This is a genomic window from Hymenobacter sp. B81, assembly GCF_044628455.1.
Classification (GTDB): Bacteria; Bacteroidota; Bacteroidia; order Cytophagales; family Hymenobacteraceae; genus Solirubrum.
Genome location: NZ_JBIYZW010000002.1, coordinates 693,797 through 749,740, shown reverse-complemented (window position 1 = coordinate 749,740; position 55,944 = coordinate 693,797). Strand labels below are relative to the sequence as shown.

At 67.3% G+C, this 55,944-nt stretch carries 51 protein-coding genes (1 of these 51 running past the window's edge); 21 read left to right on the top strand and 30 right to left on the bottom strand.

The window, feature by feature from the left end; translation table 11 throughout:
- The 3 genes in view from ACE191_RS14405 to ACE191_RS14395 are tightly spaced (at most 60 nt apart) and all read left to right on the top strand, a layout consistent with a single transcriptional unit that may run on beyond the window.
- Positions 1-408 carry the 3' portion of a glycoside hydrolase family 25 protein gene (locus tag ACE191_RS14405; RefSeq protein WP_400192935.1) on the top strand. Its footprint begins 450 nt before the window's first position, so 408 of the gene's 858 nt are visible here — the last part of the coding sequence; its start codon lies off the left edge, out of view; it ends in the stop codon at positions 406-408.
- A gap of 60 nt (positions 409-468) precedes the next feature.
- A complete protein-coding gene (locus tag ACE191_RS14400; protein ID WP_400192934.1) occupies positions 469-870 on the top strand; it encodes a septal ring lytic transglycosylase RlpA family protein in 402 nt (133 codons plus the stop codon).
- A gap of 25 nt (positions 871-895) precedes the next feature.
- The gene (locus tag ACE191_RS14395; RefSeq protein ID WP_400192933.1) at positions 896-1,090 is read left to right on the top strand and encodes a hypothetical protein; all 195 of its coding nucleotides are present in this window, start codon (positions 896-898) and stop codon (positions 1,088-1,090) included.
- Positions 1,091-1,157: 67 nt separating this feature from the next.
- On the opposite strand, the gene ACE191_RS14390 is transcribed toward ACE191_RS14395, so the two are convergent.
- A complete protein-coding gene (locus ACE191_RS14390; RefSeq protein ID WP_400192932.1) occupies positions 1,158-1,571 on the bottom strand; it encodes a DUF6799 domain-containing protein in 414 nt (137 codons plus the stop codon).
- A gap of 251 nt (positions 1,572-1,822) precedes the next feature.
- Between ACE191_RS14390 and ACE191_RS14385 the strand changes: the two genes are divergently transcribed.
- Both ACE191_RS14385 and ACE191_RS14380 read left to right on the top strand, forming a co-directional pair.
- A complete protein-coding gene (locus ACE191_RS14385; protein ID WP_400192931.1) occupies positions 1,823-2,740 on the top strand; it encodes a DnaJ C-terminal domain-containing protein in 918 nt (305 codons plus the stop codon).
- Between the two features lie 12 nt (positions 2,741-2,752).
- Complete coding sequence (locus ACE191_RS14380) at positions 2,753-3,082, top strand: chaperone modulator CbpM (protein ID WP_400192930.1); 330 nt, start codon at positions 2,753-2,755, stop codon at positions 3,080-3,082.
- Between the two features lie 256 nt (positions 3,083-3,338).
- On the opposite strand, the gene ACE191_RS14375 is transcribed toward ACE191_RS14380, so the two are convergent.
- The 6 genes from ACE191_RS14375 to ACE191_RS14350 form a co-directional block, all read right to left on the bottom strand.
- On the bottom strand, positions 3,339-4,070 hold the full coding sequence (locus ACE191_RS14375; RefSeq protein WP_400192929.1) for a ZIP family metal transporter: 732 nt from the start codon (positions 4,068-4,070) through the stop codon (positions 3,339-3,341).
- Between the two features lie 88 nt (positions 4,071-4,158).
- Positions 4,159-4,905 carry a class I SAM-dependent methyltransferase gene (locus tag ACE191_RS14370; RefSeq protein ID WP_400192928.1) on the bottom strand — a complete coding sequence of 249 codons (747 nt, stop codon included), beginning with the start codon at positions 4,903-4,905 and terminating at the stop codon, positions 4,159-4,161.
- A 151-nt stretch (positions 4,906-5,056) separates the two neighbouring features.
- Complete coding sequence (locus ACE191_RS14365; RefSeq protein ID WP_400192927.1) at positions 5,057-5,455, bottom strand: hypothetical protein; 399 nt, start codon at positions 5,453-5,455, stop codon at positions 5,057-5,059.
- Positions 5,456-5,506: 51 nt separating this feature from the next.
- Complete coding sequence (locus tag ACE191_RS14360) at positions 5,507-6,136, bottom strand: hypothetical protein (RefSeq protein WP_400192926.1); 630 nt, start codon at positions 6,134-6,136, stop codon at positions 5,507-5,509.
- 96 nt (positions 6,137-6,232) lie between these two features.
- Complete coding sequence (nadC, locus tag ACE191_RS14355; protein WP_400192925.1) at positions 6,233-7,093, bottom strand: carboxylating nicotinate-nucleotide diphosphorylase; 861 nt, start codon at positions 7,091-7,093, stop codon at positions 6,233-6,235.
- A gap of 95 nt (positions 7,094-7,188) precedes the next feature.
- Entirely contained in the window at positions 7,189-7,593 is a 405-nt protein-coding gene (locus tag ACE191_RS14350) for a DUF4783 domain-containing protein (protein ID WP_400192924.1), read from the bottom strand.
- Between the two features lie 144 nt (positions 7,594-7,737).
- Between ACE191_RS14350 and gpmI the strand changes: the two genes are divergently transcribed.
- A complete protein-coding gene (gene gpmI, locus ACE191_RS14345; RefSeq protein WP_400192923.1) occupies positions 7,738-9,282 on the top strand; it encodes a 2,3-bisphosphoglycerate-independent phosphoglycerate mutase in 1,545 nt (514 codons plus the stop codon).
- Positions 9,275-9,883 (top strand): hypothetical protein, encoded by a 609-nt coding sequence (locus ACE191_RS14340; protein WP_400192922.1) that lies wholly within the window; start codon positions 9,275-9,277, stop codon positions 9,881-9,883. Before gpmI ends, ACE191_RS14340 begins: the two co-directional genes overlap by 8 nt.
- Before the next feature lie 37 nt (positions 9,884-9,920).
- Here ACE191_RS14340 and ACE191_RS14335 read toward each other — a convergent pair whose 3' ends face one another.
- From ACE191_RS14335 to fumC, 5 genes are all read right to left on the bottom strand, one after another.
- Entirely contained in the window at positions 9,921-10,475 is a 555-nt protein-coding gene (locus ACE191_RS14335) for a hypothetical protein (RefSeq protein WP_400192921.1), read from the bottom strand.
- 52 nt (positions 10,476-10,527) lie between these two features.
- Positions 10,528-10,953 (bottom strand): secondary thiamine-phosphate synthase enzyme YjbQ, encoded by a 426-nt coding sequence (locus tag ACE191_RS14330; RefSeq protein WP_400192920.1) that lies wholly within the window; start codon positions 10,951-10,953, stop codon positions 10,528-10,530.
- An 11-nt stretch (positions 10,954-10,964) separates the two neighbouring features.
- A complete protein-coding gene (locus ACE191_RS14325; protein ID WP_400192919.1) occupies positions 10,965-12,479 on the bottom strand; it encodes a right-handed parallel beta-helix repeat-containing protein in 1,515 nt (504 codons plus the stop codon).
- Positions 12,480-12,622: 143 nt separating this feature from the next.
- On the bottom strand, positions 12,623-13,060 hold the full coding sequence (locus ACE191_RS14320) for an STAS/SEC14 domain-containing protein (protein ID WP_400192918.1): 438 nt from the start codon (positions 13,058-13,060) through the stop codon (positions 12,623-12,625).
- Between the two features lie 160 nt (positions 13,061-13,220).
- Positions 13,221-14,624, bottom strand: coding sequence for a class II fumarate hydratase (fumC, locus tag ACE191_RS14315; protein ID WP_400192917.1), 1,404 nt, complete (start codon positions 14,622-14,624; stop codon positions 13,221-13,223).
- Positions 14,625-14,787: 163 nt separating this feature from the next.
- Between fumC and ACE191_RS14310 the strand changes: the two genes are divergently transcribed.
- A complete protein-coding gene (locus ACE191_RS14310) occupies positions 14,788-15,123 on the top strand; it encodes a dodecin family protein (RefSeq protein WP_400192916.1) in 336 nt (111 codons plus the stop codon).
- 128 nt (positions 15,124-15,251) lie between these two features.
- A complete protein-coding gene (locus tag ACE191_RS14305; protein WP_400192915.1) occupies positions 15,252-16,571 on the top strand; it encodes an MFS transporter in 1,320 nt (439 codons plus the stop codon).
- 130 nt (positions 16,572-16,701) lie between these two features.
- Here ACE191_RS14305 and ACE191_RS14300 read toward each other — a convergent pair whose 3' ends face one another.
- Together ACE191_RS14300 and ACE191_RS14295 are read right to left on the bottom strand one after the other, a co-directional pair.
- Positions 16,702-17,097: a hypothetical protein gene (locus tag ACE191_RS14300; protein ID WP_400192914.1), complete on the bottom strand. Its 396-nt coding sequence runs from the start codon at positions 17,095-17,097 to the stop codon at positions 16,702-16,704.
- A 68-nt stretch (positions 17,098-17,165) separates the two neighbouring features.
- Positions 17,166-17,594 carry a hypothetical protein gene (locus tag ACE191_RS14295; RefSeq protein WP_400192913.1) on the bottom strand — a complete coding sequence of 143 codons (429 nt, stop codon included), beginning with the start codon at positions 17,592-17,594 and terminating at the stop codon, positions 17,166-17,168.
- Between the two features lie 161 nt (positions 17,595-17,755).
- On the opposite strand from ACE191_RS14295, the gene ACE191_RS14290 reads away from it, so the two are divergent.
- The 4 genes from ACE191_RS14290 to ACE191_RS14275 all read left to right on the top strand — a co-directional run bounded on the left by ACE191_RS14290 (position 17,756) and on the right by ACE191_RS14275 (position 23,703).
- Entirely contained in the window at positions 17,756-20,794 is a 3,039-nt protein-coding gene (locus ACE191_RS14290) for a PAS domain-containing protein (RefSeq protein ID WP_400192912.1), read from the top strand.
- Between the two features lie 119 nt (positions 20,795-20,913).
- Positions 20,914-22,059, top strand: a complete 1,146-nt coding sequence (locus tag ACE191_RS14285) for a methionine aminotransferase (RefSeq protein ID WP_400192911.1) — start codon at positions 20,914-20,916, stop codon at positions 22,057-22,059.
- 97 nt (positions 22,060-22,156) lie between these two features.
- Positions 22,157-22,939: an amidohydrolase gene (locus tag ACE191_RS14280; protein WP_400192910.1), complete on the top strand. Its 783-nt coding sequence runs from the start codon at positions 22,157-22,159 to the stop codon at positions 22,937-22,939.
- A gap of 260 nt (positions 22,940-23,199) precedes the next feature.
- Positions 23,200-23,703, top strand: a complete 504-nt coding sequence (locus ACE191_RS14275) for a hypothetical protein (RefSeq protein WP_400192909.1) — start codon at positions 23,200-23,202, stop codon at positions 23,701-23,703.
- A gap of 22 nt (positions 23,704-23,725) precedes the next feature.
- Here ACE191_RS14275 and ACE191_RS14270 read toward each other — a convergent pair whose 3' ends face one another.
- Positions 23,726-26,005: a T9SS type A sorting domain-containing protein gene (locus tag ACE191_RS14270; protein ID WP_400192908.1), complete on the bottom strand. Its 2,280-nt coding sequence runs from the start codon at positions 26,003-26,005 to the stop codon at positions 23,726-23,728.
- 132 nt (positions 26,006-26,137) lie between these two features.
- Between ACE191_RS14270 and murF the strand changes: the two genes are divergently transcribed.
- Positions 26,138-27,439, top strand: a complete 1,302-nt coding sequence (gene murF, locus ACE191_RS14265) for a UDP-N-acetylmuramoyl-tripeptide--D-alanyl-D-alanine ligase (RefSeq protein ID WP_400192907.1) — start codon at positions 26,138-26,140, stop codon at positions 27,437-27,439.
- Between the two features lie 175 nt (positions 27,440-27,614).
- Here murF and rfbC read toward each other — a convergent pair whose 3' ends face one another.
- Together rfbC and ACE191_RS14255 are read right to left on the bottom strand one after the other, a co-directional pair.
- Positions 27,615-28,160: a dTDP-4-dehydrorhamnose 3,5-epimerase gene (gene rfbC, locus ACE191_RS14260; RefSeq protein ID WP_400192906.1), complete on the bottom strand. Its 546-nt coding sequence runs from the start codon at positions 28,158-28,160 to the stop codon at positions 27,615-27,617.
- Between the two features lie 63 nt (positions 28,161-28,223).
- Positions 28,224-29,348: a glycosyltransferase family 4 protein gene (locus tag ACE191_RS14255; protein ID WP_400192905.1), complete on the bottom strand. Its 1,125-nt coding sequence runs from the start codon at positions 29,346-29,348 to the stop codon at positions 28,224-28,226.
- Between the two features lie 338 nt (positions 29,349-29,686).
- On the opposite strand from ACE191_RS14255, the gene ACE191_RS14250 reads away from it, so the two are divergent.
- From ACE191_RS14250 to ACE191_RS14235, 4 genes are all read left to right on the top strand, one after another.
- Positions 29,687-30,031 carry a c-type cytochrome gene (locus tag ACE191_RS14250; protein ID WP_400192904.1) on the top strand — a complete coding sequence of 115 codons (345 nt, stop codon included), beginning with the start codon at positions 29,687-29,689 and terminating at the stop codon, positions 30,029-30,031.
- Between the two features lie 227 nt (positions 30,032-30,258).
- Positions 30,259-31,551 (top strand): GTPase HflX, encoded by a 1,293-nt coding sequence (hflX, locus tag ACE191_RS14245; RefSeq protein WP_400193417.1) that lies wholly within the window; start codon positions 30,259-30,261, stop codon positions 31,549-31,551.
- Positions 31,552-31,787: 236 nt separating this feature from the next.
- Positions 31,788-33,059: a M43 family zinc metalloprotease gene (locus ACE191_RS14240; protein ID WP_400192903.1), complete on the top strand. Its 1,272-nt coding sequence runs from the start codon at positions 31,788-31,790 to the stop codon at positions 33,057-33,059.
- A 213-nt stretch (positions 33,060-33,272) separates the two neighbouring features.
- Positions 33,273-34,991, top strand: a complete 1,719-nt coding sequence (locus tag ACE191_RS14235) for a GEVED domain-containing protein (protein ID WP_400192902.1) — start codon at positions 33,273-33,275, stop codon at positions 34,989-34,991.
- A 315-nt stretch (positions 34,992-35,306) separates the two neighbouring features.
- Here the strand turns inward: ACE191_RS14235 and ACE191_RS14230 are convergent, their stop codons facing one another.
- The 7 genes from ACE191_RS14230 to ACE191_RS14200 form a co-directional block, all read right to left on the bottom strand.
- The gene (locus ACE191_RS14230; protein WP_400192901.1) at positions 35,307-36,380 is read right to left on the bottom strand and encodes a TonB family protein; all 1,074 of its coding nucleotides are present in this window, start codon (positions 36,378-36,380) and stop codon (positions 35,307-35,309) included.
- Positions 36,367-36,978 (bottom strand): RNA polymerase sigma factor, encoded by a 612-nt coding sequence (locus ACE191_RS14225; protein WP_400192900.1) that lies wholly within the window; start codon positions 36,976-36,978, stop codon positions 36,367-36,369. Before ACE191_RS14225 ends, ACE191_RS14230 begins: the two co-directional genes overlap by 14 nt.
- 498 nt (positions 36,979-37,476) lie before the next feature.
- The gene (locus ACE191_RS14220; protein ID WP_400192899.1) at positions 37,477-38,031 is read right to left on the bottom strand and encodes a hypothetical protein; all 555 of its coding nucleotides are present in this window, start codon (positions 38,029-38,031) and stop codon (positions 37,477-37,479) included.
- Complete coding sequence (locus tag ACE191_RS14215; RefSeq protein ID WP_400192898.1) at positions 38,031-38,582, bottom strand: hypothetical protein; 552 nt, start codon at positions 38,580-38,582, stop codon at positions 38,031-38,033. Before ACE191_RS14215 ends, ACE191_RS14220 begins: the two co-directional genes overlap by 1 nt.
- The gene (locus tag ACE191_RS14210; RefSeq protein ID WP_400192897.1) at positions 38,582-39,130 is read right to left on the bottom strand and encodes a hypothetical protein; all 549 of its coding nucleotides are present in this window, start codon (positions 39,128-39,130) and stop codon (positions 38,582-38,584) included. Before ACE191_RS14210 ends, ACE191_RS14215 begins: the two co-directional genes overlap by 1 nt.
- Before the next feature lie 408 nt (positions 39,131-39,538).
- Complete coding sequence (locus ACE191_RS14205; protein WP_400192896.1) at positions 39,539-40,015, bottom strand: hypothetical protein; 477 nt, start codon at positions 40,013-40,015, stop codon at positions 39,539-39,541.
- Positions 40,016-40,118: 103 nt separating this feature from the next.
- The gene (locus ACE191_RS14200; protein ID WP_400192895.1) at positions 40,119-40,673 is read right to left on the bottom strand and encodes a hypothetical protein; all 555 of its coding nucleotides are present in this window, start codon (positions 40,671-40,673) and stop codon (positions 40,119-40,121) included.
- A 273-nt stretch (positions 40,674-40,946) separates the two neighbouring features.
- Between ACE191_RS14200 and ACE191_RS14195 the strand changes: the two genes are divergently transcribed.
- Entirely contained in the window at positions 40,947-42,329 is a 1,383-nt protein-coding gene (locus tag ACE191_RS14195; protein ID WP_400192894.1) for a lysophospholipid acyltransferase family protein, read from the top strand.
- Between the two features lie 29 nt (positions 42,330-42,358).
- Here the strand turns inward: ACE191_RS14195 and ACE191_RS14190 are convergent, their stop codons facing one another.
- The 6 genes from ACE191_RS14190 to ACE191_RS14165 form a co-directional block, all read right to left on the bottom strand.
- Positions 42,359-43,021 carry a hypothetical protein gene (locus tag ACE191_RS14190; protein WP_400192893.1) on the bottom strand — a complete coding sequence of 221 codons (663 nt, stop codon included), beginning with the start codon at positions 43,019-43,021 and terminating at the stop codon, positions 42,359-42,361.
- Positions 43,021-43,818 (bottom strand): metallophosphoesterase family protein, encoded by a 798-nt coding sequence (locus tag ACE191_RS14185; RefSeq protein WP_400192892.1) that lies wholly within the window; start codon positions 43,816-43,818, stop codon positions 43,021-43,023. The genes ACE191_RS14190 and ACE191_RS14185 overlap by 1 nt, the downstream gene beginning before the upstream one ends.
- A gap of 306 nt (positions 43,819-44,124) precedes the next feature.
- Positions 44,125-47,679, bottom strand: coding sequence for a S8 family serine peptidase (locus ACE191_RS14180; RefSeq protein ID WP_400192891.1), 3,555 nt, complete (start codon positions 47,677-47,679; stop codon positions 44,125-44,127).
- 108 nt (positions 47,680-47,787) lie between these two features.
- Positions 47,788-49,449 (bottom strand): FAD-dependent oxidoreductase, encoded by a 1,662-nt coding sequence (locus tag ACE191_RS14175; protein WP_400192890.1) that lies wholly within the window; start codon positions 49,447-49,449, stop codon positions 47,788-47,790.
- Between the two features lie 65 nt (positions 49,450-49,514).
- Positions 49,515-50,912 (bottom strand): sensor histidine kinase, encoded by a 1,398-nt coding sequence (locus ACE191_RS14170; protein WP_400192889.1) that lies wholly within the window; start codon positions 50,910-50,912, stop codon positions 49,515-49,517.
- 160 nt (positions 50,913-51,072) lie between these two features.
- Positions 51,073-52,584 (bottom strand): T9SS type A sorting domain-containing protein, encoded by a 1,512-nt coding sequence (locus ACE191_RS14165; RefSeq protein ID WP_400192888.1) that lies wholly within the window; start codon positions 52,582-52,584, stop codon positions 51,073-51,075.
- 220 nt (positions 52,585-52,804) lie between these two features.
- Here ACE191_RS14165 and radA point away from each other — a divergent pair, with 220 nt between their 5' ends.
- Both radA and ACE191_RS14155 read left to right on the top strand, forming a co-directional pair.
- Positions 52,805-54,190: a DNA repair protein RadA gene (gene radA, locus ACE191_RS14160; RefSeq protein WP_400192887.1), complete on the top strand. Its 1,386-nt coding sequence runs from the start codon at positions 52,805-52,807 to the stop codon at positions 54,188-54,190.
- 231 nt (positions 54,191-54,421) lie between these two features.
- Positions 54,422-55,888 (top strand): TlpA family protein disulfide reductase, encoded by a 1,467-nt coding sequence (locus ACE191_RS14155; protein WP_400192886.1) that lies wholly within the window; start codon positions 54,422-54,424, stop codon positions 55,886-55,888.
- Positions 55,889-55,944: the final 56 nt, after the last annotated feature.

Here is a 55,944-nt window from a genome sequence, read left to right as displayed (position 1 = left end):
TTCGTGAAAACCGTGCCCCTGCAGCCCGGCGACCTGCCGCCGGTGCTCGACGTGGAAGCGCAGGAGTTTCATGACGTGGCCGTGATGCGCCGCAACATCGGCACCTGGCTGCGGCTGGTGGAGCGCCACTACGGCGTGCGCCCCATCATCTACTCCAACTACGGCTTCTACCAGCGCTACCTGGCCGGGCACTTCGACAAGTATCCCCTGTGGCTGGCCCACTACGAGGTAGAGCAGCCCCTGCTGCCGCGCAGCCGCTGGATTATCTGGCAGCACTCCGACGAATCCTACATTCCCGGCATCCGCGGCACGGTCGATTTCAACGTGTACCAGGGCTCGTTCGAGCAGCTGCTGAGTTTGCGCATTCCGCCGGCACCCGCCCCCCGGCGCGGGGGCGGCCGGCCCTGAGCCGCCACCCAAGTCGGCCCGATGGCGTACTTTCAGCTTTCCGGACCACCTGCTCTGCTTATGCATTTCTTTTTTCTGTCGCGGCCCGCGGCCTGGGGCCTGCTGCTGCTGAGTCTGGGCGGCAGCCTGCTGCTGGGCGGCTGCGCGGGCCGCGGCGGCTTCACCGAATCGGGCAAGGCCTCGTTCTACGCCGACAAGTTCAACGGCCGCAAAACGGCCAGCGGCGTGCCCTACCGCCCCGGCAAGCTCACGGCCGCCCACAATACCCTGCCCTTCGGCACGGTGGTGCGCGTGACCAACCCGCGCAACAACCGCTCGGTAAAGGTCACCGTGAACGACCGCGGCCCGCACGCCAAGGGCCGCATCATCGACCTCTCGAAAAAGGCCGCCCGCAAAATCGACATCATCGACGCCGGCGTGGCGCCCGTGCAGCTGCGCGTGGTGCGCCGGGCCAGTAAGTAGTCCACCCGCTTATTCCTCCCCTGCTATGCGTATCCGCAAGAAAGTAACCTGGGCGCTGCCCCCGGCTGGGGCCGACCGCTTCAAGACCCTAAGCCAGTTTGTGAAGGCCGCCGAGCAGCAGGGCTGGGGCGAGGCAGAAATCCAGTTCGTCATCGACGAGATTGTGGAAGCCCGCGACGAGGCCGAGGTGCGGCTGATTCTGGCCGACTACACCGCTTAAACCTGGGCACGAAAAAGCCCGCGACCGGGGCCGCGGGCTTTTCAACTAAAACGGAATCAGCGCCGGACTACTTGTTCTTGCGCTTCATCTTCGATTTGGACTTGCCTTTGGGGTCCATTTTAGCGGCGCGCATCAGGCTGTCCTGCTCGGCTTTCATGGCCATGGTGGTCAGGCGGCCGCTCAGCGACATGTAGTCGCCTTCCTTGAGCTGCACGGTGGTGCCGTCGGTCATGGTCACGGTGCCGTCGGCGGCCAGCTTGGTGCCGTTGGGCAGGCTGCGGGCCTCCGCCAGGGGGCTGGTGAAACCGTTTTCAGTGAGCATCACCTTACCGCCGGTCATGGTAACCCCGTCGCGCACGCCGGCGTTTTTCAGCACGGGGCGGGGCGGGGGCGTACGGCGGCCGGCGGGTTTGGTCTGGGCCTGGGCTTGCAGGCCTACGGCCAGCAGAGCCAGCGCCAAAAGGGTCGAAAAGCGCTTCATAAGAGGTGGAAGTGGGGAAAAGAGTTAGGTAATATACGGCGGCCGCCCGACATTGAAACGGCTCCCCGGCGGAAGCGGTCCGCCGATGCCGGCCGGCGAGGTTTGGCAACAAACGGACCAATTCACGTATTTCGTTCAATCGGCTAATCCGTTCACGGTCTGGCCCCGGCCCCCGGCACTTACGCGCCCGCGCGGCCGCAGGATTGCCGCCCGGCCCCGCCCGCCGACTTCCCGCTTAACCACCGCTTTTCATGGATTACAAGGACTACTACCAGGTGCTGGGGGTGGACAAGAAAGCCTCCAAGGACCAGATCAAGAAAGCCTACCGCAAGCTGGCCCGCCAGTACCACCCCGACGTGAACCCCAACGACGCCGAGGCCGAGCGTAAGTTCAAGGAAGTAAACGAGGCCCACGAGGTGCTCAGCGACGACGAAAAGCGCCAGAAGTACGACCAGCTGGGCGCCGACTGGCAGCGCTACCAGCAGGCCGGCCGCGGCGGCCAGGCCGGCGGCTTCGACTGGAGCCAGTACGCCGGGGCCGGCGGCTTCGGCAATGGCGGCGGGGGCGACGACTTCTCCGACTTCTTCAGCTCTTTCTTTGGCGGCATGGGCGGCCAAACCCGCGGCGCCCGGCCCGCCGCCGGCCACGACTACCGCGCCGACATGGAGCTGACCCTGGAAGAAGCCTACCACGGCGGCCCGCGCACCGTAACGGTGGGCGACAAAAAGCTGCGCATCACCATTCAGCCCGGGGTGGAAGACGGCCAGACCATCCGGCTGCGCGACCAGGGCGCCCCCGGCCGCCACGGCGGCCCGGCCGGCTCCCTGTTCATCACCTTCCGCATCCGGCCCGACAGCCGCTACGTGCGCACCGGCGCCGACCTGACCATGGACGTGCCGGTGAGCCTCTACAAAGCTCTGCTGGGCGGCGAGCAGGTGGTCGATACGCTCGCAGGCCCGGTAAAAATCAAGCTCAAGCCCGAAACGGCCAACGGCACCAAGCTGCGGCTGCGCGGCAAGGGCTTCCCGGTGTACCGTCAGGCCGGGCAGTTCGGCGACCTGTATTTGCGCCTGCAGGTGCAGCTGCCCCAGCAGCTCAGCGCCGAAGAACAGCGCCTGATTCGGCAGCTGGCCCAGCTGCGCGGCGAATCCGTGGGCCAACCCTCCTAACTGCTTTCCGCCATGCCTACCACGCACTTCATCACCCTCAGCTTCGGCGACTGCGCCCGCACCTACGGGCTGAGCGAAACGGCCCTGCGCGAGCTGGCCGACCTGGGGTTGCTGCGCCTGAGCGGGGCCGCCCCCGAGCCCCTCATCGAGGAAGAAGCCGAGCACCTGGCCCGCCTCGCCCGCCTGCACCACGATTTGCAGCTCAGCCCCGAGGGCATGGACCTGGTACTGACCATGCGCCGGCGCCTCGAGCAGCTCCAGCACGAGCTGACCCGGCAGCGCGCCCGCGCCGCCTACCTCGAAGCCTGGATCCGGCGCTACCCCGCCACCGACGTAGAGTAGCCCCGCCGCCGGCGCTGCTCTCAACTCGCCGCGGTTGTTCTGTGGTCCACCGGGAACCGTCCGCGGTGGACCGCAACTCATTCGCGGTGGACCGCGGACGGTTCCCGGTTCACCGCAAATCAGTCGCGGTCCACCGCGAAACGGCCGCGGTCCACCGCGAAAGCGCCGCGAACGTTCGCGGCTAAGTCACGGAGGTTCGCGGCGCTTTGCAGGAGGTTCGCGGAATGGCCGCGAACAGGGCCAGTGCTACCGGGCGTTAGAGCGCGTTGGCCAGCAAAGCCAGGCCCAGGCCGGCCAGCGTGGCCAGCAGCTTGCGCACGTTGATGTGGTGCTCGGGGCTGACCTCGAACAGGATGGTGGTGGATACGTGCAGGAAGTTGCCGCACACCAGGCCCAGCAGCGCGGGGTAGAAGCCGCCGTGCTGCTCCGGGTTCAAGCCGGCGTAGTGGCTGGCCAGCACGCCCAGCGGGGCGGCGGCGGCAAACAGGGCCAGCCAGGGCAGGGCGCGGCCAAACGAGCCCAGCCGCGTCACCAGCACCGCCATCAGGGCAAAGGCAGCCGGAATGTGGTGCAGGGCTACGCCGGTGAGGGTGGCAAAAAAGCCGTCGGGCCGGTGGCCGTGGGGGTCCTGCACCAAGATGCTGCCTTCGAGAAAAGCGTGCAGGGTGAGGGAGCCCAGCAGCAGCCAGGGCACCCCGGCGTGGGGGTGCTGGGCATGCACGTGCTGGTGGCCGTGCTCCACGCCCTCGGAAAACAGCTCCAGCACCAGCTGCCCGAAAAAGCCCGCCAACACGAAGTAGCCCACCTGGTGCGAGTCGCCCAGGGTGAGGGCCTCGGGCAGCAGGTGCGTGAGGGTAAGCGTAACCAGGTAGGCGCCGCTGAAGGCCAGCAGGGGCCGCAGCCAGGTGGTGTGCGCCGTGGGCACAAACCGCGTGAGCCAGCCGGCACCAAGCACCGACGCGAAAAGCAGCAGCAGGGCTACAAACATGGAGCGTGAAGGCTGCGCCCCGGGCCCGGCCGCCCCGCCCCGGCCGGACCCGCGGGCCCGGCCAAAGCCGGTGGTAAGCCCGGCGGCGTTATTTTTTGAGAATGAAAATCATGCGCGCGCTGCTGGCCGCGTCGTAGGGGCGCAGGTCGTAGTCGCCCAGCACCTCGGCCAGGCGCAGGCCCGCGAGGTAGAAGTATTCCTCGAACCGCTCGCGGCTCAGGGCCCGCACCCGCTCCTGGAAGTACTGTTCGCGGCCCTGGTCGTCGCGGAAGCGGATGTCCTTCACGATAAAGTCACGGTCGAGGTGGCGGCTGAGCAGGAAACGGGTACCGTCGACCAGCTTTTCCTCGTGGCTCACCAGCTCGCGGATGGTGCGCTCGGTGTTCATGAAGTCGATGACCAGCTTGCCGCCGGGCCGCAGCGCGTCGGCGGCGTGGCGCAGGGCCACCACGTTTTCGGCCTCCTCGTCGAAGTAGCCGAAGCTGGTGAACAGGTTCAGCACGAAATCGAAGGGCCCGTGGGGCAGCGGCTCGCGCATGTCGTGCACGTAGAAGCGCAGCCGCTCGTTTTCGGCCTGCCGGGCCTGGGCAATGCTTTCGGGTGAGAGGTCGATGCCCGTCACGTCGTAGCCGCGCTGGTTGAGGTACACGGCGTGGCGCCCCTTGCCGCAGGCCAGATCCAGCAGCCGCTCGTGGGGCTTGGGATGCAGGCGCAGCAGCAGGTTGTCGAGGAAGTGCTGGGCCTCGTTCTGGTCCCGGTCGCGGTACAGCCGGTGGTAGTACGGCGAGTCGAACCAGGTACTAAACCACTCGGCCTGGTAATGAGAATGCGCCATGAAACGAAAGCAGCGGTGAAAGAAGCCCGCCCGCAGGGAGCCGGGCAGGGACGCCGACGCCCCGGCGCGGTTTCTGGTTCAGACGTCAGAAACCGCACCGGGGCGCTATTGGGCAGGCAAGCAACTGAGCCTGAGTGCCAAGCCTCGCGGCTTAGTTCTCGTTCTGCTCGCGGTGCTCGTCGTTCAGGTCGTGGTGGGTTTCGGTTTTGGCCTTGGTGGCGTCCTCGCCCTGCTTGCTGCCCTCGGGCACTACCGCGTCGGGCGACATGGCCGCGTCGGCGTGGGTGCGGTTGCTGGGCTGGCCCTTGGCCGGGTCCAGGGTCTGCTCCACGTCGGTGTGGGAGCTGATGGGCTCGGCAATGGCGCCGCCCTTGTGCTGGCTGGGCGCGTCGGTGTGGAGGTCAAAATACTGCGTTTCGCGGGTGCCCGGGGCTACCTGGTCAACGGATACTTTGCCGTCGGGGCGCCAGTCAGACGGTTCGGCGCTGCACGAGGCCAGGGCCAGCAGGGCTACGGCAGCCAGGCCCGAAACGAGGTTGTTGGAGGTCATAAAGCGAAAAAGCAGGAGAGGAACGAAGTCGTAGTACGAAAAAACCCGGGCTTAGGCGGCCTTGCCCCCGGTTTCGGGGGCGCCGGCCTCGGCGGGCAGCAGGCCTTTGCGCCGCAAAATAGACTCAAACAGGCGCAGGTCGTTGGGCGAGTTGAAAATGCGGGTGGGCAGGTGCAAAAATACCGGTACGTACATCACCTTGGCCAGCAGGGCGCGCCAGCCGGCCACCTGCCCGGCCAGGTCGGGCTGCTTGAGAAACAGCACGTAGGCTTCCTTGTCGCGCCGCACCGACTCGATCATGTCCCAGGTCAGGCGCATGCCCTGCTCCTGGTTGAGGCGCAGCAGCAGCTGGCGCTGGTCCATCTCGTAGTGCACGCGCTCGAACAGGGCCTTGCTCTGCTCCATCTGGGTGACGCCGGTAACCTGGGCCGAGCGCAGCAGCACGTAAAGCACCGTCACGAGCACGGCGGCCGCCACCCACCACCACGAAAACACGAACAGCGCCGGCAGCAGCAGCACCACCAGCGGAATCAGCGCCTGCCACCAGTCGCGCTTCCACACCATGGTCAGGGCCATGCGGGTGAAGGTGTCTTTTTCGAGCTGGTGCTTCTTGGTGCGGATGGCCAGCGGCGAAGGTTGCTGCGCCACCTGCCGGCCCCGCATATTGTTGGGTTGTTGCATTCTGGAAGTTGTCGGTTATGCGGTGTTAGTTGTCAGGCCGTTGCGCTTGCTGCCAGAACAAACTGGCAACCGGCAACGCTCAACTAGCCACTCTTTTTAATACGCTTTCAAACTCAGATCCAGGCTCTTGGTGGAGTGCGTGAGGGCGCCCACCGAAATGTAGTCGACGCCCGTGGCGGCCACGGCGGCAATGGTGTGCTCGGTAATGCCGCCCGAGGCCTCGGTGGGGAAGCGGCCGGCAATCAGCGCTACGGCCTCGCGCAGCAGCGCCGGGGCCATGTTGTCGAGCATGATGCGGTCGATGCCGCCCACTTCGAGCACCTGCTGCACCTCGGCCAGCGAGCGGGTTTCCACCTCGATCGGGAGGCGGCGGCCCAGCTTGTCGAGATAGGCGTGGGTAGCTTCGATGGCCTGGCGGATGCCGCCGGCGTAGTCCACGTGATTGTCCTTGAGGATAATCATGTCGAACAAGCCGTAGCGGTGGTTGACGCCGCCGCCAATGAGCACCGCCCACTTTTCGCAGAGGCGGAAGTTGGGCGTGGTTTTGCGCGTGTCGAGCAGCTTGGCCTTGGTGCCGGCCAGCAGGCTGTTGAGGAAGGCCGTGTGGGTAGCAATGCCGCTCATGCGCTGCATGCAGTTGAGCACCAGCCGCTCGGCCGTGAGGATCGAGCGCGCCGGGCCTTCCACCGTCAGGACCACGTCGCCGTGCTTGACGCGGCTGCCGTCGGGCAGCAGCACCTGCACCTGCAGGGCGGGGTCGACCTGGGCGAAAATCAGCTCGGCCAGCGCTACGCCGGCCAGTACGCCCTCGTCCTTCACCAGCAGGCGGGCCTGCTTGCGGGCCCCGGCCGGCACCCCGGCCAGCGACGAATGGTCGCCGTCGCCCACGTCTTCGGCCAGCGCGGCTTGAATAAAGGCGTGAAGGGCTTCGGGGCTGAGGTAGGGGGCAGTATGCACGGCGCAAAAATAGCAAAAGGCCCCGACATGCGCCGGGGCCTGCGGGGCAGGAAATCAGGCCAAAAAGTACTTACGAACGTACAGGTTGGGCCAAATTACTCGTGGGTAAAGTCCATCGTGTCGATTTGCAGGGCCCCGCCCGCGGCCGGCTTCATCTTGATGAAGACCCGGTAGTTGCCCGACTTGGCGCCGAACTTGCCCACCGCGTACTGCACGCCGCCCGAGGTGGAAGCGCCCTGGTGCACGAGTTCGAAGGACGCCGGGCCGTTTTTGGCAAAGAAGTCCTTGAGCACAAATTCGGCCTGGGTGGCGCTGTAGCTCTGTTTGTCGCCGTCGAAGCTGAGCTCGACGGTGCCGCCAAAGTACTGGGCCACGGCCTTGGAGGAGCCGCTGCGAATGGCCGCGCGCACCGCGCTGAAGGCCTCGCCCTGTGCCTGGGCCACTATCGTCATCATGCTCAGGCAGAAAACGGTTAGGGCCCTTGTAAGTAGTCGTTTCATGGGATGCAAAGAGACTGCAGCGGCGGGTACACCAAAATTGTGCCAACCGGTTGCAATTGCTGGATAAGCGAAGTAAATAGCGGCAGCGGCCAAATTAGCGAATTGGTGGCGCTTGCCAGTTACGGGCCGCCTATCTTTGCTGCTATGAACAAACCGGTACTGCTGGTAATCCTCGATGGCTGGGGTTTAACCCAGAACCCCGCCGCTTCGGCCATTGCGGCCGCTCAAACGCCCTTCGTCGATTCGTTGTTTGCCCGCTTTCCCCACAGCCGCCTGCAGGCCTCGGGCGAGGCCGTGGGCTTGCCCGACGGGCAGATGGGCAACTCCGAGGTGGGGCACATGAACATTGGCGCCGGCCGCGTGGTGTACCAGGATCTGGTACGCATCAACAAGGCTGTGCGCGAGCGGAAGCTGGCGGCCATTCCCGCCCTCAAGCAGGCCTTCGAGTACCTACGCCTGAATACCGACAAGAACCTGCACCTGATGGGGCTGCTCTCCGACGGCGGCGTGCACTCTCACATCGACCACCTGAAGGCCCTCTGCACCCTGGCCCACGACGAGGACGTGCACCGCGTCTTCATCCACGCCTTCACCGACGGCCGCGATACCGACCCCAAGAGCGGGGTGCGCTACGTCAACAACCTGGAAGAGCACCTGCAGCGCGGGGCCAGTGGCAAAATCGCCTCGGTAGTGGGCCGCTACTACGCCATGGACCGCGACAACCGCTGGGAGCGGGTGAAGGTGGCCTACGACCTGCTGGTGAACGGCCGCGGCACGCCTTCGGCCAACCTGATTCAGTCTATGCTCGACTCGTACCGCGAAGGCGTGACCGACGAGTTCCTGCTGCCGCTGGTGAAAACCGGTGCCGACGGCCTGCCCCTGGCCACCATGCAGGACGGCGACGTGGTTATCTGCTTCAACTTCCGCACCGACCGCGGCCGCGAAATCACCCAGGCGCTGACCCAGCAGGACTTTCACGCCTTCAACATGCACCGGCTGAACCTGCACTACCTCACGCTCACCAACTACGACGCCACGTTTGTGGGCGTGACACCGGTGTTTGAGAAAGACAACCTCGAACACACCCTCGGCGAGGTGCTGGCCGCCCACGGCCGCCGCCAGATTCGCATTGCCGAAACCGAGAAGTACCCCCACGTAACGTTCTTTTTCTCGGGCGGCCGCGAAGCCGAATTTGCCGGCGAGCGGCGCCTGCTGTGCGCCTCGCCCAAGGTGGCCACCTACGACCTGAAGCCCGAGATGAGCGCCTACGAGCTGCGCGACGCGCTGGTGCCTGAGCTGCAGGCCCGCGCCACCGACTTCACCGTGCTCAACTTCGCCAACCCCGACATGGTGGGTCACACCGGCGTGTTTGCGGCCGCCGTGCGCGCCTGCGAGGTGGTCGACGAGTGCACCCGCGATGTGGTGACCACGGCCCTGGAAAACGGCTACGCCTGCATCATCATCGCTGACCACGGCAACGCCGACATGATGATCAACCCCGACGGCACGCCCAACACGGCCCACACCACCAACCTCGTGCCCTGCATCCTGGCCGACTCCGACTACCAGGGCCGCCTGGCCGACGGCAAGCTGGGCGACATCGCGCCCACCGTGCTGGCGCTGATGGGCCTGCCGCAGCCGCCGGAAATGACGGGCGAGTCGCTGCTGCGCCCCGCCGCCCATGCGTAAGCCGCGGCTCGGCGCGCTGGCGGGCCGGGCCGGCTTCCGCTGGCTTGGCCTGGCGGCTTTGAGCTGGCTGAGTGCCTGCTCGGGCGAACCGGCCGACCGCCCGGCCCGCCGCCCCGCCGGCTACTTCGATACCGTGGGCCTGCTCGACGCGCAAATCAAGCAGTTGCAGGCCCAGCGGCTGGGGCTCGAAAAAGCGGTGGTGCTGCGCGACGGCCAAACCGAAACCCGGCAGCTGCGGCAGGTAAACTGGGCCAACGAGCTGGAGCTGTTCTACCAGGCCGACATCAACAAGCCGGCTTTGCGCGGCGCCTACAAGCAAACCTCGGCGGCCGACAGCACGGGCCTGACCCGCCAGACCTTCCGCCGCCGCCCCAACGTGGAGCACCCGGTGCTGGAGCTGTCGGTGCTGCGGGCCGGGGCCACGGTGCGCGAGTTGCAAGCCCGCATCAGCCAGGACAACGCCCTGTTTTTCTCGGGCAAGCAGTTGGCGTTGCGCTTTGGTCCCGACGGGCTGCTGACCGACTACCAGGTCCGCGGCAGCCAGAAGCTGGTGGTGTTCGATTCGACCCGCTACGCCGCCCGCGCCCGGGTGCTGCGCTAAACTTCGCGCCGACAACTCTGCCGGTTTGGGCCTCGGCTCAGTCGAGGTAGGGTTCCACTTTCACCCGTTGCACCTGGCCGTTGCGGAACGAGGCCAGCACCCGGTTCATCTGCATTTCGTCCCGAATGCTCACGCTGTCGCAGCCGGCGCCCTGGCGGCGGGAGGCCGCCCCAATGCGCTGGCGCAGCTTCTGGCAATGGGGCGAGGCAAACGAAACCAGGGTGGCGCTGCTGAGCAGGTCCTTGTCGGGGGTGCGGTAGAACACGAACTCGTTGCCGGCCTGCTGCACCGTTATCAGCGTGTCCGTCTGTCCGGGGGAGTGCGCGTTGGCCACCGGCCGGCGGCCCGTGATGCGGCCGCCGCTGCCCACCACCTCGGCCACGGTAAGCTCGGTGCCGAAGGGGTCGTTGGCGGCTTCGTCGTCGGTGATGGCGCACACGCGGCGGGGCGCCGGCGGCGGCGCGGGCGCGGTGGGGGCAGATGCCAACGAGTCGGTTCGGCGGGGCTGCTCGCGGGCTAGGCTCGCGGGCTGGTCGCGGCAGGCACTCAGCAGCAGGCAAACGGCTAGTAAAGACGGAGCAGGAAACTTCATGGGCGGCGGGCTTTTCGGCCTTCTACGCACTAACCGCCCCGGGCGCTGGGTTTCAGGCCACGCCCAGCAGCGTGAGCACCAGCCAGCGGCGGCCGCCGTGGTTGCGGTGCTCCCCCAGGTACACGCCCTGCCAGGTGCCCAGCGCCAGCTCGCCGCCCGTAACGGGAATGGTGACGCTGCTGCCCAGCAGCGCGGCTTTCAGGTGGGCGGGCATGTCGTCGGGGCCTTCCTGGGTGTGCTGAAAATAGGGGGCGTTTTCGGGCGCGGTGCGGTTGAAGAACTCCTCGAAGTCGCGGCGCACGGTGGGGTCGGCGTTTTCGTTGATGGAGAGGCTGGCCGAGGTGTGCTGGATAAACACGTGCAGGGTGCCGGCGCGCACCTGCGCCAGCTCGGGCAGCTCGGCCGCGAGCAGGTCGGTGATGAGGTGAAAGCCGCGGCGCAGGGCCGGCAGGCGCAAACGCTTCTGCACGCAGATCATGGGCGGCGCGGTTAGGGCAGGGTGAGGGCGCCCAGGTCGGGCGTGGCCAGGTTGGGGCGCAGCACGTTGCGCAGGTCGCGGCTCAGGGCGTCGAAGGCGCGGATATCGGCGCCGCGGGCGCGGGCCGGCGAACTGGGGTCGAGGCGGTAGTCGGGGCCGTTGGGGCCGGCCGAGAGCGTGGTGCGGTGAAACTTGGGGTCTACGTTCAGCAGGTTGCCGCTGCCCTCGAAGCCCAGCGTGGCCCCGCCGGCCGGCCCGGCGTATTCCTTGGTGCGCAGCAAACTGTTGCTCACGCTGATGCCGGCGCGGTAGGCGCTGGCGTTCTGGAAAAACAGCTCGTCCTCGATGGAGCCCCACACGATGGTGTTCAGAATGCTGATGCTGGGCGACACCTGCCGCGGCGGGTTGTTAACGGGCAGCACGTTGGAGAACGTCAGGGCAGAGGTTTCGCGGCGGAACTGCGGGGTGTAGTTGGCAATGGTGCAGTGCTGCAGCAGGTAGCTGCCGCCCTGAAAGCCCGCCACGGCGTACTCGCCGCAGTTGCTGAGCAGCACGTTGCGCAGCTCCACGTCGCCCGAGAAGCTGAGCACGCCGCCGCCGGCAAAGCTCACCCCGCCGCTGCCGGCCGTCACGCCCAGCCCCGAAATGTTCTTGATGGTGCTGTTTTCAACGATGACCTGCGGGCGGGCGGGCCCGTTGCCAGGGTTGTAAAGCAGCAGGCCGTAGCTGGCATTCTTGATTTCGCAGTAGCGCAGCACGTTGCCGCGGCTGCCGGGCGCAAACTGAATGCCCGGCCATTGCCCTGGTCCCTCGGCGTAGAAGGGCTCGAGCCGGTCGCCGGCAAAGCGCACGATGGTGCGCCGGTCGTTTTCCTTCACCGTGTCCAGCGGCTGGGTATTGGCGTTGATGGACAGCTGCCCGAACACGACCAGCGGCGAGCCGGCGTGCACGTAGATGCGGGCGCCCGGCTCAATGGTCAGCCGCGCGCCGGGCTCCACCCACACTGTGTCGTAGAGCACGTGAGGCTTGTCGGCCGCCCAGGTGGTGTTGCGGTCGATGGTTTCGTGGCGGTGGAAGTAGGCGTTCTGGCCGTAGGCAATCAGGCGCACCAGCTGCTCGTTGCCGTTGGTGCGAAACAAAAGCTGATCTTCCACCAGAAAGGGCTTGTCGGCCCCGGGCTGCAGGGTGGCCTTCACCAGTACCAGCAGGCTGTCCTGGCCGCGGATTTCCACGTCGCGGGCCACGGCGCCGGGGTCGCCGCCGATGATGAGCTGATAGGTAGCGCCCTGCTGGGCCGCCAGGCGAATTTCAGAAACCCGCACCGCCCGCTTGTTGCGGTTGTACACCCACAGGCGCTTGGTCACGGTGCCGGTCTGCACGAACACGGTGTCGAACTTGACGGTGTCGGTGGAAAAGGCCAGGCGCGCGGCGGCGTCGGTGGTGATAAGCTCCTCCTTTGGCTCGCAGCCGGGCAGCAGCACGGTGAGCATCGAGAGCAGCAGCAACAGGGGCAACAGGTAGCGCACGGGCAGAACAAGGATTGAAGGAGCGAATGCACGAATCCAAACGACCGATTCAGTCATTCAGTCAGTCCCGCATTCAATCATTTACAAACACAAACCTACGGCTCAGCCGCTTAACGAAGAAGCCGGCCGGCTGGTACGCGCCCTCAGCCCAGGCGCGGGAGCAGGGCCGTGACGTGGGGCGCGCGAATCCAGGCCCGCGCCTGCTCGGCGTCGTCGAAGTAGCGCGTGTCGGGGCGGTAGTCGTGCTGGTCGATGGCGGCCAGGCGCACGGTGGCTTCCACCGAAAGGCGGCGGTGCTCGTCGGGCGAGTTGACCAAGGCCACGCGGTGCAGCTTCAGCAGCAGGTAGCGCGGAAACCAGTGCTGGCGCAGCCAGTGCTGCTCGGCCGGGCCCACCGGGGGCAGGCCGCGCAAATCGTGCAGCCAGCACTGCACCTGGTACTGCTCGGCCACCTCCAGGGCCTGCCAGAAGCCTTCCCGAATGTCGCGGGGCTGCGCCGCGCCGCGCCAGGCAATTTCCAGCAGCCGCAGGCGAGGCAGGTAGTCGAGGCGCAGGCAGGGCGAGTCGTAGAGGTTGAGCATTGGCAGCGCCTGAGGAGAAGGCCCCGGAACGGCAAAATCCAGTTTACGGGGGCGGCTTCTGCAAACCTTTGCAGGGCCGATAAGTTCCTGTCGGGCAAAAAAACGCCGCAGCCCCGAAGAGCTGCGGCGTGGGCAACGCAAAATACTGCTACTTTCGGGTTTAGCGGGGCAGCTCGCCCACCATGTCCTCGGGCTTGAGCCACTCGTTGAACTGCTCCTCGGTGAGGTAGCCCAGCTGCAGGGCGGTTTCCTTCAGCGTCGAGCCGTTTTTGTGGGCGGTCTGGGCAATTTCGGCGGCCTTGTAGTAGCCGATGTGCGGGTTCAGGGCCGTCACCAGCATCAGCGAGGAGTCGACGTGCTTCTTGATGTTTTCCTCGATGGGCCGGATGCCCACGGCGCACTTGTCGTTGAACGACACGCACACGTTGCCAATCAGGCGGGCCGAGTGCAGGAAGTTGTAGATCATCACCGGCTTGAACACGTTCAGCTCGAAGTGACCGTTCATGCCGCCGATGTTGATGGCCACGTCGTTGCCCATCACCTGCGCCGCTACCATGGTCATGGCTTCGCTCTGCGTGGGGTTCACCTTGCCGGGCATGATGCTGGAGCCGGGCTCGTTGTCGGGAATGAACAGCTCGCCGATGCCGGCGCGCGGGCCCGAGGCCAGCAGGCGGATGTCGTTGCCGATTTTCATCAGCGAGGCGGCCACGGTTTTCAGCGCGCCGTGGGCTTCCACGATGGCGTCGTGGGCGGCCAGGGCCTCAAACTTGTTTTCGGCGGTGATGAAGGGCAGGCCGGTGAGGTCGGCAATGTGCTTGGCCACGTTCTCGGAGTAGCCAGCGGGCGTGTTGATGCCCGTGCCCACGGCCGTGCCGCCCAGCGCCAGCTCCGAGAGGTGGGCCAGCGTGTTCTTGATGGCGCGCAGGCCGTGGTCGAGCTGCGACACGTAGCCCGAGAACTCCTGGCCCACGGTCAGCGGGGTGGCGTCCATCAGGTGGGTGCGGCCGATTTTAACCACGTGCATGAACTCCTTGGACTTGGCCGCCAAGGTGTCGCGCAGCTTCTCGATGCCCGGAATGGTTACCTCCACCAGAATCTTGTAGGCCGCGATGTGCATGGCCGTGGGGAAGGTGTCGTTGCTCGACTGCGACTTGTTCACGTCGTCGTTGGGGGCCAGGGCCTTTTTCTCGTCGAGGAGGTTGCCGCCCTGCAGCACGTGGCCGCGGTAGGCAATGACCTCGTTCACGTTCATGTTCGACTGCGTGCCCGACCCCGTCTGCCACACCACCAGCGGAAACTGCTCGTCGAGCTGGCCGGCCAGGATTTCGTCGCACACGCGGCCAATCAGCTCGGCTTTGTCGGCCGGCAGCACGCCCGCGTCGCGGTTGGTCAGCGCGGCGGCTTTCTTCAGGTACGCAAACGCCCGGATGATTTCCTTGGGCATGCGGTTGATGTCCTGCGCGATTTGGAAGTTCTCGATGGAGCGTTGGGTTTGGGCGCCCCAGTAGGCGTCGGCGGGGACCTGCACGGTGCCCATGGTGTCTTTTTCGGTGCGGAATTGCATCAGGCGAACAGACTCGGTGAAAGGATGGCAAGAAAGCAGCGGCAAAAGTAGCGAAGCCGGGATGGGGGGCCAAGCCGGCAGCAGCCTTTCGGCGGCGGGCTGCGTAGAGCAAGGATTCCCGCGGGATACCCCGGTTTCGTTCACTTCAACCTCCTCCCCAACCATGAGCACCATCAAGAAAGTCATCGAAGTGCTGGCCTCGTCGGACAAAAGCTTTGAGGATGCCGTGCAGCGCGCCCTGCAGGAAGCCAGCACCACCGTGAAGGGCATCAAGGGCATTTACATCAAGGACCAGAGCTGCAAGGTGCAGGACAACAAGATTGTGGAGTACCGCGTCACGGCCAAGATCAGCTTCGAGGTGATGCACCGCTGGGAGCCCGCCCACCTGCCCGCCGCCGCCGAGGCCGATTTTCCGCAGACCTCGGCCCTGGACGGCGGCCACGCCCACCCCGGCGGCAGCGCCACCTCACCCGAAAGCGGCGGCGGCTACAGCAACTAGCCCCGGCCCGTTGGCTCCCGCCCCCTGCGCCCGGCCGCTACGCCGGGCGCAGTCGCGTTGGTGCGGGGCCCGCCGGCCTGTGCAGGCATCTTTGCTATTTGCGGGCCCGCTGTTCCGGCTTCTCGTTTATGCCCCCGCCCGCTGCCTCCTCCTCATCCGTTTCGGCCGCCCCTAGCGCCGCCACCCGCCTACGCTCCATCGTGAGCGGCTCCATCGGCAACCTGGTGGAGTGGTACGACTGGTACGTGTACTCGGCCTTCGCCCTGTACTTCGCGCCGGCGTTTTTCCCGGCGGGCAACCTCACCGCGCAGCTGCTGAATTCGGCCGCCATCTTCGCGGTGGGCTTTCTGATGCGCCCGCTCGGCGGCTGGCTCATGGGCGTGTACGCCGACCGCCACGGGCGCAAAGCGGCGCTGCTGGCCTCGGTGCTGCTCATGTGCGCCGGCTCGCTGCTCATTGCCCTCACGCCCGGCTACCAGCGCATTGGCGTGGCGGCCCCGGTGCTGCTGGTGCTGGCCCGCCTGCTGCAGGGCCTGAGCGTGGGCGGCGAGTACGGCACCTCGGCCACCTACCTGAGCGAAATGGCCACCGCCCGGCACCGCGGCTTCTACTCCAGCTTTCAGTACGTGACGCTGCTAGCCGGGCAGCTGGTTGCCCTGCTGGTGCAGCTGGGCTTGCAGGCCGTGCTCACGCCCGCCGAGCTTTACGACTGGGGCTGGCGGGTACCGTTCGTCATCGGGGCGCTGGCGGCGCTGTCGGCGCTGTACCTGCGGCGCAGCATGCACGAAACCGCCGCCTTCACCCAGCAGCAGGCCGCCGCGCCCCCGGTTAATGGCCCCGGCAAGCTGGCGGTGCTGCTGCAACACCCGCGCGAGGTGCTCACCGTGGTGGGCCTCACCCTGGGCGGCACGCTGGTGTTCTACACCTTCACCACCTACGCCCAGAAGTTTCTGGTGAACACCACCGGGCTGAGTAAGGACCAGGCCACGCTCGTGTCGTTTGGGGCGCTAGCCGTGGCGCTGGTGCTGCAGCCGCTGATGGGCGCCCTCTCCGACCGGGTGGGGCGGCGGCCGGTGCTGCTGTTTTTTGGGGTGGGCGCCACGCTGGGCACGGTGCCGCTGCTCACCCTGCTGGCGCGGGCCCCGGGCCCAGGGGCAGCCTTTGGGCTGCTGGTGGTGGCCGTGGTCATTATGAGCGGCTACACCTCCATCAACGCGGTGGTGAAAGCCGAGCTGTTTCCCACCGAAATCCGGGCCCTGGGCGTGGGGCTGCCCTACGCCCTGACGGTGGCCCTGTTCGGCGGCTCGGCCGAGTACGTGGCCCTGCAGCTCAAAAGCTGGGGCGTGGAAAGCTGGTTTTACTGGTACGTGACGGTGTGCGCGGCGGCCTCGCTGCTGGTATACTGGCGCATGCCCGACACCCAACGCACCTCGCGCATCGAGAACTGAGCGGCGGGCACGAAAAAAGCCGCTGCCCAAAGAGCCGCGGCTTTCCGACGTTATTTCAAACTAAAGGCCCAATGGACCTTCGGGAGGCTTAACCCGGGTGAATGACAAAAAGTGCCGGCCCTTCAGCGGTTTACATCTGCCGCAGCCAGGAGGCCGCGGTTTCGAGACTGTCGAAGGGCACTACTACGGGCTTGGTGGTGTGCGCCAGGGTGCGGTCGGTGGAGAGGCGGCTGTAGATATTGGGCGAGTATACCCAGGCGAAGTATTCGAGGCCGCCCTCGGCCATGGCCGGAAACCACACCCGGCCGCCCCACTCCGCCGCCTCCGACCAGATGGTCTGCACCCGGCGGTTGTCGTTGAGCACCTTGCGGCAGCACTCGGTCTGCAACAGTTCGAGCATTTTCAGGCAGCCCTGCTGCACCGACTGCAAGTCCTGCTCGGGCGCCCAGTCGACGTACAGCCAGTCGTTGAGGTAATCGTAGGAAATGGTCAGCGTATGGTCTTCGTGCAGGAGGCGCAGGGCCATGGCAGGGTGGTAAAAGCGGCGAATCAGCCTTTAACGGAGCCGCCCCGGGCAGGTTATAGGCCCGCCCGCTAGGCAGATCTGTCGGCCGCGGCCGGCGCGGTGCTCAGCAGCCACTCACGGGCGGTTGGCAGGCTACCAAACAGGCGCAGCTCCAGCTGCCCGCCCAGTCGCTGCTGCAAATCAACTATCGAGAGCTGGGCAAAGATGCCGGGGGCCAGCACCTGGGCAAAGTAGCGCAGGCCGGCCTCGCGAATCAGCGGCGTCCACACCTGGCTGATCCAGTCGTTGGCCTCGGAGAAGGAGCCGATCAGCTCCTGGTGGTCGTTGAGCAGGCGCGGGCAGGGCTCCTGGCGCAGCAGTTCCACGTAGTACAGTCCGCCCTGCTGCACCGTAGCCAGCGTCTGGCTACCCAGCCAACGGGCGTACACCCAGTCGTGAACCCGGTCGCGCTCGACCTGCAGAAACACCGAACCGTCGGGGCGTAGGAATTCTTTCATGGGCGCGGCAAGAGCGGCCGGAAACCCGGCTTGGGCGGCTAAACGACGCCGTTGCCCAAAAGTTGCCGGCCCCGGGGCGGGCGGCGCCGGGCCGGGGCTACCGGGCGGTAGCTATATTGGTACGGGTTTGCTCGGATATTTCCCGACGAGGCCGTCGTTTGATGCCAGACTTGCCTTCCGCCGCCGACTTTGAGCTGGTTTTCAACGAGCTGTCAGCTCCCCACCTGCTGCTGAACGCGGACCTGGTTATCATCGCCGTGAACGAGGCCGGCTGCCGGGCACTGAACCGCTCCCGCCCCGAGCTGCTGGGCCAGCCGGCCGCCGAGGCGCTGGCGCCCTGGCTGCCCGCCCTCACCGCCGCCCAAAGCCAGCAGTGGTCCGCGCAGCCTGCCCGCGCCGGCGAGGCCGCAGTGCGCCCCTTGCCGGCAGCCGGCGGCGCGCGGCGCTACCTGCTGCGCCTCCCCGAAGAAACAACGCCCGCGCCGAATGGCACCCCGCCCCAGCCGGAAACCGCGGCCGGCCCCCAAGGCCACCTGTTCCCGGATGTGGGCCAGGACCGCCGCCTGCTCGAGCAGCTCGACCAGCTGCCGCTGCACCTGGTGGTGCTGCACGGCCCCGGGCACGTGGTGCAGTACGTGTCGGCCCGGGCCCGGCCCTACGTGTCGGCCAGCGCCCTGGGGCAGCCGGCGGCCCGCACGCAGCCCGGCCCCGGCCCCGCGCTGCTGGCCCGCCTCGACGAGGTGTACCGCACCGGCCAGGTGCGCCGCATTGCCTCGGTGCCGGTGCTGGCCCTGGGGGCCGAAGCGCCCGATGCCCGCCTGCTGAACGTCACGCTGCAGCCCTTGCTGACGGCCGGCGGGCAGATTGAGGGCGTGCTGCTGGCCGGCCTTGACGTGACCGACCAGTTGCTGCACCGCCGCCTGGCCGCCGAGGCCGTGGCCGAGACGCAGCGCCAGCAGGAGCAGTTTCGCTTCCTCACCGAGTTTATTCCGCAGCTGCTCTGGACCACCGACGCCGCCGGCCGGCTGCGCTACGGCAACCAGCGCTGGACCGAGTACACCGGCCTGGCCGCCAATACCGGCGCCGACCTGTGGCCTGCCCACGTACACCCCCACGACCTCGACCGCGTGCAGCAGCTCTGGCAGCAGGCCCTGGCTACGGGCCAGCCCTTCACCGCTGAGTTTCGCCTGCGCGAAGCCGGCACCGGCCTCTACCACTGGTTTCTGACCCAGGCCCTGCCCCAGGTTGATGCCAACGGCCGCGTGCGCCAGTGGTTTGGGGCCTGCACCGACGTGGACGAGTCGCGCCGCAGCCAGCAGCGCCTCGAAGACAAGGACCGCCTGCTCCAGCAGATTCTGAGCCAGGTGCCGGCCCACCTGTGTACCCTGCTCGGACCCGAGCACATCTGCGGCTTTGCTACCCCGGCCCTGCTCGACCTGTTTGGCGGCCGCCTGCGCGTGGGCTGGCCCCTGGGCGAAACCGTGGCCGAAGTAGCTGAGCAGGGTCTGCTGGCCTTGCTCGACGAGGTGTTCACCACCGGCCAGACGGTGATGCGCGAGGAATACCCGCTGCGGGTGCAGGGCGACGCGCCCGGCGCCAGCCGCTACCTGGACTTCACCCTGCAGGCCCTGCGCGACGAGCAGCAGCGCACCCAGGGCATTCTGGTGTTTGCCGTGGAGGTGACCGACAAGGTGCTGGCCCGCCGGCAAAGCGAGGTGCTGACCCAGGAGGTGCGCCGCCGCGACGAGCAGTTTCAGGTGATGGTAGAGGCGCTGCCCAACATCATGTACATCAGCGCCGCCAGCGGCCAGCTCGAGTACCTGAGCCCGCAGTGGTACGCCTACACCGGCCAGCCCGCCGCCGCGGCCCTGAACCAGACCTGGCTGCAGGCCATTCACCCCGATGACCAGCAGCTTAGCCGGGAATCGTTTCAGCAGAACCTGCAGGCGGGCCTGCCCTGGGCGGGCGAGCTGCGCCTGCGCCGCCACGACGGGCAGTACCGCTGGCACCTCTCGCGCGCCGTGCCCCTGCGCAACCCCGCCGGCCAGGTACAGCGCTGGTACGGAGCCACCGTCGACATGCACGAGCAGCGGGAGCTGCGCGAGCAGCTGCAGCGCCGCGAAGCTGAGTTCCGCCTGCTGGCCGAAAGCATTCCCCAGCTGGTGTGGGTGCTCGATGCCCAGGGCCGGCCCGTGTACTCCAACCGCCGCTGGCGCGATTTCGCCGGCTACGACCTGACGGCCCCCGACGCCCCGGCCGACCCCGCCGAGCTGGTGCACCCCGACGACCGGGAACCCGCCCGCCTGGCGCTGGCAGCGGCCATGGCGGCGGCCGGCAGCTGCACGGTGGAGTACCGCCTGCGCGAGGGCCGCACCGGCCTCTACCGCTGGTTTATGAGTCAGGCCGTGCCCCTGCTCGATGCGGACGGCCGGGCGGTGCAGTGGTTCGGCACCTGCACCGACATTCACGAGCAGAAAGAGCTGACCACCGCCCTGGCCAGCCAGAACGACGAGCTGCGCCGCGTCAACCAGGACCTCGACGGCTTCGTGTACACGGCCTCGCACGACCTCAAGCAACCCCTCGACAACATGGCCGGCATCTTCGGCGAGCTGGCACGCACGGCCCAGTTCCGCGACCCCGAAGCGGCCCAGCTCACGGCCATGTTCGAACGCTCCCTGCAGCAGATCTACGCCACCATCCACGACCTGACCTCGCTGGTGCAGGTGCAGCGCAACCAGCAGCAGGTCAGCCCCGAAACCGTGGAGCTGGCTTCGCTGTGGCAGCAGGTGCTCACCAGCGTGCAGGAGCAGGTGCTGGCCAGCGGCGCCACCGTCGAGGCCGACTTCGCCACCGTGCCCACGGTGCAGTTTGTGCGGCCCAACCTGCAGAGCGTGCTCTACAACCTGCTCAGCAACGCCCTGCGCTACGCCGACCCGCAGCGCCCGCCCCGGGTGCGGGTGTGGACCGAGCTGCACCACGGGCAGCCGGTGCTCAGCGTGCAGGACAACGGCCTGGGCATCGACCTGGAGCGCTACGGCCCCCAGCTTTTTCAGATGTTCCGCCGCTTTCACTACCACACCGAGGGCTCGGGCATGGGCCTGTACCTGGTGCAGCGCATCGTGCAAAGCCACGGCGGGCGCCTCGAGGTGCAAAGCACGGTGGGCGTGGGCACCACGTTTCGCATCTGGCTGCAAGCCTGAGTCCTGCCCGGCCGGCGTTGGTTTTTCGGGCCGGGCTGTGCTTATTCGGCCGCTGCCACCTTTCTTCCTCCCTTGGTCCGGCCCCGGCCCGACCGCCTTTTTCCCCACTCCGACCTGCCGTGCTTACTTCCAAGCTGCCCGACGTGGGCACCAGCATTTTCTCCGTGATGTCGCAGCTGGCGGCCGAGCACGGCGCCATCAACCTGGCCCAGGGCTTCCCCGACTTCAACCCGCCCGCCGCGCTGACGGAGGCCCTGGTGCACCACGCCCGCGGCGCGCAGCACCAGTATGCGCCCATGCCGGGGCTGCCGCTGCTGCGCGAGCGGATTGCCCAAAAAACGGCCCGCGTCTACGGTGTGCCCGCACCCGACCCCGCTACCGACATCACCGTCACCAGCGGCGCCACCGAGGCACTGTACGCCGTGCTGGCCGCCGTGGTGCAGCCCGGCGACGAGGTGCTGGTACTCGAGCCGGCCTACGACCTCTACGGTCCGGCCATCCGGTTGCAGGGCGGCCGGCCGGTGTACGTGCCGCTGGAGGCCCCCTCCTTCCGGCCCGACTGGGACCGGGTGCGGGCTGCCCTCACGCCGCGCACCCGGCTGATCATGGTGAACACCCCGCACAACCCCACCGGCGCCGTATTTACCGACGAAGACTGGCAGCAGCTGGCCGCCCTGCTGGCTGGCACCGCTACCCTGCTGCTGTCCGACGAGGTGTACGAGCACATGGTGTTCGACGGGCAGCCGCACCGCTCGGCCCTGCAGTACCCGGCGCTGCGCGAGCGGGCCTTCGTGCTGTCGTCGTTCGGCAAAACCTACCACGCCACCGGCTGGAAGGTCGGCTACTGCGTGGCCCCGCCCCTGCTCAGCGCCGAGGTGCGCCGCGTGCACCAGTTCCTGACTTTCAGCGTGAGCACCCTGGCCCAGCTGGCCATTGCCGACGTCATCGGCGACGCCGCACTCTACGACGAGCTGCCGGCTTTTATGCAGGCCAAGCGCGACCTGTTTCAGGAGCTGCTTCGGCCCACGGGCTTCGAGCTGCTGCCCACCGCCGGCTCCTACTTCCTGCTGGCCCGCTACCAGCAGCTGGCCCCGGGCGTCGACGACCGGGCCTTTGCCCGGCAGCTGACCACCGAAACCGGGGTGGCCGTGGTGCCCGTGTCGGCCTTCTACCACGACGGCACCGACCAGGGCTTGGTGCGCTTCTGCTTTGCCAAGCAGGATGCCACGCTGCGCGCCGCCGCCGAGCGGCTGCAGCGCCTGTAGGCCCGAGTTGGCTTTTGAACCCGGCCGGGCCGCCCGCCGCATTGGCTTTATTCCGGAATAAATTGCTTCTTCCGCAAGCCTTTCTCCCCCCTCCCCCGTGGCCGACCTCACCGTTTCGTTTATTCAGGCTGCGCTGCAGTGGCACCAGCCCGACGCCAACCGCGCCCTGCTGGCCCGCTACGTGGCCGAAATTTCCATTCCCACCGACCTGATTGTGCTGCCGGAAATGTTTACCACCGGCTTCAGCATGCAGGCCCCCGCCCTGGCCGAGCCCACCGATGGCCCTACCCTGGCCTGGATGCGCGAGCTGGCCGCCGCGCGCGACGCCGTGGTGACGGGCAGCCTGATTGTACGCGAAGACGAGCACTACTACAACCGCCTGCTATGGGTGCGCCCCGACGGCTCCTACAGTCACTACGACAAGCGCCACCTGTTTCGCATGGCCGGGGAGCACGAGGTGTACACGCCGGGCCGGCAGCGGCTGGTGGAAGAGTGGCGCGGCTGGCGCATCTGCCCGCTGATTTGCTACGACCTGCGCTTCCCGGTGTGGAGCCGCAACGACGCGCAAAGGCCCTACGACCTGCTGCTGTACGTGGCCAACTGGCCCGCCGTGCGCCGCACCACCTGGATAACCCTGCTGCGGGCCCGCGCCATCGAAAACCTGGCCTTTGCCATGGGCGTCAACTGCGTGGGGCTCGACCGCCACAGCCAGACCTACGACGGCGACTCGGCCCTGCTCGACATGAAGGGTGAGTACCTGGTGGAAGTGGGCAACCAGGAAACCGGCATCACCCGCACCCTGCGCCGCGCCGACCTCGAAGCCTACCGCCAGCGCTTCCCTGCCCTGCAGGACGCCGACGCGTTTACCATTGACCTGTAAAGCCCGCCTCGGTTTTTGCCCGCAACCGGCGTTAAGCTTGGTTGCGGGGCGGGCGCCGCTGGTTTGCCGGCCGCTGCCGGCGGCGGGCCGCCGCCGAACCGGGTTTGCTAGTCTTGTTCAGAAAAGATTGAAAAGGATAGCAAACCGGGCCACCGGTGTTGCTATACCCTTTGGTATTTTCAAAAAAAGTCGCGCAAACTGCCCCGCCGGTTTTGCGCGACTTTTCAGGAGTTTAGCAAAAAGTATCGCACCGTCAGCCAATGTTCACCACGCTATGCGCCCGTTTCGGGCTTACCCAGGCTGAGCTGGGCCGGTACCTGGGCCTGAGCAAAAGCCAGGTGTGGCAGATTGGGCGGGGCTTGCGCCCGCTGCCGCGGCCCGCCGCCCCCACCTACATTGCCTTGGCCGCCGCCGGCCAGGCCGCTCTTGAACCGGCGGCTGAGGCCCCCGACCCGGCCCAGCTGCGGCGGCAACAGCGGGCCGCCCGGCACCGGGCCGGGCAGCTGGCCCACGAGCTGGAGCAGCTGCAGGAGCGCAGTGCCTGGGCGCGGCGGCGGCTGGCCGCGCTGCCCCCGCTCACGGCAGCTTTCACCGCAGGGGGTGCGGCGGCCCCGCCCTGGCTGGAGCGTTTTGCTTCCAAAGCCCGCAACGAGCTGGTACGCAGCGGTGGTACGGTCCAGGCCCTGCTCCGGGCCAAGCAAGCCGGGCTGCTGGCCGAAGCTGAAGCGCTGGAGCAGCTGCTGGCCGGGCTGCCCCCGGAATAAAACCGGCTGTTTGCTTCGGCGGCTACTGCACCACCAGGCGCTGCACGCTGCTGCTGCCGTCGGCAGGGCTGGTTACGCGCAGCAGGTACACGCCCGCGGGCAGACCCTCCAGCCCGAGCTGGTGGCGCCGTTGCGCCACGGGTTGCTCGCGCATCAGGCGGCCCGTCAAATCCAGCAGGGCCAGGCGCGTGGGCACGCCCGACTCGACGGTGGTGGCCGCGGCGGCGGGGTTGGGATACACCTGCAGGGACCAGCTGGCGGCCGCGCGGCGCACGGCGGTGACGCGGTTGCGGGCACCAAATACGTTGATGCCCCCGCTCTCGAGGCCAATGAACAACTCGGGCGCCCCGTCGCTGTTCACGTCGGCCAGGGCCAGTCCCAGGCGCCACGCCTCGCCCAAACCCAGGCGGGCGCCGTCGTGCTGCTGGGTAATAGGGTTGTAAAACACGTCGGTGCGGGGCAGGAAGGGCGCGGCCTGGGTGCGGAAGCTGGTGAACAGCTGCACCTGCCCCCGGGCGTCGATGGTCAGCAGGTCGGGCGTGCCGTCACCGTCCACATCGGCCACGGCGGGCACCAGGTTGAGCGGCCGCTGGCCGTTGTTGCGCACCTGCCCCAGGTCGTTGTTGGCCAGCTGAAACGCGGTCGTCAGCGGCTGGCCCGGCTGGCGGCGGTAGTAGCGCAGCGAGCCGCCGGGGTTGGGGTCGTTGGTGCCCATCAGCAGGTCGATCAGCCCGTCGCCGTCCACGTCGAAAAAGCAGGCCACGTCGTCCTTGCCCGACCAGTTGTACTGCAGATCAAGGCTGGGAAACTGGCTGACGTCGAAGGCCGCGGCCTGCCCGCCCGGGGCCGTGTTCAGGTGGTAAATGACCTTGGTAGCCCCGGCCTGGTGCGCGGTGTAGGCCAGGTCCAGGCGGCCATCGAGATTCAGGTCGGTCAGCACCGGGTGCAGGTTGGCGTAGCGCTGCGCGCTCAGGCCCAGGTAGTCGTCGGTAACAAGCTTGAAGGCGGGCTTGCTGGCCGTGCCCACGTTCTGGTAGTAAGCCAGCGTGGCGAAGTAGGTGGCCGTAGCGCCGGTGTTGCCGGTCTGGTCGGCGTAGTTGCCCACCAGCATGTCCACCAGCCCGTCGCCGCTCACGTCGCCAAACGCGGGGTAGGCGCCTTCGCTGCGGTCGAGCATCTGCTCCTGCAGGAAAGCCTCGGTGCGGCGCGTGAAGGCGGGCGCCGCGACCGTGCCGGTATTTTCGAGCAGCAGCGTTTTGCGGCGCAAGCTCACCAAATCGAGGTTGTCGGCCAGGCCGGGCGCCACCAGCAGATCGGGGCGGCCGTCGAAGGTCACGTCGACTGAGTAGCCCACCGGGAAGTTGGGCAGGTTCACTGCCCCGATGCCCGCGGGCACGTTGCCCAGCACGCTGCCCGCGCCGGTGGTGGCCGTCTGGCGGGTGCCGGTGTTGCGGATGGCCGTCCACTCGTGGCAACCGTCGCGGCCGATGAGCAGGTCCATGTCCAGGTCGCCGTCGAGGTCGCGCAGCAGCAGGCCGTGGCCACCGGTGTGGGCGGGCCGCCCGGCCGTGGGCGTGGGCTGGCGGCACAGGTCGCCACCGGTGGCGTAGGCGGTGCAGCTGCTGCCACAGATCTGCAGGTCGGCCCAGTAGTCAGAGCCCTGCTCAAACTCCAGTCCGCCGCAGCCGGTGCTCACGTTGCGGTAGTACTCGATGAACTGCCCCTGAAAAAAGTTGATGACCAGGATGTCGAGCCGCCCGTCGCCGTCCACGTCCTCAATGGCGGGAATGTCGTAGGTGCTGGCGAAGATGTTGCCGCTGAGCGTAGTGGAGTTGAAGAACTGCAGCTGGGCGCTGGCCAGCTGAAACGCGGGCCGACCACCCGCGCCCGCCACATTGCGCAGCACCCGGATATCGCCCGCACCGGTGCCCTGGGTGAACAGGTCGGGGCGGCCGTCGCAGTCGTAGTCGCGCAGCAGGGCAAATCCCTTCAGGTTGCTGGGAAACAGGGCTTCGTAGTGGGGCGCGTACTGCCAGCGCCGGCCGCCGCCGGGCCGGGGTGCGTTTAGGAAGGTGCTTACGCGGCTGGTCATGCGGTCGAACACCATCAAATCAGTCTGCCCATCGCCGTCGAGGTCGAGGTTGGAAAACTGCGGGCTGTTGAGCCCCCCGCTCCAGGCCAAGTGCAGGGTATCGGTGCCGGCCAGCAGCGTTGCGGCCTGGGGACGGGCTTCGAAGCTGAACTGAGCCGAAGCCGCCGCAGGCAGCAGCAGGGCGGCCAGCAGCAAAAGACGGGTGCGCATCAGGAACAAAAGGCGGGTGGGTGGAAGAGGCCGGCGCGCGGTTGCGGACGGAAAAAGCCCGAATTTGCGGCCCGCTCCGGCCGCTGGCCCGCGAGCCAGCTTTGCCCTCCAAGTTACGTCTAACGCGCCGGTATGTCGCCCTCCGAGCTTTCCGAACTTTACAGCCGCTTCCAGCAGTGCCGCAGCGTGAGCACCGACTCGCGCCAGCCCCAGTCCGACACCCTGTTCTTTGCTCTGAACGGGCCTTCGTTTCGCGGCGCCGCGTTTGCCCCCCAGGCCCTGGCCCAGGGCGCCCGCTACGCCGTGGTCGACGACGCGGCGGTGGCCGCCCAGGACCCCGAACGCTACGTGCTGGTGCCCGACACCCTGGAGGCCCTGCAGCAGCTGGCCCGCTACCACCGCCGCCAGCTGACGATTCCGGTGGTGGCCATTACCGGCTCGAACGGCAAAACCACGACCAAGGAGCTGGTGCACGCCGTGCTCAGCCGCCGCTACCGCGTGCAGTACACCCGCGGCAACCTCAACAATCACATCGGCGTGCCGCTCACCCTGCTCAGCATCGACGCCGGGCAGCACGACCTGGCGGTGGTGGAAATGGGCGCCAACCACCAGGGCGAAATTGCCCTGCTGTGCCGGCTGGCCGAGCCCACCCACGGGCTGATTACCAACATCGGCAAGGCCCACCTCGAAGGCTTCGGGGGCGTGGAAGGCGTGGCCAAGGGCAAGGGCGAGATGTTCCGGCATTTGGCGGCCCACGGCGGCACGGCCTTCGTGAACACCGCCGACGCGCGCCTGCCCAACCTGGCCGCCGAAGTAGCCCAGCGCATCAGCTACCCCAACCTGGGCGACACCTACCCGGCCGTGCTGCTGGCCGCCACGCCGCAGGTGGTAATGCAGCTGTTCGACGGTACCCGGGTGGAGGCGCGCATTACCGGGGCCTACAACTTCCTGAACCTGGCCGCCGCCGCCGCCGTGGGCGCGCACTTCGCGGTGCCGAGCCCGGATATTGCCGAGGCCCTGGCCGCCTACGACCCCACCAACAACCGTTCTCAGCTGGTGCGCACGGGCCGCAACGAGGTTATTCTCGACGCCTACAACGCCAACCCCAGCAGCATGGCCGCCGCCGTAACCAGCCTGGCCGCCCGCCCCGGCGAGCCGGCCCGGAAGGTGGCTTTGCTGGCCGATATGTTTGAGCTGGGCTCCGAAAGCGCCGCCGAGCACCAGGCCCTGGGCGAGCTGCTGGCCCAGCAGCAGTTCGGCACGGTGCTGCTCATCGGGCCCGAGATGCAGCGGGCCGCGCAGCCGGGCTTCCGGCACTTCCTGAGCAAAGACGAAGCCGCCGCCTGGCTGCGCGCCAACCCTCTACATGAGCGGCAGATACTGGTGAAAGGCTCCCGCGGCATGGGCCTCGAAACGCTGATGGAGCTACTCTGAGGGGAATGTGAGGCGCTGCGCGCTAATGTGGGGGGATGTGGAAAATGGATTGATGTGCTAAATGTGGAAAATGGGTTGATGTGCTAATGGTCGTTTTGGCATCAGCACATCAGCCCATTTTCCACATTTAGCGAAGCGGCCATATTTCCCACATTAGCGAAGTGCAGCACATTATTTAGAAGGGGGACTCGAAACCTGCGAAGCCGGGGAGCACGGCGTCTTTGGGCGAGACGTTGGGCTCGGCAATGCCCCAGTCGATGTTGAGCAGCGGGTCGTTCCAGCACAGGCCGCCTTCGGCCTCGGGGTGGTAGTAGTTGGTGCACTTGTAGAGAAACACCGTCGCGTCGTCGAGGGCCAGGAAGCCGTGAGCGAAGCCGACGGGCACGTAGAGCAGGTTGAAGGCCTCGGCGTCGAGCAGCACTTTCAGGTGCTGGCCGTAGGTGGGCGAGTCGCGGCGCAGGTCCACCAGCACGTCGAGGGAGCGGCCGCTGGCCACGCGCACCAGCTTGGCCTGGGCGTAGGGCGGGCGCTGAAAGTGCAGGCCGCGCAGCACGCCCCGGGCCGAAATGGACTGATTGTCCTGAATCCAGGTTTCGTGGATGCCACCCTGCTCGGCGAAGCGCTGGGCGTTGAACGACTCGAAAAACGACCCGCGGGCATCGGTGAACACGCGGGGAAAAATCTCGACCACGCCGGGCAGGGCGTGCTGCTTGATGTCCATCGGAAAAGAAATTGCGGCGGGGCGGGCACCCGCTCAAACGGGGATGCCGGTTAAGGTAGCGGTTTAGCGGCGGCGGGGGCCGATTTCGGCCACGGCGCGCAGGTATTTTTGCAGCACCAGCTGCTCGTCGAACTTCTCCACGGCCAGCTGGCGGCTGGCCTGGCCCATAAGGCGCAGCTCGTCGTCGGGCAGGCGCAGCATCTGCAGGAGCTTGGCGGCTAGGTCGTCGGCGGAGCGCACCTGGCAGAGGAAGCCGTTGTGGCCGTCGACCACGGTTTCGCGGCAGCCGGGCACGTCGGTGGTGATGAGCGGCTTGCCCAGGGCGGCGGCTTCGAGCAGGGTTTTGGGGGTGCCTTCGCGGTACGAGGGCAGCACCACGGCATCGGCGGCCAGAATGTGGGCGGGCACGTCGTCGGAAGTACCCAGGTACTCCACGTTGCCGGCCTGCAGCCACTCGTCGAACACGGCGCGCTTGACGCCCACTCCGCCCGACTCGTCGACGCCGCCCAGCAGCTGAAAGCGGGTGCCGGGCTCCTGCCGGCGCACGGCGGCGGCGGCCTCGAAGTATTCCTGCACGCCCTTCTCGTAGAGCACGCGGGCAATCATCAGAAACACGAAGGGCTGGTGGCGCACCGGGGCGGCGGGGTCGGGGCGGTAGGTGGTGGTGTCGATGCCGGAGCCGGGCACCAGGTCGGTGATGGCCTCGCGCACCAGGCCGTGCTGCAGGAACAGCTGCCGGTCGTCGTCGTTCTGGAAAAACACGCGGCGCGGAAACTGGAAGGCCAGCTTGTAGAGGCCCAAGGCCACGCGGCTCACGAAGTTCTGCACGATGAACACGGTGCCCAGGCCCGAGACGTTGTTGACGCTGGGCACCCCGGCCAGCTTAGCCGCGAGCGTGCCGTAGATGTTGGGCTTGATGGTGTACTGCAACACCACGTCGGGTTGCTCGCGGCGGTACACGTCGTAGAAGCGCTTGGTGAGCAGGGCGTCTTTGAGCGGGTTGGTACCCTTGTTTTCCATCTCGATGGGCACGTAGCGGCAGCCCAGCTCGGTTTCGAGGCGGCCGGAGTAGGCATCGGGCGGGGCAATGGCCAGCACCTCGTGGCCGGCGCCCTGCAGGGCGCGCACGAGGTTGCGGCGGAAGTTCCAGATGTTCCAGCTGGTGTTGATGACGATGGCTACGCGCATAAAAAAACGGCGCGAAGGATGGAGCGCCGGCCGGCAAAGGTAGGCAGCCGGCGGGGCCGGGCCAGCGGCGCAGCGGCCGGGGCCGCGGCGCGGGCCTGGGTGGGGCCGCGGGGCCCGGGGTTCGGGTGGAGGCGCCAGGTTCGGGTGCGGAGCCAAACGTTCGGGTGGCGGCGCGGCGGGTAGCAGCGCGCCGCGCCGAGCTGGAATAGTGCCGGGCCGGGCTGGTGAAGCCGCGGCGCCGGGTGGCAGCGCGGCGGCGTGGGGTGGAATAGCGCCTCCTGCGACTGCCGAAGCGCGCCAGCGTCCCAGCCGCCCCGCCGCCGTACCTTCGCCGCACTATGCGCTATTGTTTTGTGCTGGCGGCGGGCCTGAGCGCCGCGCTGCTGGGGGCCTGCGGCAGCCCCAATTCGCCGGCTACGGCCACTGCCCCGCTCCCGCCCGTGCCGGCGGCTGAGGTCGAGCTGCCCGGCAAAGCCCTGTTTCTGCAAAACTGCGCCCTGTGCCACGGCGCCAACGGCAAGCTGGGGGGCAACGGTGCCCGCGACCTGACCAAGAGCAACCTGAACCAGACCGGCCGCGTGTATATCGTCACCCACGGCATGGGCAAGATGCCTTCGTTCCGCGACCAGCTCACGCCCGAGCAGATTGAGCAGGTAGCCGCCTACTCGCTCACGCTGCGCTAGGGTTTGGGGCCAGGCCCGCGCGGCTGCGGGCCCGCCCGGCATCGGCGGACGGCCCGGCTGCGTAGGCATAAGGCGCCGCGCCCCGGGCGGTCCGGCGCTTCTCTCACCCGTTTTCCCTGCTTCCCTCCTCTCTCATGGCCAAAAAACCCGCCTCCAAAGGCCGCCCCCAGACTAACAGCACCCGCCACCCCGGCGCCATCGACAGCGCCAAGGGCCGCGTGGGCCGTATGCTGGCCAAGGGCAACAAAGACGCCACCTACGAAACCGCGCTCGAGCAGGAAACCGCCGTGCTGGTGGCCGTGCCCGACAAGCGCCAGGACGACGCGCGCACCACCGAGTACCTCGACGAGCTGGCTTTCCTGACCGAAACCGCCGGCACGGTGCCCATCAAGCGCTTTATTCAGAAGCTCGAAAAGCCCGACATCCGCACCTACGTGGGCTCGGGCAAGCTCGAGGAAATCCGGGCCTGGGTGGAGCACCACAACGTGAGCACCGTCATCTTCGACGACGACCTGGCCCCTTCGCAGCTGCGCAACCTGGAAAAGGAGCTGAAGGTGAAAATCCTCGACCGCACCCTGCTCATCCTCGACATCTTCGCCCTGCGCGCCAAGTCGGCCACGGCCCGCACGCAGGTCGAGCTGGCCCAGTACCAGTACCTGCTGCCCCGCCTCACCGGCCTCTGGACCCACTTGGACAAGCAGCGCGGAGGCGTGGGCATGCGCGGCCCCGGCGAGCGGGAAATTGAAACCGACCGCCGCGTAGTGCGCGACCGGATTGCCCTGCTGAAAGAGCAGCTCAAGGATTTCGACAAACAGAATGCCACCCAGCGTAAGGCCCGCACGGGCATGGTGCGCGTGGCTTTGGTGGGCTACACCAACGTAGGCAAGAGCACCCTGATGAATTTGCTGAGCCGCGCCGAGGTGTTTGCCGAAAACAAGCTCTTCGCCACCGTCGACTCCACCGTGCGCAAGGTGGTGCTCGACACGGTGCCTTTCCTGCTTTCCGACACCGTCGGGTTCATCCGCAAGCTGCCCACCCGCCTGATCGAGAGCTTCAAGAGCACCCTCGACGAAATCCGCGAGGCCGATTTGCTGTTGCACGTGGTCGACATTGCGCACCCCTCGTTCGAGGAGCACATTCAGGTGGTCAACGACACGCTCAAGGACATCGGCGCGGCCGAAAAGCCGGTGCTGCTGGTATTCAACAAAATCGACCAGTACACCGCCGACGTGGACCCGGCCGCCCACCTGCACGAAGTAGAACCCGACCGCGACGAAGACCTGCACCACGCCGACGAGCCGCACCCGCGGCCCACGCTCGAGCAGCTGCAAAGCACCTACATGGCCCAGCTGCACGACCCGGTGATTTTCGTCTCGGCCCAGGAGCGCACCAACATCGACGAGCTGCGCGAGATGCTGGTACGCCGCGTGCGGGCTATTTACGCCCAGCAGTATCCCGGCCAGGCCGGCTACGGCAGCTATGAAACCGACGCCGCAAACGATGTGCCCGTAACAGTATAGTAACATAGCGCTATATGCGCTGGCCCCAATCCAACTGATTTACTATCAGTGGGGTTGGGGCCATTTTATTTTCGGGAGTTTCCAGCAAAAAAAATAATTATGTCCAACTCGCAAACATTTCGGCGGGCGGCGCACGTAGGAGCCTCGTGGATTTGCCAAAAGCGCAGCCAAGAGCCGCTTCTCTGCAAACATCCGCAACACTTTCCCCTTTTTTCCACTACCAAACTACCGTTTTCGTGAAAAAACACTTCTACGCTCTTGCCGTGGCCAGTCTGGCTTTGGCAGCCCCGGTTGTTGCCCAGCAGAGAATGGCCCAGCAGCCCGCCCTCGACCAGCTGCAGGCCGTGCAGAACCGCAACTGCGCTACCATGGACGTGCTGCAGGCCCAGCTGGCCACCGACCCGGCCATGGCCCAGCGCATGGCCAACATCGAAGCCCAGACCCGCGTGTTTGAGGCCAACCCCACTGCCCGCCGCGGCACCTCCGCCACGGTGATTATTCCGGTGGTGGTGCACGTGGTGTACAACACCAGCGCCCAGAACGTGCCGCTCGCGCAGATTGAGGCCCAGATCCGGGTGCTCAACGAGGACTTCGCCAAAACCAACGCCGACGCCAGCCTGGTGCCGGCCGCCTTTGCCGGGGCCGCCGCCAATACCAACATCCAGTTTGTGCTTGCCAAGCGCGACCCCAGCGGCAATGCTACCTCGGGCGTGGTGCGCCGCTCAACCAAAACCCGCTCGTTCAGCTCAAACGACTTCGTGAAGTACACCAGCAAGGGCGGCAGCGACGCCTGGCCCCGCGACCGGTACCTGAACCTGTGGCTGTGCAACCTGGGCCAGGGCCTGCTGGGCTACGCCCAGTTCCCCGGCGGTGCGGCCGCCACCGACGGCGTGGTGTGTCTGTATTCCTCGGTGCCCGGCGGCACGGCCTCCAACTACAACAAGGGCCGCACGGCCACCCACGAAGTGGGCCACTGGCTGAACCTGCGCCACATCTGGGGCGACGCTACCTGCGGCAACGACCTGGTGAGCGATACGCCCACCCAGCAAACCAGCAACGGCGGCTGCCCCACCTTCCCCAAGGTAACCTGCTCGAACGGCCCCAGCGGCGACATGTTCATGAATTACATGGACTACACCTATGACCGCTGCATGTACATGTTCACCACCGGCCAGGGTACCCGTATGAATGCCCTGTTCGCCACCGGCGGCGCCCGCGCGGCCCTCCTCACTTCCACCGGCGGCATTGCCCCGCGCACGGCCCTGTCCAGCGCCCCGGCCTACTCGCTGTTCCCCAACCCCGCCACCGACGTGCTGAACCTGCGCCAGGGCACCACCTCGGTCAACGCCAGCGTGGCGGTGTACGACGTGCACGGCCAGCAGCTGAAAAACGTGCGCTACGATGCGGCCTCGGGCCAGGTCGACGTGCGGGCCCTGCCCAAAGGCATCTACCGCCTGGCCATCAACGACGGCCAGCACCTGACGCAGCGCAGCTTCATCAAAGAATAAGGCAAGCCATTCTTGGGCCTATGAAATGCCGGGGCTGCTACGGCCCCGGCATTTATTTGCCAACGCGCTGATTCCCAGCATTGCGTTGAGGCGCTATTTTTAGCTTATAAACCCACTTTTATTCAAATTATTTTAATCATTTATAGGTTTTTTGGATTCATTTTCAATAATTGGGCGCACTTTCCCCTTTTCCACCACCAACCACCGTTCTTCATGAAGAAACATCTTTACGCAATTGCCCTGCTAGGCCTGGGCCTGCTGACTTCGCCGGCACAAGCTCAGGAGTTGCTCAAAGGCCGTCAGTGCTCGACCATGGACGTGCTGCAGGCCCAGCTGGCCGCCGACCCCGCCATGGCCCAGCGCATGGCCAACATCGAAGCCCAGACCCGCGCCGTCGAGGCCAACCCCGACCAGCAGCGTACCTCGGCCGTTATCACCATTCCGGTAGTCGTGCACGTGCTCTACAACACGGCCGCCCAGAACATTTCGGATGCCCAGATCAACTCGCAGATTGCGGTGCTGAACGAGGACTTCCGCAACCTCAACGCCGACGGCGCCAGCGTACCCTCGGCCTTCCAGGGCCTGCGTGCCGACGCCAACATCCAGTTTGTGCTGGCCAAGCGCGCCCCCAACGGCACGGCTACCACCGGCATCATCCGTAAATCGACCACCAAAACCTCCTGGGGCACCGACGACTCGATGAAGAAGTCGTCTTTGGGCGGCAGCGACGCCTGGCCCGCCGGCCAGTACCTGAACCTGTGGGTCTGCAACCTGTCGGGCGGCATCCTGGGCTACGCCCAGTTCCCCGGCGGCGCGGCCGCTACCGACGGCGTGGTTATCCTGACCTCGGCCTTCGGCAAGGGCGGCTCGGCCGCCGCTCCCTTCAACCTGGGCCGCACCGGCACCCACGAAGTGGGTCACTGGCTGAACCTGCGCCACATCTGGGGTGATGCCAACTGCGGCAGCGACCTGGTGAGCGACACGCCCACCCAGCAAGCCCAGAACTACGGCTGCCCCTCGTTCCCCAAGCGCACCTGCGGCAACACCACCAACGGCGACATGTTCATGAACTACATGGACTACACCGATGACCGCTGCATGTACATGTTCTCGACCGGCCAGAGCACCCGCATGAACGCCCTGTTCGCCACCGGCGGCGCCCGCGCCTCGCTCGTTACCTCCACCGGCGGCACGGCCCCCGGCGGCACCACGCCCACGCCGACGACGCCGACGTACTGCACCTCGAAAGGCTCGAACGTGAGCTACGAGTGGATCGACCTGGTGCAGCTGGGCTCGATCAACCGCTCGTCATCGAAAGACGCGGGCTACTACAACGGCACGGCCCTGAGCACCACGCTGCCGGCCGGCTCCTCGCAGACCATCTACTACTCGGCCGGCTTCACCTCCACCGCCTACACCGAGTACTTCAAGGTCTACATCGACTACAACCAGGACGGCGACTTCGTTGACGCCGGCGAGCTGGTGGCCAGCCGCTCGGGCACGAGCGCCACGACCCAGAGCAGCGTATTTACGGTACCGGCCACGGCCAAGAACGGGGCCACCCGCCTGCGCGTGGTGATGAGCGACAACTCGGCCACCACCAGCTGCAACAGCTACAGCTACGGCGAAACCGAAGACTACACCGTCAACATCACCGGCGGCCTGCGTACCTCGGCTACCGAGAAAGGCGCCCTGGCCGAGTACAAACTGTTCCCGAACCCGACCGCCGACGTGCTGAACCTGGTGCTGCCCGCCGGGCGTGAGCACAGCGCCGTGCAGGTGCGCGTATTCGACGTGCGCGGCACCGAGCAGCAGCAAGTGCGCTACGACGGCAACGGCATGCTCAACGTGGGCAGCCTGGCCGCCGGCGTGTACACCCTGCGCCTGACCGATGGCGGCGAGGTAGTGCACCAGCGTTTCGTGAAGCAGTAACCCATACTCCCCCAACCCGGCGGGGAAACCTCCTTCGTTGGGCCACCACCGTTCACCATTACCAATGGGCCAAAGCCCGCTCCGCCGTCGAGGTGGGGCGGGCTTTTGGTTTTATCGGGCCCGGGGTATAGCTGCCCCGCACAACGTGGTCGGAAACCCAGGCAGTCAGCGAATGGCGCGGGTAGGCTTGCCCGTGCTGCCCTCGTTGCCGGTTCATACCCTGCAACGGGCTGCACACAAACAACCGGGGCGCCCCTGGCCAGAGGGGCGCCCCGTTGGGTACACGCGCGGCGCGGGCAGCTACGGCACCACCACTCAGGGGTCGAGCAGGCGAAACTGGATGTTGAGTTCCACGGTGCGGGCCGTGCGCTTACCGTTGACCACGCCGGGGTACCAGGCGGGGCCTTCGCACACCAGCCGCAAGGCTTCTTCTTCCAGGGCCGGATGCACGGGTTTCAGCACTTTCAGGTTGCTCACGGCCCCGTCGGCTTCCACGGTAAACTCCAGCTTCACGATGCCCTCGGCGCGGTCGATGCGGGCGGCGCCGGGGTATTCCTGGTTGCGGCGCACGTAGGCCCAGAACGCGGGGTAACCGCCTGCCGGCAGCGGGCTGATGGTGGCCGGTGCGGGCAGCACGCCCTTAGTGCGCGTGGCCGCTTCGGGGCGCGGCACGGGCTTTAGGGTTGCCGGCAGGCCGCTATCGGTGAGGGCAGCCGGCCGGCGGGTAGCCAGCAGCTGGTCGGCCGGACCGGCGGGAGCCGCTGCACCGCTGGCCGGCGCGGGGGCGCTTGCCACGACGCCGCCGGAAGCGGCCGGGGCCCGACGCGGGCGGGAGCTGGCGGGGGCCGGGCGGCGCACCGGTCGCGCCGCTACGGGCGGTGCAGCGGGCTCGGCCGCGGGCGGGGCTACGGCCACGGTTTCGGCGGGTGCGGGCGGCGGAGCGGGTGCGGCGGTTGCCGGCGTTGCGGGTTCGGCGGGCGAGGGAGTCGGGGCTGGCCGGGCCGGAGTGGCCACCGGAGCTGGTTCGGGCGCCGGGGCCGGAGCAGTGGGCCACCAGCGCAGGGCGGCTACGGCCGTGAGCAGCACCAGCACGGCAGCGGCGGCGGCCCACCATCCGCGACGCGCGCGGGCGGGCTGCTCGCGGCCGGCCGCTACGCGGGCGTGCAGGCGCTGCTGCAGGGCCGCCAGGGCGGCGGGGTCGGTGGCCGGGGCGGGCGCGCTCAGGTAGCCGTCGAGGGCGTCGCCGCACAGGGGGCAGTCGAGGGCGTGGGCTTCCACGCGGCGGCGCTCGGCCGGCGGCAGGGCGTGGGCCGCGTACTGGCGCAGCACCGCGGCCGAAAGGTGGGGCGCGGCGGGCTCGGGCGCAGGTCGGTGGTCAGCGGGCCGCATGAGGGGAGGTCAGGTACACTTTGAGGTTGCGCTTGCCGTTTTGGAGGTAGCTTTTGACTTGGGGCAGGCCAAAGCCGGTGAGGGCGGCTATTTCCTGGTAGGATTTCTGATGGCGGTAAAACAGGTCGAGGCAGCGGTACTGCTCGACCGGCAAACGGGCCAGCCCCGCTTCCAGCTGTTGCAATTGCTCTTCGCTGGAAGCCTCGCCGCCGTCGGCAGACAATAGATGCGCGATGCCGTCGGATTCCACATCGGCCGCTACGGGCAGGGAGAGTTCTATCGTTTCGGGGGCCGACTTGCGGCGGCGCAGCTCCATCAGGCAGTGGTTGCGGGCGGTGGTGTGCAGCCAGCTGCTGAAGTGCTGCACCTCGTGGCGGCGCAAATCCACCACCAGCTTCTCAAACAGCTGCATCACCGCGTCCTGGCTGTCGGCCTCGGAGCGCAGGTAGCGCAGGCACACGCCGTAGACCAGGGCCATGTACCGCTCATACAGCAGGCCCAGGTCCTGCAGGTCGCCGTGCTGGTGGTAGCGCGCGAGCAGCTCCGCGTCGGTGGGCGGCGCGGCATCGGTGGGCTTACGTCGGCGGAAGGAAAACATGGGGTGGCTGGGCTGGCGCGGCGGGGGCCGACCCATTAAAGGTATTGATTGTGCGCGGCCGCGAAAAAAAAGTCGTCGGCCGTGTGCAATCCGGGTGCGGGCTGCATCCTATCAACAGCCTCACGCTTCTCTGCCATGCCGCACGCCTCGTCCCTGCTTATTCCGGTACTCGCGGCCACTGGCCCGGTGGTTGGCTCGGCCCCGCGGGCCGCAGGCAACCCAGCGGCCCGCTACGCCCGAGTGCCTGAAGTGGTGACCGGGTGCTACCCCAACCCCTCCGGCCGCGACTGGCCGGCCCCGCAGTCTTCCGCTTGGGGGAGATGGAAGGCTGCGGAGCCCTGCCGGCGCGGACCGGCGGCGGGGGGCGGCGGGGCCCAACGGCCCCGGTAGGCTGCGGGCCCCGGTGGCCCCTTCAACGAAAACCCATTCACTCACCAACGTGCAACGGCCCGCTTCTGGCGGGCCGCTGCATTTTCGTGAATCCGGGGCCGACAGAGGTCAGAGGCGGTAATCGAAGCGGCCGTCGGTGACGCGCAGCGTGTCGCAGCCGGGTTTGGCCAGGGTAAACGCGAAGGTGCCCGATACGATGCGCGCCGCAATGTCGAGCCGGGTGACGGTGAGCGTGCCCCGGCAGTAGGTGCCGGGTAGGTCGTTGTCGTATTCCGTGCAGGGAAAGGGCCAGGCTTCATTCGAGAAGAAGGCGGCTGCGTCGGGCGCCGCCAGCGCGTAGGTGCCGGGCCGGGCCACGCCGCCGCTGCCCAGAATCAGGCCCTGCCCCTTGCTGCTACCCGTGGGGTAGCGGTAGGTGCGGATGGCCAATGAGCCACCCGCATAGCCGGGGTCATAGCTGACCCGAAAATTCGGCGCAATGCCGCTGCTGCCCTGGGGCAGCCACACCTGCCCGTTCACCAGGCAGCCGAAGGTGTTTTTGCCCTCCTGGGTGGCGGCGGGCAATTGCGCGGCGGGCGTCGGGTCGTCGTGCTTGCATTTCGAGCATTGGGTGAGCAGCAGCAGGGCGGCGTAGCCGAGCAGGCGGGCGGCAGGCATGGGCATCAGAGTTGTTTGTCGAAGCGGCCGTGGGTGACCTTGATGGTGTCGCAGCCGGGCTTGGCCAGGGTAAACTCAAAGGTACCCGACACGATGCCGGCCCTCACGTCTAGGCGCGTGATGGTTAAGGAGCCTCGTCGATATACTTCCGGCTCGTTGTAATGACTATCACAGGGTGCTGAGGCTGATTCATCAAAAAAGTATGGGTACCCACCCGGCGCAGCAAAAGCATGATTCCCCGGCCTGGCAATGAATGCGCCGCCCAAAATGAATAGCTGCTCCTGGTTCTGCTGGGTGAGGCCTCGCGCCCGTATTTGCAGCGTGCCGCCATTAAGATCAGGGTCGTAGCTGACCACCAGCCCGTGGCGGCTGAAGTCGCCTTTGGGTAGGAAGGGCTGGCCGTTGAGCAGGCAGCCGAAGGTGTTGGCTCCGGTCTGCGTGGCGGCCGGCAGCCGGTCTTCGGGCTTGCGGGGCGCGGGGTCATCCTTGCACTTGCTGCATTGGGTGAGCAGCAGCAGGGCAGCGTAGCCGAGCAGGCGGGAGAGGTACGTGGGCATCAGAGCTGTTTGTCGAAGCGGCCGTGGGTGACCTTGATGGTGTCGCAGCCGGGTTGGTGGAGCACAAACTCGAAGGTGCCCGAGATGACGCCGGCCCCCACGTCCAGCCGCGTGATGGTTAAGGAGCCTTTGCAGCTTATACCTGGGCTGCCGTCCCAGTAGTAGTCACACGGGGATGGTCTTCCCGTGTCAGAATAATCGGCGTTCTTATTCGTGCCGGTAGCCATCAGGTAGGTGCCCGTAGTCACAATGTCCCCTCCTCCAAAGCTTAAGTATTGTCGTTCGCCATTTACTATTCTAGTAGCACGCACCAACAACGACCCGCCACCAAACCCGGGGTCGTAGCTAACCACTAGTCCGGGGCGGCTGAAGTCACCCTGTGGCGTCCAGGGCTGGCCGTTGAGCAGGCAGCCGAAGGTGTTGGCCCCGGTCTGCGTGGCCGCCGGCAGCCGGTCTTCGGGCTTACGGGGGGCGGGGTCGTCCTTGCACTTGCTGCACTGGGTCAGGGTCAGCAAGAGCAGCAGCGAGACAAGGGACTGAGGGCGCATGGTAAACACGTAGGAGCTGCTTGGGAGTGAGGAGCCGGGAAGCGCAAAGGGGCGCTTTCCAACCGGCTGGCCGCGGCCCGAAACCGCGCTGCCCCGGAAGAACCAGCGCTGGTGCAACCAAAAGTCGCATCGGTGCAACGAAAGTCCGCATCGGTGCAACCAAAGTCCGGATTGCTGCAACGAAAGTCCGCATTGGCGCAACGAAAAACCGGGTTGCCGCGACGAAAAGCCGCGAAGTCGCGGTTCGGAACCGGTCGGTCGCGGTTCGGAACCGCGGTATTGCGGTAAAAAGCCGCGACCTCGCGGTTCCGAGCCGCGATGTTGCGGTTCCGAACCGGTCGGTCGCGGTAAAAAGCCGCGGGGTCGCGGTTCCGAACCGCAATGTTGCGGCTCCCCCCCGCGCCGGGGCTAGGGCTTCACGCCGCCGGTGTCGCTGCCGTTGCGGTACTGGTAGCGCTTGCGCATTTGCAGCAGGGCCGGCTGCACGGCGGCGGTTTCGCCGTTGTCGCGGCGCAGGTCTTCGTAAATGTCGTCGGCCGTCACCATCACGTCGGCGCCCACCAGGCGGTAGGTGTCGTCGAGTTTCTGCACCAGCGGCAGCAGCACGGCCCGAATTTCGCGCAGGGCTTCGAGCAGGGCCACGTCTTTCTCGAACTCGGGCAAATCGAAGGCGCGCCGGGTGAAGCCCGCGTCGGCGCGCACCGCGTCGAGGCCGGCCTGGGCGTAGGGCACGCCGTCGAAGCCCAGGTTGCGCAGGCCGCGGCGCTCCTCGGGCCGCAGCGTGATGAGGAAGGGCAGCTTGGCGGCCAGCTGCTGGGCCAGGGCCACTACCTGCTGCTGGTCGGCGGCGGGCAGGGTTTCGGAAATGCGGTTACCGTTTTTCATGCGGGTAAGCGGAAAAGGGGTTGGGGAAGTGGAAAACATGGGGCGAAGTACACCGGCCCCGCACGGCCTCGCCCCGGAGGGCCGCGCGGGGAAGCGGGAAAGGCTACTGGGGGTAGGTCAGGTCGAAGCGGCCGTGGGTGAGGCGTTTTGTTTCGCCCGTGGCGGCCTCGCGCACGGTCATCTCGAAGGTGCCGGCCACGATGCGCGCCACCGTGTCGAGGCGGGTGACGACGAGCGTGCCCGTGGCCTCGGGACCGGTGTAGAAGTCGCGGTGCGTACCCGGCACCTCGCCCTCGATGACATGCTGCCCGTAGGGCGGGTTGCGCCAGGTGTTGGTCCAGACCGCGAACTGGTCGAGTGCGTACGTGCCGGGCTGGCGCAATCGGGGCACGTACAGGCTTACTGAACTTTTGTCACCGCCGTCTTCAAAGCGGATAAAGGACAGCGTCGTGTGCCCCTCCACTGGCCAGCGGCTGACGCCGATGGGTGTGGGGGCAAACAACCCGCCGGGCCGGGGCTGCCAGGCGGCTCCGTCGATGAGGCAGCCCATGCGGTTGAGGCCCTGCTGCGTGGCCGGGGGCAGGGTTTCGAGCGGGGTCTTTTCCTTTTTGCAGCCCCAGAGCAGCAACAGCAACGTGGCGGTGAGCAAGAGTTTCATGAGGATGGCAGCGAAAAGAAGGCAGCGAACGGAAACACAAAAGCCAACGCCTCCGCCGCTGCCGGGGCAGGGCGGGAGAGGTTGGCTTCAACAGGTGTGTAAGTAAGTAGGGGTAGCAGGGCGGTGCCTCAAGATAAACGCCGCCGGGCAGGGTGCAACCGCGCCTGAGAATATTTTATTTTCGGGGCGGCACCCGACTTCGGCGCGGCACTTCCCAGCGAAATGCCGTAATCTGCACCGGGGTGCCCGCGCCGGGCCCCGCTCCCGCCGCCTATGTCGCTGTTTTATTCCCTCGTCAAGCCCCCGGTGCAGCTGGCGCTGCGCGTGTTTTTCCGGCAGCTGCAGCTGCGCCACCCCGGCCGGCTCAACACCGAGGGGCCGCTCATCATTGCCGCCAACCACCCCAACACCCTCATGGACCCGCTGCTGATTGCGGCCCACCGCCGCCAGCAGATTGCCTCCCTGGCCAAGAGCACGTTTTTCCAGCACCCGGTGTCGCGCTGGCTGATGGAAATATCGAAGTGCATTCCGGTGTACCGCCGCCAGGACGCCGAAACCGGCGAGGCCGACGTGGCGCCCGAGGAGCTGGCCCGCCGCAACGAGCAGGTGTTCGTGCGCTGCTACGACCACCTCGACGCGGGCGGCTCGCTCATGATTTTCCCCGAGGGCACCAGCGTGGCGGAGCGCCGCCTGCGCCCGCTCAAGACCGGGGCAGCCCGCATTGCCCTGGGCGCCGAGGCCCGCCGCAACTTCGAGCTGGGCGTGCAGCTGCTGCCCGTGGGCCTTAACTACTCCGACCCGCGTCGCTTTCGCTCCGATGCCCTGGTGAACGTGGCCCGCCCCATTCGGGTGGCCGACTACGCCGACCTCTACCGCCACAACCCCGAGCAGGCTGCCGACGCCCTCACCGAGGAGCTGCGCCGCCGCCTCGAAACCCGCCTCGTCATCACCCGCGACGACGCCGAGGACGCGCTGGTGCGCCAGGTCGAAGCCACCTTCGGCCAGTACCTGGTGCCCGACCACGACGACCACGCGGCCACGCCCCACGAGAACTTCCAGCTCACGCGCACCCTGCTGCACGCCCTGGCCTGGTACGAGCAGCACGACCCGGCCCACCTCGGCGAATTGCGCCGCCACCTGCAGCTCTACGAGGCAGCCCTGCGCACCCACCGCCTCAGCGACGAGGCCCTGCGCCGCGGCACCCCGCAGCAGCGCGCCTGGCGCGGCGTCACCACGGCCCTCAAGCTGGGGCTGGGCTTCCCCGTGTACGCCCACGGCGTGGTGCACAACTACCTGCCCTACATCATCCCGTCGATGGTGGCCCGGCGCCTGACCCGGGAAGTGGAGTTCATCGCGCCCATCATGCTGGTCACCGGCATGCTATCCTTTGGCCTGCTTTACCCCCTGCAAACCTGGCTGGTGCACCGCCTCACCGGCAGCGGCTGGCTGGCCGCGCTCTACCTGCTGAGCTTGCCTGCGACGGGCTTCTACGCCCTTAGCTACTGGAACCGCCTCGCCGACCGCCTGGAGCGCCTGCGCCTCTACCGCCTGTTCCGCCGCCAACCCGCCGTGGTCGAAGACCTGTTTCGCCAGCGCGCCACCATTCTGCGCCTGCTCGACGAGGCCCGACAGGAGTACCTGCGCGCCACCGCCTGATGCCGCGCCGCTAAGTTTTCAGTAAGGGCCTACAGGTCCAGCTTCACGCCGAAGCCCAGGGTGAGCACGTCGCGCACGCTCAGCGCGCCCACGTTGGTCCACATGCTCACCAGGTACAGGTCGTTGGAGCCCAGCTCGTAGTAAGCCGACAGTACCCGCGGGCGGCCATTGCCGCGGGCTGGCAGCTGGTAGCCCACGCGGCCGCCTACGAAGCCCCCACCGCGCACCTTGGCCGGCCACCAGTAATATCCCTTCGGGTACTGCTCCCCCTGGGTTGGATTGAGGCCGCGGCTAGCGGTGTAGTTGACCCAGGCTCCCACCGACAGCGGCCGCGCTTCCCAGCGCGACTGCCCCAGGGGCAGCGTCCAGGGCGAGTAGGTGGCTTTGGCGGTGAAGATGCCCATGGGCGTAATGCTGTATTTCTTGGGCACGTAGCCGGCCAGCAGGTCCACGTCGAGGCGGCCGCGCAGGGTGGTGTAGCCCACGCCCGCCGCCACCATGCCCTGCCCACCGGCAAACTGCCCCAGCAGGTGGTGCGGCCGGTACCAGGGCTGGGCAATCAGCCCGTCGACCTGGGTGCCTTTGGCCGGCTGAACCTTGGCGGGCCATTCGGCGGCAGCGGCCGGCCATTCTGCCGCGGCCGACTGGCTTGCCAGCAGGGACGTCGAAATCAGGAGTAGAAGCGCGCGCATCAGAATTCGATTTGATCGAGTTTGAACGCCTTTTCACCCCACACCGTGAGCAGCAGGTAGCGGCGCTTCTCGAAGCTGTAGGAGTTAATGAAGGTCACCCGGTTCTCATAGGGCTGCTCTACCCGGAAGTCGTGGCGGTGGCCGTTGAGGCCGAACACCAGCTTGGGCGCGTCGCCGAGGGCATGGGCGTAGGGCACCTCCAGCTGCGGGTCGAAGTCCAGGTCGTTGGGCGGTACGTGGCTCACCACTACCTGCCGCCGGATGCCGGCCGTATCGGCCAGCTGCTGCTGCAGCCAGGGCACATCGGGCACGCGGCCGTTGAAGCCGTGCTCCCGGCCGTTGGTATCCACCAGCACGAAGCGCGTCTGAGCATAGGTGAAGCTGTAGTTGAGCGGGCCGTAAATCTGCTGGTAGGCGCCGCGGCCGTTGGCCACCAAATCGTGGTTGCCCACTACGGTGAGGTAGGGCACGCGCAACTGCCGCAGCCGGTCGTCGACCCAGCGCATTTCCCGGCCCAGGCCGAAGTCGGAAATGTCGCCGCCCACCACCACGAAGGCCACGCCGCGCTGCTGGTTCACGCTGCGCACGAAGTCCTCGGCTTCCTCGTAGAAGCGCTGCGAGTCGCCGGTGAACACGAAGCGCAGGGTGTCGCCGCCGGTGGGCACGGGCTGCTGCTGCAGGCGCGCCAGGTTTTTGCGCGTCAGGTCGCGGTACTCGGCCGGGGCGCGGGTTTCGTTGGGACTGAACTCCAGCAGGTCGCAGGCGGCCAGGGCGGGCAGCAGCAGAAGGGGAAGCAAGCGGCGGGGCCGGAGCGCCCGCAGCAAAGGGAAGAAGTGTTTCATATCAACCGCACGAAGTCTGCAATGGGTGTGGCTTTCTGACTAAGTCGCGTGCCGGCTGATATACCTTAGGTCCCTGCTTTTTGTTAATTAATTTTTCGTAATACGCAACAGCCCGCCGCGGGAATTTTCAACCGCCTCTGTAATTCACCAGCCGGTCACGAATTACAGGGTTTTCCGGCGCCAACTTGCCCGCCCCAAAGCCAAACGGCCCGCCGGCGCAGGATGCGCCAGCGGGCCGTCGGCCTGCTTCAGGAAGCGGGTTTACTTGGTCAGCTTCAGGGTTTGGTGGTGGCCGTCGGCCCCCAGCAGGTGCAGGGTGTAGAGCCCCGCTGGCAGGGCCTCGGTGGGCAGCTTCAGCTGCTGGGGCTGGCCGGTGAGCTGCACCGACTGCCGGCGCAGGGTGCGGCCCAGCGCGTCGGTTAGCTCCAGGGTAGCGGCGCCGGCCCGGGGCGCCTGCACCTGCACGGTGAGCTGGTGGCCGAAGGGCACCGGGAAGGCCGCAAACGGCCAGCTCTCCACGGCCTTGCGCGCACCTAGCACGAGGCGGCTCAGCTTCACATCGGTCAGGTACAGATTCTGGCCGTTGTCGTTCAGGTTGGCGAAGCGGAACAGCGCGCTGGCCGGCAGGCCCGCCGGAAACAGCGGCCGCAGGTCAATGGTGTCGCGGCGCCAGTGCTGGGGGCTGGTGGGCGACCAGGCCTGGGTGTAAAAGCCCGTCATGGAAGCCAGCTGCGCCCCGCGCTTGAGGTAGGGCGTGGGTGTCCAGGTCAGGCCGCAGTCGGTCGACATATCCACCCGCAGGCCGTCCACGTAGCTGGCGCTGTACTGGCGGTGGGCCACCCGAAACTCCAGCACGGGGTTGCCGCTGCCGGTGAGGTCCAGCGGCGGCAGCACCAGGTAGTCGAGGGCGCCGCGCTCGGCATACTCGTAGTCGTTGACCATGGCCACGCGGCGCGTAGTGCCATCGGGCGACATCACCGGGCCCGGGCTCAGCTGCCAGGTAAAGCCGCCGGTGGGGTTTTGCACCTGCCAGCCAGCCGGTGCAATGCCCGCCGCGAAGCTCTCGGCCAGTGGCAGCGGGCGGGCTGCCACAATGGTCACCAGGTTGGCGCCGGTGTACACGTCCTGGCCATACTGGTTGGCGGCCCGCAGCGAGATGGTGTAGCTGCCGGGCTGGCTGAACACCAGCTGCGGGTTCTGCGAAGTGGCACTGGTGCCGCCCACGTAGGTCGCCGTGGCGGGCGACACCGTCCACTGCCAGCTGGTGGGCGTGCCCTGGCTGGCGTCGTTAAGCTTCAGCGGCAGGCCCACGCAGTGTTGCACTGGGCCGCCGGCAATGGCGGCAATGGGGGCGCTGGGGCAGTTCAGCAGCTGGTTGCCGCGCTGCAGGGCGCGGGTGCGGCGGCTGCGCAGCCCATTGGCGCCCACGGCGCGCACGGCCAGCCACTGCTCACCGGTCAGCGGCAGCGCAATCTTGGCCTGGGTGCCCGTCACGGTGGTTACCGAGTCCATGTACATGGCGCCGAGCTTGAACACGGTGTAGGCCGTAGCGCCGGGCACGGCGTTCCAGGCCAGCGTGGTGCTGTCGCGGCACAGGGCCGTTACGCGCACGTTCTGGGGCACGGCGCTGATGCTGAAGTTGGCGTCCGACTCGTCGGCGAGGGCGCCGCGGCGCACCCGTACCCGGACTCGGCCGCTGCTCAGCCCCGCGGGCACCAGCCAGTCGAAGGTGCGGGCGCTGGCGGCCACGCTGCCGTGAACCATGGTCCAGGTCGCGCCGTTGTCGGTGGTGTACTCCACGATGAAGGGCTCGGTGCCGGGCAGGGCGTCCCAGCGCAGGGCTTCGGTTTCGCCCGGCACAAAGGTTTCGCCGCCGATGGGGTAGGTCATTTCCAGCTGGTCGTCGAGCCAGGTGTACACGATGGTGTAGGCCTGCGGCCCCACGGGCACGGCGGCGCCCTGCACCGTGAGGGTGTAGGTGCCGGCGGCGGGGTTGTCGAGGGTTACCTGCTCGGCGTTGTTGAGCGTGTCGCGGCCGCGCACGGCCAGGGCGTTGAGCGAGGCCGCCACGGGCGCGGGGTTCAGCACCCAGGGCTGGTAGCTGGCACCGCCGGGGGCGGCCAGCGTCAGGTCGAGGTTGTTAACCAGGGCGCGGGCGGCGTTGGCCGAGGCCTCCACGTCGTGCCAGTACAGCATCACGCGCAGCTGCTTCTGGCCGGCGGGCACCGCAATGGTGTGGGTGCGCGTCTGGCCCTGGGCAATGGTGTCGGCGCGGTAGCTGCGGTTTTCGAGCACGCGCACGGCGCGCAGCGCATTCACCCGACCGTAGCCGAAGCGGTAGTCGGGGCCGGCGTTGCCCAGGTCCTCGGCGGTGTTCATCAGGGCCGCTTTCAGCAGGGCTCCGGGGGCCTCGGTGCCGCCGTTCAGGTCTTTATGGGCCTGCATCAGCTGGGCCAGCACTCCGCTCACGGCCGGGCAGGCCATGCTGGTGCCGCTGAAGGTGGCGTAGGTGTTGGTGTCCACTGTCGACAGCACGTTGGTGCCCACGGCGCACACGTCGGGCTTGATGCGCCCATCCTTGGCCGGCCCGCGCGACGAGCTGCTGCTGAGCGCATCCTGGTAGGTGGTGTTGCCCACGGTGATGACGTTCTTGCCCTGCTTGTGGCCGCCGGTGATGTTGCCCCAGCCCGCGCCGGCGCCGTAGCCCATGTTGGCCGTGCCCGAGTTGCCCGAGGAAAACACGTGCAGCAGCAAGGGCATCTGCCGGGTCATCATGTCCACCGAGCGGGTGAAGGAGGTGTAGCCGGTGTTGTTGCCGTCGCCGTACGACGAGGTGGTGATGCGCACCGCGCGGGTGGCGTAGTGCTGGGGGGCGCTGTTGATGTTGCCCGGGTAGGTGTAGTAGTAGTTGAAGGCCCCGGTGGCCTGGCCGCGCACCCGCGGGTCGAGGTTGCCCGCGCCCATGATGATGCCGGCCACGTGGTCGCCGTGGTTGCCCTGGTTGGGCCCGGCCGACGACTGGTCGAAGCGGCCCTGGTAGTCGATGTGGGGACCGATGGCCCCGTCGTCGCCGTGGGCCACGTTCACGCCGCGGCCGTCGTAGTGGCGGCCGGCGCCGTAGTCAGTCGACAGCACGTTGGCGCGGTGGGCGGTACGGCCGCGGTAGTTTTCGGGCTCGGCGGGCGGGGCCACGTATTCCAGCGTGGCCACCCAGGGCAGCGCGGCCAGCCGCGCCAGGGCCGTAGCCGGCAGGGTTACTTCCACCTGCTGGCTGTAGTCGAGCCGCTCGCCCACCGCAAAGCCCGCCAGCCGCAGCTGGGCCGCGGCCTCGTCGGGGCCGATGGTGGGGTGGTACTGCACCACTACGGCTACCTGGTCGGCACCGCGGCGGGCGTGGGCCGGCGCCGGGCCCTGGGCTACGTCGAGGCTGTACTTCCAGCGGGCTTCCACCGGCAGCACGCTGCGGATACCGAAGCCGCGCAGGCGGCTGCGGTCGAGCGTGGCGGGCAGGGCGGCCACGTAGGCGTTCTGGGGCAGGTAGTGGAGCAGCTTCACCCCGCGGGCGGCCAGCTCGCGCTGCTGGGCGGCCGTGGGCAGGCTCTCAAACTGCAGCACCCGGTAGTAGTGGCCCTGCCACAGCTCGGAGGCCGCGGCGCGGTCGGCCGTCACGGCCGAAGTCCACAAACTGAAGTTGTCGGGCGGAGCCACGGTGCCGCTGGCCAGCAGCAGCTTGGGGGCCGAGGGTCGGTGCTGGGCGGGCAAGGTCGTGGAGCCCAGCAGCAACGCCGCCAGCAGCAGCGCGTCGAGGTGTTTCATGCAACGAGGAAATAAAACGGAAGAAACTGGCAATGAACGGGCTGGGAAATTAGCAAAAAGCCCCCGGCTTCGCGCCGGGGGCCTAGCAAAATCCGGCACTGACCGGGACTATTCGTCGAGGTACTGGTGCACGAAGCGAATGGCCATGGAGCCCTCCCCCACGGCCGAGGCCACGCGGGCCATGGCACCGGCGCGGCTGTCGCCGGCGGCGAAGATGCCCGGCACGCTGCTTTCGAGGGCAAACGGTTCGCGCCCGCGCTTCCAGCGGCCGGCGTAGCGCGGATCGGCCACCAGGTCGCGGCCGGTGAGCACGTAGCCGCGGTGGTCGCAGAGCAGCACGTCGCAGAGCCACTCGGTGCTGGGCCGCGCGCCGATGAACACGAACAAGGCCCGGGCCGCCCGGGCCGTGACCTCGCCGGTACGGCTCTGGCGCAGCACCACTTCTTCCAGGTGCTCGGCCCCGCGTACTTCCACCACTTCGGTGAAGGGCAACAGCTCGATGTTGGGCGTGCCGCCGATCTGCTCGATGAGGTAGGCCGACATGCTGGCCGCCAGCGACTCGCCCCGCACCACGATAAACACGCGGCGGGCGTAGCTGGCCAGGTACATTGCGGCCTGGCCGGCCGAGTTGCCGCCGCCCACCACGTACACGTCCTGCTCGCTGCAGGAGCGCGCCTCGGTACGCGCCGCGCCGTAGTACACGCCGGCGCCGGTGAGGTGGCTCATGCCGGGCACTTCGAGCTGGCGGTAGCTCACGCCGGGCGTCATCACCACGGCGCGGGCGCGCACCTCACTGCCGTCGGCCAGGGTCAGCACTTTGTACTCGTCCTGCAGGCAGAGCTGGGTGACTTCCTGCGAGAGCAGAAACTCGGCCCCCAGGCGCGTGGCCTGGGTCCAGGCACGGTGGGCCAGCTCGGCCCCGCTCAGGCCGGTGGGAAAGCCCAGGTAGTTTTCGATGCGCGAGGACGTGCCGGCCTGCCCGCCGGGGTTCTGCCGCTCGATGATGAGCGTCTTCAGTCCCTCGGAAGCCCCGTACACCGCCGCCGCCAGTCCCGACGGTCCTGCCCCAATCACCACCACGTCGTAGAGCTCCTGCGAGGGTTTGCGGGCCAGGCCCAGCCCCTCGGCCAGGATGCCGCGGCTGGGCCGGGCCAGCGCCTGCCCATCCTTGCAGAGCACCACGGGTAGGTCGGCGGGCGTGAGGCCGGTGCTGGCCAGCAGGGTGGCTGCTTCGGGGTTGGTTTCGAAGTCATACCACTGGAAAGCCACCATGTGCGCCGCCAGGAAGTCCTTGAGCTCGTGCGACAGCGGCGACCATTGAAAGCCCAGCAGCCGCACTCCGCTGAACCGCGGCCGGTACGTAGCCTGCCAGGCCGCCAGCAAATCGTGCAGCGTGGGATACAGCAGCTGCTGCGGCGGGTCCCAGGGCTTCATCAGGTAATAGTCGAGCCGGGCATCGTTGATGGCGCGAATGGCGGCTTCGGTATCGGCGTAGGCCGTGAGCAGCACCCGCTTGGCCTCGGGAAATAAGGTGCGCGCCTGCTCCAGCAGCTGCACGCCTTCCATATCGGGCATGCGCTGGTCGGCCAGCACCAGGGCCAGCGGCTCGGCGCGGGCCACGAGCTGGTGCAGAATGCTCAGGGCCTCGATGCCCGAGCCGGCCCGCAGCACGCGGTACTGCTGCCGGAACTCGCTGCGCACGTCGCGGTCGATGGCCGCCAGCACCTGCGGGTCGTCATCGACTACCAGCAAAACGGGTTTCTTTTCCATAACAAGGGTTCAAGCAGGCGCGGCTGGCCTGGCAACTATCAATCGGTGAAAGCCTCCGCGGGTGGCTACCGGCTCAGCGGCAGCCACACCAGAAACTCGGTACGCCCGGGCTCCGACTGCACCTGCACGCGGCCCTCGTGGCTGAGCACGATGCGCCGCACGATGTCGAGGCCCAGGCCGGTGCCCTCACCCACGGGCTTGGTGGTATAGAAGGGCTCAAAGATGTGGGGCAGCACCTCGGCCGCAATGCCCGGGCCGTTATCAATAACCGATACGCACGCCCGGTCATCCTCGCGACGGGTGCGCAGCGTCAGCTCGCCTTCTTCGGGCAGCACGTCCAGCGCATTGTCGATCAGGTTGGTCCACACCTGGTTGAGGGCCCCGGGCTGGCCCACCACCAGCATCAGGCCGGGGGCGTAGTCGCGCACCACGCGCACCCGGCGCTTGCGCAGCGGAAAGCTGAGCAAAGCCAGGGTGCTGTCGAGCCCGCTGTGCAGGTCGGTGGGCACGCGCCCGGGGGCACGGTCGAGGTGGGAGTAGTCCTTCACGTTGCCGATCAGCTCGCTGATGCGCCGCGAGGCCTGCTTGACGTCGCGCACGAGCTGGCGGTTGCTGAGCTGCAGCTCCAGCCAGCCGAGGGCCGGGGTGCGCGCCGCAGCCGGCAGATTGGCCAGCACCGGGGCCAGCTCGTCGGCCTCCAGTCCACCGGCCAGCAGCCCGCCCGCCAGTGCCACGGCATTGCCGATGCCCTGGCTGCTGAGCCAGTCAATCAGCTCTTCCTCGCGGTCGGACTGCTCCAGGGCCGAGAGCGAGGCCGAGGCCAGGGGGCTACGGTTGGCCAGCGCCAGCAAAGCCTCCAGCGCGGCCGGGGCAATCGGCGCCGTGAGCAGGGCGCGGAGCAGCTCCGGCTCGGTGGCGGCGTGGTTGGTGAGCGTGTCGGCCGCGCGGCCAATGGCCGCCACGGGGTTGTTCAGCTCGTGGGCCAGGCCCGCGGCCAGCTTGCCCAGGGCGCGCAGCTTGTCGTCGCGCTCCTGGCCGCGCACCTCGTCGCGGGCCCGGTCGTTCATCAGGGCTACCAGGCGCTGCACCAGCTCGGGGCTCACGCGCTCCAGCTCGGGAAAAAGGTCGCGGTGCAGCCGCAGGGCCACCACCGGCTCGAGAGCCACGCCGTAGCCGCTGAAAGTGCGCAACCGCGAGTACGGCAGCACGCCCGTAACCTGGCCCGCCACGGCCCGGAACAAGGCCTCGCGCTGCCCGTTGCGCACCGCCGAAAACTGCACCACCCCCCGCAGCAGCACCAGCATGAACAGGGCCGGCTCGCCGGGCTGCACCAGCACCTCCCCCTGCTCGAATTGCTGCCGCTCGCCGTGCGCCAGCAGCCAGTCGAGCACCGCGGGCGGCAGGTCGGCAAGCGCCGGCACGCCGCTCAGGTCGTCGCGGGAGAGAGAGGTCGTCGTTTCCATGGCCGTTAGCGAATCAGGTTAGTGGGGCAACCAATGCGGGGAGCGGAGGTTTTTGGGGGCGCACCGCTTGTTGGCGGGCATTGGTCAACAGCCCCAAAGCAACGCGGCCCGCCGCTTTCCGAAGATAGCGGCGGGCCGGTTAATGGGTAGTGCTGCCACTCTACTCGCGGGTTACTTTCAGCACCTGCTGCTGCCCGTCGAGGCGCACCGTGAGAAAGTACACGCCGCTGGGCAGCTCGCCGGCCCCGTTCAGCCGGGTTTCGTTGCTGCCCTTCGCCACGACGGTGGTCTGGCTCAGCAGCAGGCGACCCACCGCGTCGTGCAGGCGCAGCTGGGCTTTGCCGGCGGCCGGCGCCAGCAAACGCAGCTGCAGCTGCTGGGCGAAGGGGTTGGGGAAGGCCTGCACCGCGAAGCCCAGCCCGTCGACCGCAACCGAGCGCACCGGCGAGAGCGTGGCGGTGCCGTCGAGGTCGAGCTGGCGCAGGCGGTAGTATACCAGCGGCGCGCCGTAGCGGGCCACGTCGGCGTCGGTCAGCTCGTAGTTGCTTTGCTGGGCGGTGGTGCCGTGGCCTTCCACGTAGCCAATGCGGCGGAACTCGTGGCCGTCGGCGCTGGCCTCCACCTCAAAGCCGGCGTTGTTTTTCTCCGAAGCCGTGGCCCAGCGCAGGCGGGCGTTGGCGCCCACGCGCTCGGCTGTGAAGCGCAGCAGGGTTACCGGCAGTGGATTCTGGTTGTTGGAAACGGTGAAGCGCCCCAGGGCCGACACGCTGAAGCCGGCCGTTCGGCTGCTGGCGTCGACCGGACCGGCCTGCTGCTCCCAGCTGCCGGCCGGCGCCGCCACGTCGCGCCACAGGTAAGTGCTGCTGAAGCTGGTCAGGCCGTTGTCGTTATCGGGCAGCCAGCTCAGCTCCAGGGTTACCGGGCTGGCCGGGCCGCTGGCGGCTTCCACCGTCCACAGCCGGTCGATACCGCGCTGGCTGGGCTTGTCGGGGTTGATGCCGTAGCTCACGTTGGCCTGGTCGAGGCCGGCGGTGCGCGTCACGCTCACCGTGCCTAGGTTTTGGCCCGCCGGGTTCAGGGTAGCGCCGCCCGCGAAGCTCACCGGCGCGTTGCCGCTTACGGCGGTGCGCACGGCCCGCAGGTTGCCTTGCACGTACTGGCCGGGGCCTTCGCCGCTGAGCGTAGCCCCGTCGGCCAGGGTGAGAACGGCCGCGGGGGCCGTGCGCACCGCGCCGTTGGTCAAGCTCAGCTGCCCGCGCACCGTTAGGCTCTGCGGCAGCAGCACGGTATCCTGCCCGGCCGCCGATTTGTTGACCACCACGTGGTGAAACTCGGCGGCGCTGGCCGCTACGCGCTGGTTGACGGCCCCGTCGAGGGTCAGGGTGCCCGTGCCCGGCACTACGGTGCCGGTATTGGTCAGGTCGCCCTGCACCGTGAGGCTGCCGCCGCCCATATCCAGGGTGCCGGCATTGGTCAGCGCGCCGCTCACCTGCACCTGCCCGTCGTTGGCGAGGGTGCCGCCGGCGGCGTTGCTCACGCCCCCGCTCACCGACAGCAGGGCGCCGCTGCCCACGCTGATCTGAGCGCCGTTGTTGGTCAGGGTCTGGGCGACGGAGGGGGCGGCAGCGGCCAGCAGCGCGGCCAGCGGAGTGATGCGTAGAAGTGTATTCATCGGGGACGAAATTATTTAACCGCGACTTCGATTCCTACTAGTTTTTGCGCCGCCTCGCTCCCGATGCTTCGCGAAGCCGCGCCAGGGCTTGGCAGCGTGATTGTCCGGGCCAAAATAATGCGGCCAAAAGCCGGGCGCAACGGCTCCGGGCCGAACCTGCGGGATACTCGGCCGTGTTGTCTAGCTTTCGGCCGGAGCCCACTTTCCCCGGCGCAGCAGCATGGCCAAACTCAAAACTCTTTACTTCTGTCAGAATTGCGGCGCGCAAAGCGCCAAGTGGATCGGCCGCTGCCCTTCGTGCGGTGAGTGGAACACCTACGTGGAGGAAGTTATCCAGAAAGACGAGCCCACCGCCGCCACCGCCTGGAAGGCTTCCACCTCGGTAGGCGGCACCAGCAAAGCCGCCAAGCCCAAGCCCCTGGGCGACATCCTCTACGAGGAAGAGTCGCGCCTGAACACCCACGACGGCGAGCTGAACCGCGTGCTGGGCGGCGGGCTGGTGCCGGGCTCGTTGGTGCTCATCGGCGGCGAGCCGGGCATTGGCAAAAGCACCCTGATGCTGCAGATTGCCATGCAGCTGCAGGGTTTGCGCATTCTGTACGTGTCGGGCGAGGAAAGCGAGCAGCAGATCAAGATGCGCGCCGAGCGCATGGGCCAGCAGCACCCGGGCCTGTACATTCTCACCGAAACCAGCACCCAGAACATCTTCAAGCAGATCGACGCGCTGCAGCCCAACGTGGTGGTGGTCGACTCCATCCAGACGCTGCACTCGCAGCTGGTCGAGTCGGGCGCGGGCTCGGTGAGCCAGGTGCGCGAGTGCACCGCCGAGCTGCTCAAGTACGCCAAGGATACCGGCGTGCCGGTGCTGCTCATCGGCCACATCACCAAGGACGGCTCCATTGCCGGCCCCAAAATCCTCGAGCACATGGTCGACACGGTGCTGCAGTTCGAGGGCGACCGACACCTGACCTACCGCATTCTGCGCACGGTGAAAAACCGCTTCGGCTCCACCGCCGAGCTGGGCATCTACGAGATGCAGGGCTCGGGGCTGCGGCAGGTGTCGAACCCTTCCGAGATTCTGCTTTCCCAGCGCGACGAGCTGCTCAGCGGCGTGGCCATCGGTGCCACCCTGGAGGGCAACCGCCCGCTGCTGGTGGAGGTGCAGGCCCTGGTAACGCCCGCCACCTACGGCACCCCGCAGCGCAGCTCCACGGGCTTCGATTCCAAGCGCCTGCAGATGCTGCTGGCCGTGCTGGAAAAGCGCTCGGGCCTGCGCCTGGGCCAGCACGACGTGTTTCTGAACATTGCCGGCGGCCTGCGCCTCGAAGACCCGGCCCTGGACGTGGCAGTTTGCGCTGCCGTTGTATCTTCGCTCAACGACATTCCGGTGCCGGGCGACGTGTGCCTGGCGGCAGAGGTGGGCCTCAGCGGCGAGATACGGGCGGTCAGCCGCCTCGATCAGCGCCTGTCGGAGGCAGAGAAGCTGGGCTTTCGGGAAATGTACATCTCGCAATTCAACGGGCGCGGCCTCGACCTGGGCCGCTTCGGGCTGAAGGTGCACCCGGTCGGGCGCCTCGACGAAGTGCTTAGCGGACTGTTCGGTTAGGGGCGCGGGCCGGGGGCGGCGCGGCCTTGCCCAAACGGGTGCCGCACAAAATGTAGGGCCAAAGATTGGACTTTGTGAACCTAAATGCCGTATCTTCGGGCAGTTGATTGACTTTTACCGCGAATTGCTTGCCTTAGAAATCTTTTTCGATTCTGCAACCGCGGTGCGGCTCCGGCCGTGTAGTACGTTTAACGTTGCGCCCCCATTGCTCCTGCTGAATTCAAACCTCCGATGACCTGTTCGTTCCACAAACTCATCCTGCCGCTGGTGCTGGCAGTCCTGCTGCCCCTGGCGGGCTGGGGGCAGGGCACGGTGGTTCTCACCGGTAAAATCAGCGGCGTGACGGTCGATACGGTGGCCGTGGCCGTGCGCGAGCATCCGCTCGACCCCAAGGAGCAGCTCACCTACGCCCGCGTCAACAACAAGGGCGAGTTCAGCCTGGCATTGCGCGTGGACGGCCCCACCAAGGCCGACCTGGTGTACGCCGACGACGTGGCCGCGCTGTGGCTGGAGCCCGGCACCCAGATGGACGTGCGCTTCAAGGCCAATGACCTGGCCGGCACGGTACGCTTCAAGGGCAAGGGTGCCGAGGCCAACTCCTACCTGGCTGACTTCGACGGCCGCTTCGTGGAAAACGACGGCTTTCAGGTGCTGCCCGACAACATCAACCTCTACGAGCCGGGCTTCATTTCCTTTCTTGACTACCGCCGCAAGGAGGAGCAAAAGTTTCTGCAGGACGTGAGCGAGGATGCCAACGTATCGGCGGCCTTCCGCAACTACGTGCAGGCCGAGGTGAACTACAGCTACGCCAACGACCGGCTGACCTACCAGGATTTGCGCGAGCAGGTGGTAGCCACCGAGGGCCGGCTGAAGATGTCGCCCACCTACTACGACTTCCTCAACGACGCGGGCCTGATCAACAGCCCGTCGGCGCTGCAGAACGAAACCTATCAGGAGTTCCTGCTCAACTACGTGCACCACTTGGCCGCCACCGCGGGCCATAAAAAGCTCGACCCCGACTACTACCAGGTGTGCTACAACCTGGCCAAGGACAAGCTGCAGGGCGACGTGCGGCCCATCGTGATGGGCCGCATCCTGCAGGAAACCTTCCGCTTTGCCCACGTGCGGCAGTCGGCGGCGCTGCTGGAAAACTTCCGCGCCAGTGTCGACCCCAAGAATAAGTACTACCCGGTGCTCAAGGCCGACTTCGACGCCCACAAGCACTTCGCCATCGGCTCACCGGCCCCCGACTTCAAGCTGGTGTCGGTGGCGGGCGACACGCTCTCCCTGCGCTCCTTTGCCGGCAAGCTGGTGTACGTGAACTTCTGGCGCACCACCAGCGGCCTGAGCCTGCGCGACCTGCCCTACGCCCAGGAGCTGGCCAAGAAGTTCAACGGCCAGAACATCGTATTTCTCAACATCGCCCTCGACGAAAACGAGCCGGCCTGGAAGCAGCTGGTGGTCAGCAAGAAGCTCTCGGGCGTGCACGTGCGCGCCACCGGTGGGCAGCGCGGCCCCGTGGCCCGCTCCTACATGCTGCAGGAAGTGCCGGCCTACTTCCTCATTGCCGAAGACGGCACCTTCCTCAACACCAAGCCCAAGCGCCTAAGCAGCCGCGCCGCCATCGACGAAATCAAGGAGTCGTTTGGCAAAGCCGCTACCTACACCAGCGTGCTGGCGCCGGAAGGCAAAAACTAAGCCCGGATCCGGGCGGATTCAGCCGATTCCACCAGCGGTGCCCCGACTCCCAAGTC

Coding starts and splice junctions, on each gene's coding strand:
- ACE191_RS14330 (WP_400192920.1), bottom strand. CDS start 10,953: ATGATCTGCGTGCAGAAGCGTTTGCGCCTGCCGGCCCTGCGCCGCGGC.
- ACE191_RS14365 (WP_400192927.1), bottom strand. CDS start 5,455: ATGACCTCCAACAACCTCGTTTCGGGCCTGGCTGCCGTAGCCCTGCTG.
- ACE191_RS14255 (WP_400192905.1), bottom strand. CDS start 29,348: ATGCGCGTAGCCATCGTCATCAACACCAGCTGGAACATCTGGAACTTC.
- ACE191_RS14305 (WP_400192915.1), top strand. CDS start 15,252: ATGCCCCCGCCCGCTGCCTCCTCCTCATCCGTTTCGGCCGCCCCTAGC.
- ACE191_RS14400 (WP_400192934.1), top strand. CDS start 469: ATGCATTTCTTTTTTCTGTCGCGGCCCGCGGCCTGGGGCCTGCTGCTG.
- ACE191_RS14170 (WP_400192889.1), bottom strand. CDS start 50,912: ATGGAAACGACGACCTCTCTCTCCCGCGACGACCTGAGCGGCGTGCCG.
- ACE191_RS14155 (WP_400192886.1), top strand. CDS start 54,422: ATGACCTGTTCGTTCCACAAACTCATCCTGCCGCTGGTGCTGGCAGTC.
- gpmI (WP_400192923.1), top strand. CDS start 7,738: ATGAACAAACCGGTACTGCTGGTAATCCTCGATGGCTGGGGTTTAACC.
- ACE191_RS14235 (WP_400192902.1), top strand. CDS start 33,273: ATGAAGAAACATCTTTACGCAATTGCCCTGCTAGGCCTGGGCCTGCTG.
- ACE191_RS14200 (WP_400192895.1), bottom strand. CDS start 40,673: ATGAAACTCTTGCTCACCGCCACGTTGCTGTTGCTGCTCTGGGGCTGC.
- ACE191_RS14340 (WP_400192922.1), top strand. CDS start 9,275: ATGCGTAAGCCGCGGCTCGGCGCGCTGGCGGGCCGGGCCGGCTTCCGC.
- fumC (WP_400192917.1), bottom strand. CDS start 14,624: ATGCAATTCCGCACCGAAAAAGACACCATGGGCACCGTGCAGGTCCCC.
- ACE191_RS14335 (WP_400192921.1), bottom strand. CDS start 10,475: ATGAAGTTTCCTGCTCCGTCTTTACTAGCCGTTTGCCTGCTGCTGAGT.
- ACE191_RS14190 (WP_400192893.1), bottom strand. CDS start 43,021: ATGCGCGCGCTTCTACTCCTGATTTCGACGTCCCTGCTGGCAAGCCAG.
- ACE191_RS14225 (WP_400192900.1), bottom strand. CDS start 36,978: ATGTTTTCCTTCCGCCGACGTAAGCCCACCGATGCCGCGCCGCCCACC.
- ACE191_RS14375 (WP_400192929.1), bottom strand. CDS start 4,070: ATGTTTGTAGCCCTGCTGCTGCTTTTCGCGTCGGTGCTTGGTGCCGGC.
- ACE191_RS14165 (WP_400192888.1), bottom strand. CDS start 52,584: ATGAATACACTTCTACGCATCACTCCGCTGGCCGCGCTGCTGGCCGCT.
- ACE191_RS14390 (WP_400192932.1), bottom strand. CDS start 1,571: ATGAAGCGCTTTTCGACCCTTTTGGCGCTGGCTCTGCTGGCCGTAGGC.
- ACE191_RS14175 (WP_400192890.1), bottom strand. CDS start 49,449: ATGGAAAAGAAACCCGTTTTGCTGGTAGTCGATGACGACCCGCAGGTG.
- ACE191_RS14290 (WP_400192912.1), top strand. CDS start 17,756: ATGCCAGACTTGCCTTCCGCCGCCGACTTTGAGCTGGTTTTCAACGAG.
- ACE191_RS14270 (WP_400192908.1), bottom strand. CDS start 26,005: ATGCGCACCCGTCTTTTGCTGCTGGCCGCCCTGCTGCTGCCTGCGGCG.
- ACE191_RS14205 (WP_400192896.1), bottom strand. CDS start 40,015: ATGAAAAACGGTAACCGCATTTCCGAAACCCTGCCCGCCGCCGACCAG.
- ACE191_RS14370 (WP_400192928.1), bottom strand. CDS start 4,905: ATGGCGCATTCTCATTACCAGGCCGAGTGGTTTAGTACCTGGTTCGAC.
- ACE191_RS14350 (WP_400192924.1), bottom strand. CDS start 7,593: ATGAAACGACTACTTACAAGGGCCCTAACCGTTTTCTGCCTGAGCATG.
- ACE191_RS14250 (WP_400192904.1), top strand. CDS start 29,687: ATGCGCTATTGTTTTGTGCTGGCGGCGGGCCTGAGCGCCGCGCTGCTG.
- ACE191_RS14385 (WP_400192931.1), top strand. CDS start 1,823: ATGGATTACAAGGACTACTACCAGGTGCTGGGGGTGGACAAGAAAGCC.
- ACE191_RS14360 (WP_400192926.1), bottom strand. CDS start 6,136: ATGCAACAACCCAACAATATGCGGGGCCGGCAGGTGGCGCAGCAACCT.
- ACE191_RS14380 (WP_400192930.1), top strand. CDS start 2,753: ATGCCTACCACGCACTTCATCACCCTCAGCTTCGGCGACTGCGCCCGC.
- murF (WP_400192907.1), top strand. CDS start 26,138: ATGTCGCCCTCCGAGCTTTCCGAACTTTACAGCCGCTTCCAGCAGTGC.
- ACE191_RS14210 (WP_400192897.1), bottom strand. CDS start 39,130: ATGCGCCCTCAGTCCCTTGTCTCGCTGCTGCTCTTGCTGACCCTGACC.
- ACE191_RS14215 (WP_400192898.1), bottom strand. CDS start 38,582: ATGCCCACGTACCTCTCCCGCCTGCTCGGCTACGCTGCCCTGCTGCTG.
- ACE191_RS14220 (WP_400192899.1), bottom strand. CDS start 38,031: ATGCCCATGCCTGCCGCCCGCCTGCTCGGCTACGCCGCCCTGCTGCTG.
- ACE191_RS14275 (WP_400192909.1), top strand. CDS start 23,200: ATGTTCACCACGCTATGCGCCCGTTTCGGGCTTACCCAGGCTGAGCTG.
- rfbC (WP_400192906.1), bottom strand. CDS start 28,160: ATGGACATCAAGCAGCACGCCCTGCCCGGCGTGGTCGAGATTTTTCCC.
- ACE191_RS14320 (WP_400192918.1), bottom strand. CDS start 13,060: ATGCTCAACCTCTACGACTCGCCCTGCCTGCGCCTCGACTACCTGCCT.
- ACE191_RS14395 (WP_400192933.1), top strand. CDS start 896: ATGCGTATCCGCAAGAAAGTAACCTGGGCGCTGCCCCCGGCTGGGGCC.
- ACE191_RS14310 (WP_400192916.1), top strand. CDS start 14,788: ATGAGCACCATCAAGAAAGTCATCGAAGTGCTGGCCTCGTCGGACAAA.
- ACE191_RS14230 (WP_400192901.1), bottom strand. CDS start 36,380: ATGCGGCCCGCTGACCACCGACCTGCGCCCGAGCCCGCCGCGCCCCAC.
- ACE191_RS14295 (WP_400192913.1), bottom strand. CDS start 17,594: ATGAAAGAATTCCTACGCCCCGACGGTTCGGTGTTTCTGCAGGTCGAG.
- ACE191_RS14195 (WP_400192894.1), top strand. CDS start 40,947: ATGTCGCTGTTTTATTCCCTCGTCAAGCCCCCGGTGCAGCTGGCGCTG.
- hflX (WP_400193417.1), top strand. CDS start 30,259: ATGCTGGCCAAGGGCAACAAAGACGCCACCTACGAAACCGCGCTCGAG.
- ACE191_RS14300 (WP_400192914.1), bottom strand. CDS start 17,097: ATGGCCCTGCGCCTCCTGCACGAAGACCATACGCTGACCATTTCCTAC.
- radA (WP_400192887.1), top strand. CDS start 52,805: ATGGCCAAACTCAAAACTCTTTACTTCTGTCAGAATTGCGGCGCGCAA.
- ACE191_RS14180 (WP_400192891.1), bottom strand. CDS start 47,679: ATGAAACACCTCGACGCGCTGCTGCTGGCGGCGTTGCTGCTGGGCTCC.